56 protein-coding genes, 1 tRNA gene and 1 riboswitch (1 of these 58 only partly in view) are annotated in these 55,204 nt (G+C 70.3%); of the genes, 21 read left to right on the top strand and 36 right to left on the bottom strand.

The annotated features are described in order from the left end of the window. The 17 genes from ACGFIS_RS32165 to ACGFIS_RS32085 all read right to left on the bottom strand — a co-directional run. Window positions 1-687: hypothetical protein (locus ACGFIS_RS32165; protein WP_392973472.1), on the bottom strand; the 687-nt coding region annotated here is incomplete at its 3' end. A gap of 489 nt (window positions 688-1,176) precedes the next feature. Then, a complete protein-coding gene (locus ACGFIS_RS32160) occupies window positions 1,177-3,318 on the bottom strand; it encodes a hypothetical protein (RefSeq protein WP_392973470.1) in 2,142 nt (713 codons plus the stop codon). Between the two features lie 88 nt (window positions 3,319-3,406). Beyond that, window positions 3,407-4,072 carry a hypothetical protein gene (locus ACGFIS_RS32155; RefSeq protein ID WP_392973468.1) on the bottom strand — a complete coding sequence of 222 codons (666 nt, stop codon included), beginning with the start codon at window positions 4,070-4,072 and terminating at the stop codon, window positions 3,407-3,409. Between the two features lie 352 nt (window positions 4,073-4,424). After that, window positions 4,425-4,847 (bottom strand): hypothetical protein, encoded by a 423-nt coding sequence (locus tag ACGFIS_RS32150; protein WP_392908615.1) that lies wholly within the window; start codon window positions 4,845-4,847, stop codon window positions 4,425-4,427. Window positions 4,848-5,001: 154 nt separating this feature from the next. Further along, on the bottom strand, window positions 5,002-5,553 hold the full coding sequence (locus ACGFIS_RS32145) for a hypothetical protein (RefSeq protein ID WP_392908614.1): 552 nt from the start codon (window positions 5,551-5,553) through the stop codon (window positions 5,002-5,004). A gap of 16 nt (window positions 5,554-5,569) precedes the next feature. After that, the gene (locus tag ACGFIS_RS32140) at window positions 5,570-6,268 is read right to left on the bottom strand and encodes a hypothetical protein (protein ID WP_392973466.1); all 699 of its coding nucleotides are present in this window, start codon (window positions 6,266-6,268) and stop codon (window positions 5,570-5,572) included. Between the two features lie 11 nt (window positions 6,269-6,279). Further along, window positions 6,280-6,885: a hypothetical protein gene (locus tag ACGFIS_RS32135; RefSeq protein WP_392908611.1), complete on the bottom strand. Its 606-nt coding sequence runs from the start codon at window positions 6,883-6,885 to the stop codon at window positions 6,280-6,282. Beyond that, window positions 6,882-7,454 (bottom strand): hypothetical protein, encoded by a 573-nt coding sequence (locus ACGFIS_RS32130; RefSeq protein WP_392908609.1) that lies wholly within the window; start codon window positions 7,452-7,454, stop codon window positions 6,882-6,884. Before ACGFIS_RS32130 ends, ACGFIS_RS32135 begins: the two co-directional genes overlap by 4 nt. Then, complete coding sequence (locus ACGFIS_RS32125; protein ID WP_392908607.1) at window positions 7,451-8,701, bottom strand: MCE family protein; 1,251 nt, start codon at window positions 8,699-8,701, stop codon at window positions 7,451-7,453. The genes ACGFIS_RS32130 and ACGFIS_RS32125 overlap by 4 nt, the downstream gene beginning before the upstream one ends. Before the next feature lies 1 nt (window position 8,702). Then, window positions 8,703-9,992, bottom strand: a complete 1,290-nt coding sequence (locus ACGFIS_RS32120; RefSeq protein ID WP_392973464.1) for an MCE family protein — start codon at window positions 9,990-9,992, stop codon at window positions 8,703-8,705. Then, entirely contained in the window at window positions 9,992-11,161 is a 1,170-nt protein-coding gene (locus ACGFIS_RS32115; protein WP_392973463.1) for an MCE family protein, read from the bottom strand. The genes ACGFIS_RS32120 and ACGFIS_RS32115 overlap by 1 nt, the downstream gene beginning before the upstream one ends. Window positions 11,162-11,231: 70 nt before the next feature. After that, window positions 11,232-12,314: an MCE family protein gene (locus ACGFIS_RS32110; protein ID WP_392973461.1), complete on the bottom strand. Its 1,083-nt coding sequence runs from the start codon at window positions 12,312-12,314 to the stop codon at window positions 11,232-11,234. Further along, a complete protein-coding gene (locus ACGFIS_RS32105; RefSeq protein ID WP_392973460.1) occupies window positions 12,311-13,378 on the bottom strand; it encodes an MCE family protein in 1,068 nt (355 codons plus the stop codon). The genes ACGFIS_RS32110 and ACGFIS_RS32105 overlap by 4 nt, the downstream gene beginning before the upstream one ends. Beyond that, window positions 13,375-14,655: an MCE family protein gene (locus ACGFIS_RS32100; protein ID WP_392973458.1), complete on the bottom strand. Its 1,281-nt coding sequence runs from the start codon at window positions 14,653-14,655 to the stop codon at window positions 13,375-13,377. The genes ACGFIS_RS32105 and ACGFIS_RS32100 overlap by 4 nt, the downstream gene beginning before the upstream one ends. 1 nt (window position 14,656) lies before the next feature. Then, on the bottom strand, window positions 14,657-15,493 hold the full coding sequence (locus ACGFIS_RS32095) for an MlaE family ABC transporter permease (protein WP_392908595.1): 837 nt from the start codon (window positions 15,491-15,493) through the stop codon (window positions 14,657-14,659). A 1-nt stretch (window position 15,494) separates the two neighbouring features. Then, complete coding sequence (locus ACGFIS_RS32090) at window positions 15,495-16,283, bottom strand: MlaE family ABC transporter permease (protein WP_392908593.1); 789 nt, start codon at window positions 16,281-16,283, stop codon at window positions 15,495-15,497. Further along, a complete protein-coding gene (locus ACGFIS_RS32085; RefSeq protein ID WP_392908591.1) occupies window positions 16,270-17,268 on the bottom strand; it encodes an ABC transporter ATP-binding protein in 999 nt (332 codons plus the stop codon). Before ACGFIS_RS32085 ends, ACGFIS_RS32090 begins: the two co-directional genes overlap by 14 nt. Window positions 17,269-17,740: 472 nt before the next feature. Between ACGFIS_RS32085 and ACGFIS_RS32080 the strand changes: the two genes are divergently transcribed. Beyond that, on the top strand, window positions 17,741-18,964 hold the full coding sequence (locus ACGFIS_RS32080) for a helix-turn-helix domain-containing protein (RefSeq protein WP_392973456.1): 1,224 nt from the start codon (window positions 17,741-17,743) through the stop codon (window positions 18,962-18,964). A gap of 50 nt (window positions 18,965-19,014) precedes the next feature. Here ACGFIS_RS32080 and ACGFIS_RS32075 read toward each other — a convergent pair whose 3' ends face one another. After that, window positions 19,015-19,395, bottom strand: a complete 381-nt coding sequence (locus ACGFIS_RS32075) for a nitroreductase family deazaflavin-dependent oxidoreductase (protein ID WP_392973454.1) — start codon at window positions 19,393-19,395, stop codon at window positions 19,015-19,017. Window positions 19,396-19,426: 31 nt separating this feature from the next. After that, entirely contained in the window at window positions 19,427-20,890 is a 1,464-nt protein-coding gene (locus ACGFIS_RS32070; RefSeq protein ID WP_392908585.1) for a flavin-containing monooxygenase, read from the bottom strand. Window positions 20,891-20,972: 82 nt separating this feature from the next. On the opposite strand from ACGFIS_RS32070, the gene ACGFIS_RS32065 reads away from it, so the two are divergent. Then, on the top strand, window positions 20,973-21,617 hold the full coding sequence (locus ACGFIS_RS32065) for a TetR/AcrR family transcriptional regulator (protein ID WP_392973452.1): 645 nt from the start codon (window positions 20,973-20,975) through the stop codon (window positions 21,615-21,617). Here ACGFIS_RS32065 and ACGFIS_RS32060 read toward each other — a convergent pair. Continuing rightward, the gene (locus ACGFIS_RS32060; RefSeq protein ID WP_392973450.1) at window positions 21,568-22,248 is read right to left on the bottom strand and encodes a TetR/AcrR family transcriptional regulator; all 681 of its coding nucleotides are present in this window, start codon (window positions 22,246-22,248) and stop codon (window positions 21,568-21,570) included. The two genes, ACGFIS_RS32065 and ACGFIS_RS32060, sit on opposite strands and share 50 nt — an antisense overlap. 110 nt (window positions 22,249-22,358) lie before the next feature. Between ACGFIS_RS32060 and ACGFIS_RS32055 the strand changes: the two genes are divergently transcribed. Both ACGFIS_RS32055 and ACGFIS_RS32050 read left to right on the top strand, forming a co-directional pair. Next, window positions 22,359-23,465, top strand: a complete 1,107-nt coding sequence (locus ACGFIS_RS32055; RefSeq protein ID WP_392908838.1) for a ferritin-like domain-containing protein — start codon at window positions 22,359-22,361, stop codon at window positions 23,463-23,465. Between the two features lie 68 nt (window positions 23,466-23,533). Then, window positions 23,534-24,397, top strand: a complete 864-nt coding sequence (locus ACGFIS_RS32050) for an SDR family NAD(P)-dependent oxidoreductase (protein WP_392908579.1) — start codon at window positions 23,534-23,536, stop codon at window positions 24,395-24,397. Window positions 24,398-24,893: 496 nt separating this feature from the next. On the opposite strand, the gene ACGFIS_RS32045 is transcribed toward ACGFIS_RS32050, so the two are convergent. Next, the gene (locus ACGFIS_RS32045; protein WP_392908577.1) at window positions 24,894-25,331 is read right to left on the bottom strand and encodes a hypothetical protein; all 438 of its coding nucleotides are present in this window, start codon (window positions 25,329-25,331) and stop codon (window positions 24,894-24,896) included. Window positions 25,332-25,340: 9 nt separating this feature from the next. Here ACGFIS_RS32045 and ACGFIS_RS32040 point away from each other — a divergent pair, with 9 nt between their 5' ends. After that, window positions 25,341-27,011: an ATP-dependent DNA ligase gene (locus tag ACGFIS_RS32040; protein ID WP_392973448.1), complete on the top strand. Its 1,671-nt coding sequence runs from the start codon at window positions 25,341-25,343 to the stop codon at window positions 27,009-27,011. A gap of 24 nt (window positions 27,012-27,035) precedes the next feature. Here ACGFIS_RS32040 and ACGFIS_RS32035 read toward each other — a convergent pair whose 3' ends face one another. Next, the gene (locus ACGFIS_RS32035) at window positions 27,036-28,142 is read right to left on the bottom strand and encodes a hypothetical protein (RefSeq protein WP_392908573.1); all 1,107 of its coding nucleotides are present in this window, start codon (window positions 28,140-28,142) and stop codon (window positions 27,036-27,038) included. Between the two features lie 88 nt (window positions 28,143-28,230). Here ACGFIS_RS32035 and ACGFIS_RS32030 point away from each other — a divergent pair, with 88 nt between their 5' ends. Beyond that, complete coding sequence (locus tag ACGFIS_RS32030) at window positions 28,231-29,328, top strand: PLP-dependent cysteine synthase family protein (protein ID WP_392908571.1); 1,098 nt, start codon at window positions 28,231-28,233, stop codon at window positions 29,326-29,328. On the opposite strand, the gene ACGFIS_RS32025 is transcribed toward ACGFIS_RS32030, so the two are convergent. Then, complete coding sequence (locus ACGFIS_RS32025) at window positions 29,318-30,616, bottom strand: M50 family metallopeptidase (RefSeq protein WP_392908569.1); 1,299 nt, start codon at window positions 30,614-30,616, stop codon at window positions 29,318-29,320. The genes ACGFIS_RS32030 and ACGFIS_RS32025 overlap by 11 nt on opposite strands. 244 nt (window positions 30,617-30,860) lie before the next feature. Between ACGFIS_RS32025 and ACGFIS_RS32020 the strand changes: the two genes are divergently transcribed. From ACGFIS_RS32020 to ACGFIS_RS32000, 5 genes are all read left to right on the top strand, one after another. After that, window positions 30,861-31,181, top strand: a complete 321-nt coding sequence (locus ACGFIS_RS32020) for a hypothetical protein (protein WP_392908567.1) — start codon at window positions 30,861-30,863, stop codon at window positions 31,179-31,181. Between the two features lie 50 nt (window positions 31,182-31,231). Further along, window positions 31,232-31,327, top strand: a riboswitch (glycine riboswitch). A 165-nt stretch (window positions 31,328-31,492) separates the two neighbouring features. Beyond that, the gene (gene gcvT / locus ACGFIS_RS32015) at window positions 31,493-32,587 is read left to right on the top strand and encodes a glycine cleavage system aminomethyltransferase GcvT (RefSeq protein ID WP_392973446.1); all 1,095 of its coding nucleotides are present in this window, start codon (window positions 31,493-31,495) and stop codon (window positions 32,585-32,587) included. Window positions 32,588-32,656: 69 nt separating this feature from the next. Continuing rightward, window positions 32,657-33,046, top strand: a complete 390-nt coding sequence (gene gcvH / locus ACGFIS_RS32010; RefSeq protein WP_392908563.1) for a glycine cleavage system protein GcvH — start codon at window positions 32,657-32,659, stop codon at window positions 33,044-33,046. Between the two features lie 2 nt (window positions 33,047-33,048). Beyond that, a complete protein-coding gene (gene glyA / locus ACGFIS_RS32005) occupies window positions 33,049-34,305 on the top strand; it encodes a serine hydroxymethyltransferase (RefSeq protein WP_392908561.1) in 1,257 nt (418 codons plus the stop codon). A gap of 55 nt (window positions 34,306-34,360) precedes the next feature. Then, window positions 34,361-35,734: an L-serine ammonia-lyase gene (locus tag ACGFIS_RS32000; protein ID WP_392908559.1), complete on the top strand. Its 1,374-nt coding sequence runs from the start codon at window positions 34,361-34,363 to the stop codon at window positions 35,732-35,734. 71 nt (window positions 35,735-35,805) lie between these two features. On the opposite strand, the gene ACGFIS_RS31995 is transcribed toward ACGFIS_RS32000, so the two are convergent. The 10 genes from ACGFIS_RS31995 to purU form a co-directional block, all read right to left on the bottom strand. Next, window positions 35,806-36,387 (bottom strand): carboxymuconolactone decarboxylase family protein, encoded by a 582-nt coding sequence (locus ACGFIS_RS31995; protein WP_392908557.1) that lies wholly within the window; start codon window positions 36,385-36,387, stop codon window positions 35,806-35,808. Continuing rightward, window positions 36,377-36,712, bottom strand: coding sequence for a hypothetical protein (locus tag ACGFIS_RS31990; RefSeq protein WP_392908555.1), 336 nt, complete (start codon window positions 36,710-36,712; stop codon window positions 36,377-36,379). The genes ACGFIS_RS31995 and ACGFIS_RS31990 overlap by 11 nt, the downstream gene beginning before the upstream one ends. A 238-nt stretch (window positions 36,713-36,950) precedes the next feature. Continuing rightward, window positions 36,951-37,397, bottom strand: a complete 447-nt coding sequence (locus tag ACGFIS_RS31985; RefSeq protein ID WP_392908553.1) for a winged helix-turn-helix transcriptional regulator — start codon at window positions 37,395-37,397, stop codon at window positions 36,951-36,953. A 39-nt stretch (window positions 37,398-37,436) separates the two neighbouring features. After that, on the bottom strand, window positions 37,437-38,600 hold the full coding sequence (locus ACGFIS_RS31980; RefSeq protein ID WP_392908551.1) for a thiolase family protein: 1,164 nt from the start codon (window positions 38,598-38,600) through the stop codon (window positions 37,437-37,439). 433 nt (window positions 38,601-39,033) lie between these two features. Next, on the bottom strand, window positions 39,034-39,249 hold the full coding sequence (locus tag ACGFIS_RS31975; protein ID WP_392908549.1) for a hypothetical protein: 216 nt from the start codon (window positions 39,247-39,249) through the stop codon (window positions 39,034-39,036). A 47-nt stretch (window positions 39,250-39,296) separates the two neighbouring features. Then, window positions 39,297-39,968 (bottom strand): response regulator, encoded by a 672-nt coding sequence (locus ACGFIS_RS31970; RefSeq protein WP_392908547.1) that lies wholly within the window; start codon window positions 39,966-39,968, stop codon window positions 39,297-39,299. Further along, window positions 39,965-41,581: an ATP-binding protein gene (locus tag ACGFIS_RS31965; protein ID WP_392908545.1), complete on the bottom strand. Its 1,617-nt coding sequence runs from the start codon at window positions 41,579-41,581 to the stop codon at window positions 39,965-39,967. The genes ACGFIS_RS31970 and ACGFIS_RS31965 overlap by 4 nt, the downstream gene beginning before the upstream one ends. Window positions 41,582-42,035: 454 nt before the next feature. Continuing rightward, on the bottom strand, window positions 42,036-42,593 hold the full coding sequence (locus ACGFIS_RS31960) for a hypothetical protein (protein ID WP_392908543.1): 558 nt from the start codon (window positions 42,591-42,593) through the stop codon (window positions 42,036-42,038). 1 nt (window position 42,594) lies between these two features. Continuing rightward, window positions 42,595-43,209 (bottom strand): DUF6286 domain-containing protein, encoded by a 615-nt coding sequence (locus ACGFIS_RS31955; RefSeq protein WP_392908541.1) that lies wholly within the window; start codon window positions 43,207-43,209, stop codon window positions 42,595-42,597. Between the two features lie 145 nt (window positions 43,210-43,354). Then, entirely contained in the window at window positions 43,355-44,203 is an 849-nt protein-coding gene (purU, locus tag ACGFIS_RS31950) for a formyltetrahydrofolate deformylase (protein WP_392908539.1), read from the bottom strand. 225 nt (window positions 44,204-44,428) lie between these two features. Here purU and ACGFIS_RS31945 point away from each other — a divergent pair, with 225 nt between their 5' ends. From ACGFIS_RS31945 to ACGFIS_RS31925, 5 genes are all read left to right on the top strand, one after another. Beyond that, window positions 44,429-45,364, top strand: coding sequence for an alpha/beta hydrolase family esterase (locus ACGFIS_RS31945; RefSeq protein WP_392908537.1), 936 nt, complete (start codon window positions 44,429-44,431; stop codon window positions 45,362-45,364). A 55-nt stretch (window positions 45,365-45,419) separates the two neighbouring features. Then, entirely contained in the window at window positions 45,420-46,604 is a 1,185-nt protein-coding gene (locus ACGFIS_RS31940) for an amino acid deaminase/aldolase (protein WP_392908535.1), read from the top strand. A gap of 77 nt (window positions 46,605-46,681) precedes the next feature. Continuing rightward, a complete protein-coding gene (locus ACGFIS_RS31935) occupies window positions 46,682-47,359 on the top strand; it encodes an SIMPL domain-containing protein (RefSeq protein ID WP_392973444.1) in 678 nt (225 codons plus the stop codon). Beyond that, window positions 47,356-48,648 (top strand): glycoside hydrolase family 4, encoded by a 1,293-nt coding sequence (locus tag ACGFIS_RS31930; protein WP_392973442.1) that lies wholly within the window; start codon window positions 47,356-47,358, stop codon window positions 48,646-48,648. Before ACGFIS_RS31935 ends, ACGFIS_RS31930 begins: the two co-directional genes overlap by 4 nt. 15 nt (window positions 48,649-48,663) lie before the next feature. Next, on the top strand, window positions 48,664-48,984 hold the full coding sequence (locus ACGFIS_RS31925; RefSeq protein ID WP_392973440.1) for an anti-sigma factor family protein: 321 nt from the start codon (window positions 48,664-48,666) through the stop codon (window positions 48,982-48,984). Here the strand turns inward: ACGFIS_RS31925 and ACGFIS_RS31920 are convergent. Then, window positions 48,935-49,258, bottom strand: coding sequence for a DUF3618 domain-containing protein (locus ACGFIS_RS31920; RefSeq protein WP_392908527.1), 324 nt, complete (start codon window positions 49,256-49,258; stop codon window positions 48,935-48,937). The genes ACGFIS_RS31925 and ACGFIS_RS31920 overlap by 50 nt on opposite strands. A gap of 138 nt (window positions 49,259-49,396) precedes the next feature. On the opposite strand from ACGFIS_RS31920, the gene bcp reads away from it, so the two are divergent. After that, window positions 49,397-49,864, top strand: coding sequence for a thioredoxin-dependent thiol peroxidase (bcp, locus tag ACGFIS_RS31915; RefSeq protein ID WP_392908525.1), 468 nt, complete (start codon window positions 49,397-49,399; stop codon window positions 49,862-49,864). 55 nt (window positions 49,865-49,919) lie between these two features. On the opposite strand, the gene ACGFIS_RS31910 is transcribed toward bcp, so the two are convergent. Both ACGFIS_RS31910 and ACGFIS_RS31905 read right to left on the bottom strand, forming a co-directional pair. Continuing rightward, window positions 49,920-50,004: transfer RNA gene (locus ACGFIS_RS31910), tRNA-Leu, on the bottom strand. After that, window positions 49,967-51,550 (bottom strand): MFS transporter, encoded by a 1,584-nt coding sequence (locus ACGFIS_RS31905; RefSeq protein ID WP_392908523.1) that lies wholly within the window; start codon window positions 51,548-51,550, stop codon window positions 49,967-49,969. The genes ACGFIS_RS31910 and ACGFIS_RS31905 overlap by 38 nt, the downstream gene beginning before the upstream one ends. Window positions 51,551-51,626: 76 nt before the next feature. On the opposite strand from ACGFIS_RS31905, the gene ACGFIS_RS31900 reads away from it, so the two are divergent. From ACGFIS_RS31900 to ACGFIS_RS31885, 4 genes are all read left to right on the top strand, one after another. Further along, complete coding sequence (locus tag ACGFIS_RS31900; protein ID WP_392908521.1) at window positions 51,627-52,286, top strand: TetR/AcrR family transcriptional regulator; 660 nt, start codon at window positions 51,627-51,629, stop codon at window positions 52,284-52,286. A 161-nt stretch (window positions 52,287-52,447) separates the two neighbouring features. Next, on the top strand, window positions 52,448-53,416 hold the full coding sequence (locus ACGFIS_RS31895; protein WP_392973438.1) for an anti-sigma factor RsbA family regulatory protein: 969 nt from the start codon (window positions 52,448-52,450) through the stop codon (window positions 53,414-53,416). A gap of 79 nt (window positions 53,417-53,495) precedes the next feature. Continuing rightward, window positions 53,496-54,422 carry an MEDS domain-containing protein gene (locus ACGFIS_RS31890; protein WP_392908517.1) on the top strand — a complete coding sequence of 309 codons (927 nt, stop codon included), beginning with the start codon at window positions 53,496-53,498 and terminating at the stop codon, window positions 54,420-54,422. Next, window positions 54,422-55,204, top strand: partial view of an anti-sigma factor RsbA family regulatory protein gene (locus tag ACGFIS_RS31885; RefSeq protein WP_392908515.1) — the 5' portion only. The gene runs 132 nt beyond the window's last position; the window shows 783 of its 915 coding nt (coding positions 1-783); its start codon is at window positions 54,422-54,424; the stop codon falls past the right edge of the window. The genes ACGFIS_RS31890 and ACGFIS_RS31885 overlap by 1 nt, the downstream gene beginning before the upstream one ends.

Below are 55,204 nucleotides of genomic sequence, written 5' to 3'. Positions count from 1 at the left end.
GCCGAATACGCAGCCCTTGGCGCCGGGCACCGCGAACGAGTTGCCGACGTGTTTGGCCTGCAGCACCTCGGGCGGCGGGTCCGACCGCACGATCGAGATGCTCTCGCCGGTGATGGGGGTGTTGGGGGCGGGCGGGCTGGTGGTCCCGGTGGTCAGGCTCACGTTGATCGGGTTGTCGTTGGTGCCGACCGTGCAGTGGCTCCCGAGGAACGGATTGATCAGCCGGACCTTCAGCCCGATGTTGATCACGAAGTCGCTGCTGACCGGCATCTCGAAGGAGCCGGCGTACTCGACCTTGGCGTACACCGCCGACAGCAGCGGGTCACCGAACAGGCCGGGCTGGACGAGCATCTTCGGGGAGTCGATCCCGCCGAAGACGGTCTTGCTCTCGAAGGTGTCGAGGTTGAAGGTGGTCGCGTACGTGATCCTGATCGGCTCCTCGATCGCCTGGTCGAAGTTGCCGACCTTGAAGGTGCCGCTGGTCACCACGCCCACGAAGCACCGCGAGTAGAGCGGGCTCGCTCCCTCCGGGAGAGTCGGGCAGTCGGAGAAGTCGAAGCTCTCCGGGATCGGGTCCGGGTTGGCCGCCGAAGCGGAGGACGCCATGCCGAAGGTGAGCAATGCAGCGGCGGCCACGGCGGGAAGCGCGAGCCGGGAACTGCGTCTCCGGAAACGAGTGAACTTCACCAGTCCATCCTTTCTTCTTGCCGGGAGAAACGGACACTGAGCGCCGGACGGCCACAGCGTGATCCCAGCCGACGCGGAACCGTAAAGCGGATCCTCGACGAGAAAGATCCTCGATTCCCAACCGGAGAGTAATACCGAAACAATGACGGTTCAATACGCCGCAACGCTCGAATGTGAAGATTTTTTCACTTTGTTAGCAATCATCAAGAATGGACATCCCAAGAGCAGTCGATATTGTCACCGAACGCATATCGTCGGGGGTGTGCACAACCCTTACCCAAGGCTCGTTCAGTCTTGCCCCTGGGCCATGTCGAGAATGGAGCAGGGGAGCTACCGGGCTCGCCGCAGGCCGGTGACAGCCCGCGGCGAGCCGGCCTGACCATACCGCCGCCCGGGGTGGTGCGGGCGACGGTGCGGTCGGTCTTGGAGCCGATCTGCGCGGAAGTCGGAAGGCACTGGGGCACGCGCCCACGCGACGCACCTGGCCGGTCAGGGCGAAGTGATCTGCTGCTCCGGACTGAAGGCGAAATTGCCCTCCTGCAAAGTGAAGGCATCTGCGAAATTCATGAAATTGAATCCAGGAATTTGACAGGTCGACTTCACCGTCGGCCTCAACGTCTGAGATTTCATGGAGAAGACGCCGTTGCTGTAAGTTCCAATGATCTCCCCCGGACGTTCGTACTTGGCCACGGGGTTGAAAATGCTGTCCAGCACCGCGTCGCCTATCCGCAGCGAGCATTTCTTGCCTTCTCCGACATCAACGGTCGCGTTAAGGACTACCCCGTTAATCTTCATCTGCGGATTGCCGCCGCCGACATCAGTGAACATGTTCAGCCACAACGAGCCGTCCTGGGTGGCTTCGCCCACTACTGGATAGACGGAGCGATCTGACGCCTCGACCTCGCAGCCATCGAGGGACATGTCGCCCTTGCCCAGCCTGAAACGCGACTGCCAGTGCCCACGGTCCATCTGGAGCCGCATGGTCGCCGAATCACACCTGAACTGGCCCTGGAACCGGCCACTGGTGTCGTTCTTGGTCAGGACGAACGGCTCTGCAACCGCGGTGACGTCCCCACCCGGATATACGGTAAATTTTTCAGGAAGTGGACCCGCACCGTTCACGCATTGATTGTTGGCCAGGATGTTGCACCATCTTCCTGATTCCAGATTCGCATAGTTGCCGCCCCCCGAAACGCTGGCCGTAAGAATCGGACTGAGGTCTTCAGTCACTCCACATCCGGAGAAGGGGGGAATCTCTACATCCTCGGCTATGAGCGGCTGCCCCTCATAGTATTGCGTTGTTCCAGTTCTTTCATTCCCCATGAATCCATTAGCCGAAAGCAGAGTCGGACCTGTCATGCATTCATCACCCAGATCGAGGGGAACTCCATTCACCTCGGCCTGGCCCGCTTTGATTCGAATGTATGCACTGGCCGCGATCTCCTGCCTTTTGACAGTCGGATCCGGTAGGTCCATATCCCATCGGAGCCGCTGGAGAATCCGCAGGTTACCAGTGATCGGGTCAGCCTCCCCGCCCCCCGGCGCACCGATCTGAACGGCGTTCGCCACGGCGCGTGTCGGCATGAAACCGAAACCCAGCATAGTGGCGGGAGTCGGGTAGGTGCGGTTGACGAAATATCCGCGATACTCCTGGTAGTTCGGCCCAAAGAACCCATTGCCAACATAACTTTCGGTCAGCGCCCGCGCATTGTTTTCAACGGCAATGGGAGCAGCGTTCCCGACCTTCTTGATATTGAAGAATCCCGTGGCTTTGATGCAGTACATAAGCCCGGCCCCGTAGCGGGGGAATATGCTGCTCGGAGTTGGCGGGGACTCATATATCTCCGCCAGTTCCAGTTCGGGATCGTAGTTGATGGCATATCGCGGGTCTTCACCCCGACCGGGGATTACCTTGCACAATCCCTCCTGAGCAGCGGCGGCCTGACGGGTCGGCGCGCTCGACGCGCCGGGAGCCGAGGCCCCTCTCGCACGTCCCACCCGTACGGTTCCGAGCACCGCTTCCTTCTCCGTCACGCAATGCAGCGCAAGCTCCGCCGTGTCCTTCCCCGTGGTCGTGTCACCCGGCACCAGTGACAGGGCCATTTCCCTGGCAGACCATGAGAGCCCACCCGGCGATCCGGGGACCACCGGCGGCGCCACCCCGCTGCCGGTCAGGTGCACGGCTCCGTCACCGCGTGCCGGTGCGGCCGCCAGAGCGAAGGCCGGCCACCCGCCGCGACGATCGCCGCCGGGCTCGTGGACGGCGACTTGGATCTCCGCGACCCCTCCGATCGCGGTGGACGCCGCGGGCGATGGGGCGAGTCCCGTCACCGGTGGTGTCGAGGCTCCATTCGGGGAAGTCGCCGAAACTTCCTTTAGCAGCTCTGGAGGGAGACCGACGTCGACCTTGATCGTGCCCAGCTGGATCGGCTGGCCAACGGCCCCGGACGACGGAACGGTCGTTTCGATCCGCAACGTCACTTTGTGCGTTCCGGCCTTACCGGAGCAAACGAGCCCCATATCCGCACCGAGGTCCGCCATCGCCGCCGGAACGGCCACCAAGGCACCGCCGCTCACGGTCAGGGCCGCGATCGCCGCGATGCGCGCGACGCCTCTGAACACCTGGTGCATGTCACATCCTTGATCTACGGGGGAACCGCACCCGGGCGGCGAGCGCCCGGGTGCGGCTTCGGCAAGGGCCGTGCCCTCACCTCATGAGTTACATCGTCTGCCCCGGGTTCAGGGCGAGCTTGCCATTGAGCGTGACCGTGTCGCCCGGGTTGATCAGGCTGGTGGGGCAGCCGGCCGGGGGAGCCGGGGTGGCGGTCTGCACCGATAGGTCGTTGGCGCCTCCCACCGGCAGCTCGAGCATGCTGCTGCCTCCAGCGGTCGTGGGGTTGGTGTGCACGCCCGCGATCTTTCCGCCCGTACCGCCCGGGCCCGTGATCACTGCCGTGCACGGGACGCTGGGAGCGTCGAGCTGGAACTTGACGCCGGTCAGCTCGCCGATCGTCGTCGTTGCCGTGCCCAGGTCCGTGACGTCCAGGAACCACGGCAGGCCCTGAGGCGTCACTGTGGTCGGGATACTGCCGTTGGCCACGCATCCGGAGAAGCTGATGCTGGTCACCGTGGCGATGTTGTCGCCGGGCACATTGGTGCCGCCCTTCACGCTGCCCTCGGCCGTCACCGATGAGCAGACCAGGACCGCCCCGGTCTGATTGTCGAGACCCGCGATCGGACCGACGTTGGTCGCGATGACATTGCCGCCGGGGCTGACGCTGGGGACGACGGGGTAGGCGACCGCGGAGGCAGGGACCGTGGCGAGGGCGGCGACCGCAGCCGCGGCCGCAGCCGTGGTCACGGCCTTTCGGGTGATTTTTCGCATGTCAGTTGTTTTCCCTTCAGGGGGGTGTCTTCTTCTACTCGTAGGGACACTGACCGCGTTCTACAGAACGGACTCCTCCGGGTTGACGGGAGCAGAACCCCGGAAGCCGAACTTCTTCAGCTCCATCGCAAGACCACCCAGCCCTGCCGTACTCATATCGGAATATACCTGCCAGTAGTGCACCTCTCAAGAGCCAATCCAGACATTTCCTCGGCCCCACAGAAGTCGTCACTGCCGATTGTCAATCGATTAGCATTCAAGCACTATTCATTTGTCATCGACTTACAGTCATCTCGGCCGACTCGGTAGTTGTGCGTTACCAGGCCATTCGACGGCCTTCCAGGAGCCCGGCCTAGGAGATCTCATACTGAGCCACGAACCGGAAATCGTCGCCCGGGGCGATCATCGGGGGGCAGGAGCTGTTCGACACCTCAAGGTCGTCGTCATCCAGGTTTAGAATGCTCGGAGAGCCGCTCGTATAGGTACCGGAGACATCTCCGGGCGAGATGATCGTTGCGGTGCACGGCACGGAGGGCATGTTCAGCGTGAGGCTGACACCCGCTAGTTCGCCCAGGGGGCTGCCCGCGGTGAAGACCCATGGCAGGTTCGTGGCAACCACCTGCGCGGGGATAGACCCGTTGGCCACACACCAGTCGTTGACCTCGCCGGGCGAGGAGAAGGACACGAAGGGTGGACTAGGGGGGCTCGGCGCGGAGCCGGCGAGTGTCGACGACTGGCAGGTCAGTACGAACCCGGTCGAGATGTCGTAGGTCACAACGGTCTGGGTGTTTTGCCCTACGATGAAAGTGGCGAATGCCGGACGGCGCTGAGTGTGACGGTGGCGGCAGTAGCCGCGATGGCGGTCAAGGCCCTTTGCGCGAACCTTCGCATATCGATCTTCCTCCGTTTCCGTATCCGGCCCTGTGCGGTCAGGCACCGAGGGTGTCGATGGCGGTGATCTTCCATTTGCCGTCGGTGTGGATGGCGTCCACTGCGAAGACTGCGGCGGAGTAACTCGTCTCGTTCTTGTCGGTGCGGGTGTTGCGCTGGTCGGCGAAGACGAGCAGGCGAGCGCGGTCACCGGTCAGTGATTTCACCGCCGAGTTGGTGACCGTTGTGGTTAGCACCTGCTTCTGCTCGGGCGCCTGCTTGCGGACCAACGCGAAAAGCTGGTTGTACTGCTGGACGGCCTTTCCGGTGAGCAGTTCCTGTGCCGCCTTCTCCGTTTTGGCGACGTCCGCGTAGTTGTAGGAGAACACCGTGTTAACGGCCGTGGTGATTTGCCCTCTGACTTCGCTGGTGCGGGCGTTGTCGCTCAGGGCGGCGTTCTCCGCGGAGGCGGCGCCGGTGAGGCTGCTTTCCTGGTCGGCCGCCCAAGCGGCCGTACCGACCAGCGCCATTGTCAGCGCACCGAGGAAGACGACCAGGCGGATGCGCGCGGTGCTGGGAAATACCCGGCCGATGGTGCTGATCGCTGCCATTCGCTTCTCCTCCCCGTCAGGGCGTTCCGGTCGGGGCCTGGCCGAGCGCCGAAAGTTTCCAGCCCGACGAGGTCTTGGTGAGCTGGCCAGCGAAACGCCGGATGTTGTCGGAGGGTTTGCCTTCGGCGCCGGTGATGGTGATGCGGACGGCGGCGATGACCGCCGCCTTTCCGGCCCGGGTGTCGAGTTCGGTGAGCCCGGACTCCAGGATCTTCGCGGAGCTCGTCGTCTCGGCCTTCTTCACCTCGGCCTCCAGGCGCGAGCGGCCCTTGACGATCTCGTCGTAGAGCTTGGCCGTCGTCGAGTCCTGCCAGACCTTCAGACCGGCGTCCACGTTGCGGTGGTCGAGGGTGTTGAGGTTGACGATCGCCTGGTCGGCGGCGGCGAGAACCCTGTCGCGTTCGGCGGCGTAGGCCAGGTCGTCGTTGCCCGCCGCCGCGTTGTACGACCAGCCGAACCACGCGGCCGCGGCCGCCGCGATCAGCGTCACCAGCGAGGCCACCCGGATCAGGGGGTCCCTGGAAAGACGGCGCGGCGCGGGCTCGTCCTTCTTCTCGGACGCGCCGGGCTCGTTCGCGTCCTCGGATGCCTCAACCTCGTCCGTCTCCTCGGGCTCCGGGGGCGGCGCGGCGTCGTCGGCAGGCTTGGGGACTTCAGCCTCGGCCTCTTCCGCCTTCGGATCGGCGGTCTTGATCTTGGACACCGTGATATCCACCCCTTGTTCCTTCAGGCGGCCCGGAGGTCGCTGATGCGCCAGCCGTTGTCGTTGCGTGCCGTGACGATGAGCTGGGCCGCGATCGGCGGGCCGGTCCGCTTGCCGTCACGGGTGGTCGTCTGGTCGAGCATGACCAGCAGGACCGCCGTTCCGTCGGTGAGCTTGATCAGCCCGGCCTTGGCGACCTTCGTGGTGAGGGAGAGCTTCATGAGCGGCGCGTTCTTCTTCACCAGGCCGAACAGCTTGTGGTACTCGCCGGTGGCGTCGCCGGTGAGCACCTCCTTCGCGGCCCGTTCGGTGGCCGCCGGATCGGTGTAGACGTAAGTGAAGATCCGCGCGATCTTCGCGGAGACGTCCGCGACGACCTTCTCGGTGGCGGCCTTGTCGAGGAGCGCCCGGTTGGCGGCCGGTGAACCATCGCTCCGCTTGTCGGCCCAGCTGTCGACGGCGAAGGCGGACAGGCAGATCGCCAGGGCGAGGGCCACCGGCCACCCCAGCCCGGCGGCCCGCTTGAACGTCGGGGCGAGCGGGCGCAGGGCCGGTCTTGTGCGCGGGATTCGAACGCGTCGCGCCGGGCGTTCCTGCCGGGTCCGCGGTTCCTGTTCGGTGATGCTCACGACCCGCTCCCCTCGGCCGGCTTTCCCCCGGGCGGCAGCGGTTTCAGTTCGCTGACCTTCCAACCGCCGGCGACCCGCTGCATCTTGACCTCATAGCGTTTGCGCTGCTCGGTGCGCCGGCCGTCCTCCCCCGTGGCGTCGGTGAAGATCCGGACGGACGCGATGATGGTCGCCTTGCCTGCGGAGCGGTCGAAGTCGGTGACGGCGAGTGCGGTGATCTTGCCGTGAGAGGCGGCCTTCTGCTTGGCGAATTTCGCGCGTGCGGTGGGCATGTCGTGCTTGAGTGCGTCGTGGAACGGCCCGGTGGCGACGCGCAGCCAATGTGCGAGGTCGAGGTCGGCGCGCTTGGGATCGATGCTGTTGAGCAGCGTGATGTGCTGGACGGCCGTGAGGGTCAACTCGTCCCGCGCGGCGGCGTACTCGTTGTCGGCGCCCCGCCCGGCCTGGAAGAGCGACCAGAGGGACACGCAGAGGAAAACGGTTGCCGCGGCGATCAGCACGTAGCCGACCGGGCGGATCAGCGTGATCGCCCGGGTGGCCGCCTTGCGCGCCGCCGCGGCGCCGATCATCGTGGGCCTCCCAGTCCGAGCAGGCCGCGCAGGTCGGTCGACTGGGCCGGGTCCGCCGGGGCGGACAGCCCGAAGGTGCTGAAGATGTCGGTGACCTCGGTCCTGGTCAGGGATCCCGGCTTGGCCGGCGCCGGAACTCCCTTGCGCGGCGCGTTCGCGGAGCCGCGCACGTTGATGCCGGTGCTCGGGGCCTCGGTGCAGCGGGCGCCGGTGTTGAACGCGGGCGCGGTGGACAGGTCGAGGCCGTTGCGGTAGCGGGTCTTGCCGTAGCCGCGTGTGCAGGGCTGCGGGTTGAAGAACGTGTTCACGAAGCCGACCCGCAGCTTGTCGCCGGACACGATGGTGGACACCATTCCGGCGACTTGCGGCAGCCGGACCAGCAGTTCCTCGATGGCCGCCTGGCGCGGCTCGCCAATGCGCGCCATGGTGAGGAAGTTGGCCAGCAGCCGGCTCAGGTGCGGGTCGAGGTCGCGGAGCAGGCGGGACACCTCGGCCGCCGCGCCCGGACCGGATGCGATGATGTCGCGCAGGTCGGCGTCGGAGTCGCGGAGCTGCCGGGCCAGGAGGCGCGTGTTCAGCGAGAACGACTTGAACGCACCAGACAACTCGTTCTGCGTGCGCAGCACGTCCCCGCCGTTGTGGATGAGTGCGCGGGTCTCGGGGAAGGCGGAGTCGGACGCCGACACGAACTGGGCGCTGGTGTCGAGGAGCTGCTGGAGGTGCGGCCCCTGCCCGGCGAACGCCAGGCCCAGCTCGTCGATCAGGACCCTGACGTCGTTCAGCGGAAGCGACCCGGCGAGGTCGTTGAGGCTCTTGAGCGTCTCGTTCACCGGGGCCGGTGTGGTGGTGGCGCTCCGCGGGATCGTGGCGCCCTGGGCCAGGTAGGGGCCGGATTCACTCCGCGGCCGTAGGTCGACGTACTGCTCGCCCACGGCGGAGCGGTTGGCGACTACCGCTTGCAGGCTCGACGGAACTTCCGGCGCGGAGTTCTCAATGTGGAGTTCGGCGATGACGCCGTCGTCGCTCAGGTCGAGCTTGCCGACCTCGCCGATGGTGACGCCGCGGTAGGAGACCGCCGACCCCTCGAAGAGGCCGCCGGTGGTCGGCAGGTCGAGCTTGACGGTGTAGTAGCCGCGCATCCCGACGTAGCGTCCGAGGTCGGCGTAGTTGACACTGACGTAGCCGACCACGGCCAACGCGATCATGATGAATGCGACGATCTTGATACGGGTGCCCAGTGTCAGCATGTCACTCGCCCTCCCCGAGCGTCGGCAGCGGAAGAGGAGGCGCATCGCCGGGGGTACCGGAGCCTCCCGGCGGCGGCGCCTGCGGTACGACCTGCCGCGGCGCCTCCGGCGTCGGCGCGGCCGGCGCGTTCAGTTCCTGGCCGCCGCCCGTGCTGGGGCATGGTGGCGGCTGCAGCCCTGGGAGCTCCTCCGCGGCCAGTGCGCGGGCCGCCGCCTCCTGCCCGCCGCCCTCCTGCCTGGTGCGCTTCTGCTCGTCGTCCTCCTCATCGATGCCGTCGAACGGCCCCTCCTCTGCCACCGGCGGGACGACGCAGTTGAACCCCTCGGCGGCGACGATGGTCATGTAGCCGTTCAGGTAGTCGCCCTTGACGGCCTTGAGCGCCTCGTCGGTGAACGGGAAGGTGAGCAGCACCTCCATCGACTTCGGCAGATCGCGGCCGGCGTCGGCGAGCTTGCGGAGGATCACGGCGAGGGAGCGCAGGTTCGCGGCCGTGTCGTCCTTGCTGGCGTTGATCGTCTTGACGGCGACGTCCGACAGCTTCTCCAGCTCGCGCAGCATCTCCACGAGCTGCCCGCGCTGATCCTCCAGGACCTTCAGGCCGGGCGACAGGTCGTCCAGGACCGTCTCGACCTGCCCGTTGCGGGAACGCACCGTGGACGACAGGCGGTTGAGCCCGTCCAGCGCGTCGGTGATCGACCTGCGGTTGCGGTTGAGGGTGGTGGTCAGCTCGTTGAGGTTGCGCAGCGTGGACCGGATCGAGTCCTCCCGGCCGCCGAGCGCCTTGTTGAGCTCCTGGTTGATCGTCCGGATCTGCGGGAGCCCGCCGCCCGACAGCAGCAGCGACAGCGCGCCGAAGACCTCTTCGACGTCGGCGTTGCGGGACGTGCGGGCCACCGGGATCGTGGCGCCGTCGGTCAGCGGCTGCGCTGAAGGCGCGGACGGGGCGGCGAGCTCGATGTACTTCTCCCCCAGCAGGCTCGACTGCTCCAGGTTCGCGGTGGCGTTCGCCGGGAGCCGCACGTCGCCGTTCACGATCAGCGTGACAACGGCGTCCCACGACCCCTTCGGCAGCGACACGTCCTTGACCCGCCCGACCGGGACGTCGTTGACCCTGACGGCCGCCTGCGGGACGAGGTTCAGCACGTCCTCGAACTGCACCTTCACCGTGTACGGGTGGTCGCCGAGGTCCGCGCCGCCCGGCAGCGGAATGTCCTCGATCTGCATCGAGCAACCCGCCGCCAGGACGGTCGCGGCCGTGCAGACCGCCATCACCTTCGCGGGCACGCGCATCAGCGGCCTCCCTCGTCGCCGGTGCCGGCGTAAGTCCGGCCCGCGGGCGGCAGCGGCAGCGGCGGCAGGCCGCCCGTCTGCGACGGCGGGACGGCGGTCAGCCCGGACGTGCGCAGCCGTTCGCACTGCTCACGGATCGTCTGGGTCGCCGACGCCGCCGCGGCGCACACCGGGCTGGCGTTGGCCGCCGGTGGGTCGACGCCCGGCTGGTCGAGGCTGCCGAACGCCATGGTGATCTCCAGCACGTTGCCGCGGGCCATCAGCGAGCGGGTCTTCGGGTCGTAGGCGTTCAGCGCGTTCTGCGCCACCAGGGGCGCCGTGTCGAGGATCTCGGCGAGGGACGCGCGCTGGTCGACGAGCACCTGCGTGATCTCGGCGAGCTTGTCGACGTTGCCCTTGAGCGCTTCGCGGTTGTCGGCGATGAACTGCTTCACCTCGCCGAGCGCCCGCGCCAGGCCCGCCAAGGCCGCGCCGAGTTCCTGCCGGTCGGCGGCGAGGAAGCCGCTGACCTCGGCGAACTGGTTCTCGACCAGCCGGATCTGCTGCTCGTTGTCGCGGAGCATCACGCTGAACTTGTTGAGGTTGGCGACCGTGGCGTACAGGTCGCCGCTGGAGTCGGCGAGCGTCTGGGACGCCTTGCCGAGGTCGGCGATCGTGGTGTTGAGCAGCTTGCCGTTGCCGCCGAGGTTGGCGGCGCCGACGCTGATGACGTCCGACAGCGCGCCCTGGGCGTTCAGCCCCTGCGGCCCCAGATCGTTCGCGAACGTGCGGACGGCGGTGTAAAGCTGGTCGAGTTCGAGCGGCGTCGCGGTGCGGCTCACGTCGATCGAGGCGCCGGCCGCCATCTTCGGCCCGCCGCTGTAGGCGGGGTCGAGCTGCACGTACCGGTCGGACACCAGGTTCGGGGCGATCACGACGGCGCGGACGGCGGCGGGGACGTCCACGTCCTCGTCCACGGTCATGTCGACCTTGACCCGGGTCCCCTGCGGCTCGATGGCGTCGATCGAGCCGACCTTCACGCCCAGGACGCGCACGTCGGAGCCGGGATAGACGCCGATGGCGGTGGCGAAGTAGGCGGTGATCCGGCGTCCGGGGCCGTCGGTCAGCATCGGTATCAGCGCGATTCCGACGAGGACGACGAAGATCACGATGGTCGCTTCGAACACCATCACCTGCCGGTCCCGCGTGGCCGATGGCAGCCGGGGCAGTCTCACGGTGCGTGTCGGGGACGACGCCATGTCACCGGCCTCCCGTCAGGTGCGGCGGCTCGCAGCCCTTCACGGGCGGCGTCCATCTGCCGTTCTCCAGGTAGTTCTTCGGGACGGTGCCGCACAGGTAGCCGTCGATCCAGCGGCCGTTGCCCGTCGTGTTGCCGACGAGGCGCAGGTAGGGGGCAGCGGTCTCCAGGGTGCGGTCCAGGTTCTTCTGGTTGCGTTCGAGGAGGTCGGTGACCTTGCCCAGCGAGGCGAGCGTCGGACCGAGCGTCCGCCGGTTGTCGTCGACGAGGCCGACGAGCTCGTTGGCGAGGTCCCGGGTGCCGACGAGCATCGCGTGGATCGCCTGGCGTCGTCTGCGGAGTTCGGCGAGCAGCAGGTTGCCGTCCTCGAACAGCGTCTCGAACTGGTCATTCTGCGCGGCGATCGTGCCGGACAGCTTCTTGGTCCCGGCGAGGAGCTGCGCCAGCTCGGCGTCCCGGGACGCGATCGTCTTCGACAGCGACGACAGGCCGGTGAGCGCCACGCGGACACTGGCGGGGGTGTCCTCGAACGTCGTGGCGATCGTCTCCAGGCTCGCCGCCATCGAGGCCGTGTCGAGCTGCTCGAACGTCCGCCCGAGGTCCTGGAACGCGGTCGTCACGTCGTAGGGGGCGATGGTGCGCTCCAGCGGGATCGGCCGGTCCGGATCCTGCTCACGCGCGCCGAGCGGGTCGAGCTGGAGGTACTTCGACCCCAGCAGCGTCTTGATCATGATCATGGCCCGGGTGGAGTCGCCCACCCACGTGTCCTTCACCCGGAAGGTGACCTTGACCTTGTCGCCCTCCAGCTCGACGCCGGTGACCTTGCCGACCTTCACGCCCGCGACACGGACCTCCTGGTCCGGCTTCAGCCCGGCGGCCTCGGAGAAGTACGCGTCGTAGGTCGTCCCGCCGCCGATGAGCGGCAGGTCGTCGGCGCGGAAGGCCAGCAGGCCGAGCACCAGCAGCAGCACGAGGCCGATGATCGACACGGGGATCGGGTTGCGCTCGCGCAGCGGCTTCAGCCGCGGCCTGCCCTTCTTGGGCCGCGGCAACGCGCGGGGCAGCGGCGGGGTCGGGGGTGTCATCCGCGGCACCTCTCCTGCGCGTCTTCCGAGATCGGGATGCCGGTCGGCGGCGGCTTGCCCGAAAGATCCGAACCGGCATAGTGGACGCCGATCAACGTGACCTCGCACTGGTAGAAGTTCATCCACGACCCGTAGGAGGCCAGCCGGCCGAACGTCCGCAGCTTCGTGGGCGTCCGCTCCAGGAAGCGCTCCAGCAGCGGCGCGTCCCGATTGAGGTTGTCGCTGAGGCGGCCGAGCTGGACGATGTCGTCCTTCAGCGGGTCCCGCGTGACCTGCAGCAGCCCGGCGGTCGCCGACGTCAGGTCGGCGATCGACGCGATCGCCTCACCGATCGGCTTGCGGTCGGCGGCCAGCCCCGAGGTGAACTTGCGGAGCGTGGTGACCAGGTCGACGAGCTGCCTGTCCCTGGAGTTGACCGTCTGGACGACGCTGTTCAGGTTGGTGATGACCTGGCCGATCACCTCGTCCTTGGCGGCGAGCGTGCTGGTCAGCTGCCCGACCGTGCGCAGCAGGCTCTCGATCGTTCCGGCCTCGCCCTGGAGCACCTTCACGATGGACTCGGAGAGCTTGTTGGCGTCCCCGGGCGACAGCGCCTGCATCAGCGGCTGGAAACCCCGGAAGAGCTGGGTGAGGTTGAGCGTGCCGGACGTGTTCTCGACCGGGATCGTCCCGCCGGGCCTCAGCGTCGCGCCGGGTGCACCGGTGCCCTGGTCGAGGGCGATGTAGCGTCCGCCGACGAGGTTGAGGTACTTCACCGCGGCGGTCGCCGACGCCGGGATGTCCCGGTCGCGGTCCACCTCGAACGTGACCAGCGCGAGCCGCCGGTCGGTCACCTCGATCTCCTCGACCTGGCCGACCTCGACGCCCGCGATCCGGACGCCGTGGCCCGGATGCAGCCCGGCCACGTCGGTGAACTTGGCGTGGTAGGTGACGCGGTCGCCGCTGGTGGCGCCGGTGATGCTGGACGCCAGCAGCCCGGTCGCCAGCACCGTCACCACGATGAAGATCAGCGAGCTGGTGAAGGGGAACGCCATCCCCTTCAGGCCCTGGCCGGTGAGCCTCACTTGACCGTCACCTCCGTGCCCCGGTAGATCGGCCCGACGAGCACGCTGGACCAGTCCGGCAGTTCCTCGGGCACCTCGTCGACCGAGGGGCCGGCCAGCTCGTTGACCAGATCGTTCTCGGACGCGGAGTTGGCGGGTCCGAGGCCGCCGCCGACGGCGCCGCCCTCCCCGGGGACACCGCCGGCCGGGAGCACCTTCGTCTCCCCGCCGCCGCTCGGCAGGTACGGGACGCTCGGGCACCGCGGGCCGCCGCCCGCGCCGTACCGCGGCGTGTCCTGGCCTGGCTTGTAGTCGCCCTTGTGCGGGACGGGCACGATGATGCCGTGGACGCCGTGCTCGTCGGTGCCCTTGCCGAGGACCCGGTTCATCTTCGGGACGAAGTCGGCGAGCGTGCGGAACGTGCAGGGCGCGGCGGGGGCGTAGCGGCGCAGCAGGTCCAGGCTCGGCCGGCTCGCCGTCGCCAGCTCGATGATGTTGCCCGAGTTGGCGTCCAGGAAGTCTTCGAGGTCGGCGGACGAGCCCGACACCGCGTCGTACAGGGCGGAGATCGCGGTGCGCTGCTCGACGACCGTGCGGCTCGTCACCGTCAGGTCCGTGAGGGCCTGCAGCAGGTTCGGCGCCGCGTCGGACGCGTGCTGCGAGAACTCCGCCAGCTCGGCGAGGTTCTGGGCGAGCTCCGGCACCTCCGGGTTGAACTTGCGGAGGAACGCGTCGAGCTGCTCGAAGTTGTCGCCGATCTGATCGCCGCGGCCCTCCAGCGCCCTCGACATCGCGTTCAGCGTCGCCGACAGCTTGGCCGGCTGGATGGTGTTGAGCAGATCCATGGTGTTGTTGAGCAGCTGCGACAGCTCCACCGCGTTCTCGCTGCGGTCCTCGGAGATCACGTCGCCCTCGGCGATCGGGGGCGCCGACGTCCCGGGCGGTGCGGCGAGCGACACGAACCGCGCGCCGAACACCGTCGTCGGCAGCAGCATCGCGCTGACGTTCGACGGGACGCGGTCGGTCATCCCCGGCTTCAGCGCCAGCTCCAGCTCGGCGCCGGACCCGTTGGCCCGGATCGAGCGGACCTCGCCGACGACGACGCCGCGGACCTTCACGTCCGCGAGCGGGTGCATCTCGTGCCCGGCCGTCCCGGTGCGCAGCGTCACCATCGTCGACTCGGTGAACCGCTTGTTGTAGATCGCGATCGACAGCCAGATCAGCAGCGCCGGGACCAGCAGGAACGCCACCCCGGCCAGCCGCTGCCCGACCACGTCCATGGTGCCGCGTCTCGCCATGTCAGCCCGTCACCTTCACGGTCGTCGTCGCGCCCCAGATGGCGAGGCTGATGAAGAAGTCCGTCACGGAGATCAGCACGATCGCGGTGCGGACCGCGCGGCCGACGGCGATGCCCACGCCGGCGGGGCCGCCGACCGCGCGGTAGCCGTAGTAGCAGTGCGCCAGCACCACCATGACGCTGAAGATCAGCACCTTGACGAACGACAGCACCACGTCCTCGGGGGCGAGGAAGATGTTGAAGTAATGGTCATAGGTCCCGGCGGACTGCCCGTTGAACCAGAGCGTCACCTGTCTGGACGCCAGGAACGAGCTGAGCAGCCCGATCCCGTACAGCGGCACGATCGCGACGGTGCCCGCGATGATGCGGGTCGTCACCAGGTACGGCAGGGACGGGACGCCCATGCCCTCCAGCGCGTCGATCTCCTCGTTGATCCGCATCGCGCCGAGCTGCGCGGTGAAACCGGCGCCGACCGTCGCCGAAAGCGCCAGGCCCGACACCAGCGGCGCGATCTCGCGGGTGTTGAAGTACGCCGACACGAACCCGGTGAACGCCGACGACCCGATCTGGTCGAGCGCCGCGTACCCCTGGAGGCCGACGACGACGCCGGTGAACACCGTCATGCCGATCATCACGCCGACGGTGCCGCCGATCACCGCCAGCGCGCCGCTGCCGAACGCGACCTCGCCGAGCAGCCGCAGCGACTCGCGCATGTAGCGGCGCAGGGCGCGCGGCGTCCACAGCAGCGCCTTGACGTAGAAGGTGAGCTGGTCGCCGGGCCGGTCCAGCCACGACACCAGTTTCACCGGCCGGAGCCGGCGGGCACCCGGGATCGCCATGTCAGGCCCCCTTCGGCGGGACGACCTGCAGGTAGATCGCCGTCAGCACGAGGTTGACGAAGAACAGCAGCAGGAACGTGATGACGACCGACTGGTTGACCGCGTCCCCGACGCCCTTCGGCCCGGGTCTCGGGTTGAGCCCGCGGTAGGCGGCCACGACGCCGGCGATGAACCCGAACAGCAGCGCCTTCAGCTCGCTGATGTACAGGTCGGGAAGCTGCGCGAGCGCCGAGAACGAGGCGAGGTAGGCGCCGGGCGTCCCGTCCTGCATCAGCACGTTGAAGAAGTAGCCGCCGGCCACGCCGACGACGGAGACCAGCCCGTTCAGCAGGACCGCCACCGCCATGCAGGCGAGCACCCGGGGGACGACGAGGCGCTGGATGGGCGAGACGCCCATCACCTCCATCGCGTCCATCTCCTCCCGGATCGTCCGCGAGCCGAGGTCGGCGCAGATCGCCGAGCCCGCGGCGCCCGAGATGAGCAGCGCCACGATCAGGGGGCTCGCCTGCTGCACGATGGCGAGCACGCTCGCGCCGCCGGTGAGCGACTGCGCCCCGAGCTGCTTGGCCAGCGACCCGACCTGGAGCGAGATGACGGCGCCGAACGGGATCGACACGAGCGCCGTCGGCAGGATCGCCACCGACGCGATGAACCAGAACTGCTGGATCAGCTCGCGGAGCTGGAAGGGCCGCCGGAACGTCATCGCGACGACGGTCGCGGCGAGCAGGAACAGCCTCCCGACCTGGCGCAGCGCGCCGGCGCCGGGGGCGGTCGTCTCAGGCGCCGCCATGGCCGCCCGCCTCCTGCCGGTCGCGGCGCCCGGCCCAGATGGCCTGCTGCGCGGGATAGGGGAGGTACGGGAGCATCGCGTCGACGCGTTGCGCGTGGCGCTGTTCGCCCCGGCGGGCCGGCATCCCGGGCGTCGGGCGCAGCTGCCGCGGTATCTCGATCTTGCGGCGGCGCGGCGCGGAGGCCGCCGCCGCGGCCGCCTCCGCGGCGAGGGCGGCGGCGTCCTTCTCCTCCGACATGCCGATGGGTCCGCGCGGGTCTCCGTGCAGGAACTGGTCGACGGCCGGCTCGTCGCTGGTCAGCACCGCCTCGCGGGGGCCGAACGCGATCAGGTCGCGGCGGTACAGCATGCCGATGTTGTCGGGGACGGTCGCGGCGATCTCGATGTTGTGCGTGACGATCAGCATCGTCGCGTCGATCCGCGCGTTGACGTCGATGAGCACCTGCGACAGGTAGGCGGTGCGGACGGGGTCCAGACCCGAGTCGGGTTCGTCGCACAGGATGATCTCGGGGTCGAGGACCAGCGCGCGCGCGAGCCCGGCACGCTTGCGCATGCCGCCGGAGAGCTGGCCGGGCAGCTTGCGCTCCTCGCCGGCGAGGCCGACCATCTCCATGCGCTCCAGGACGATGCGGCGGATCTCGGACTCCTTCTTGCGGGTGTGCTCGCGCAGCGGGAACGCGATGTTGTCGAACAGGGACAGCGATCCGAACAGCGCACCGTCCTGGAACATCAGGCCGAACCGCTTGCGGGCCTGGTAGACCCTGCGGTCGGGGTCGTTCACCATGTCGACGCCGTCGACGAGCACGCGCCCCCGCTCGGGCTTGAGGAGCCCGATCAGCGACTTGAGGAAAACCGTCTTGCCGGTGCCCGACGGGCCGAGCAGCACGCTCACCTCACCCTCGGGCAGGGTGAGGGTGACATCGCTCCAAATGGTCTGCGGTCCGAACGCTTTGGACAGCCCTTCGACCACGACTTCAATTCCCAACGACCATCACCACCCATGTCGGCCGGGTCAAGCGAGGACGTTACGGGCCAGTAGACCCGGGGTTCAATAGGGGTCCGCAGGATTCCTGCGGCAATTCAGTAAAAGGCCTTCAGAATTGTCACCGGCTTAGTCTTTGATCTTCTCAATACCTTCACCGGTGACTACCGGCCGGTAACTTGATGGGGTGCGGGGACGATCCGGCCGAGGCCGCCGACCGAGGATTGTCAACGGGACAGCAACCGGACCGCGGTTTTGTCACATCTCGCGCAAGCCGAGCCCTCTGACCGCCGATCCGACCGGGAAGCCTTGTCAGCGGTCACCGGCCACTTTATGTTCGCGGTGTCGTCGATCCCGTCCCCCAGGGTGTCCGCTCCCGCTCGGCACACCCCGCCGGCGCCGCCCGTCCCGCCCCCCGGGACGGGCGGGGCGGCGGCCCGTGCCGGCCGGCCCGTTGCGGAGGTTTCCCATCCCCATGTCGCAGGCACTGGAATTGTCCGAAACAAGCAATAGCGTCTTCTCCGATTTCATCGACCTGCTGCGTTCAGAGCTGCCCGGAGTCACCCAAGAGGTCGTCAACGGGATCCGGGAGTCCATCCCGGAGTACAACCGTCCCGCGGACTCCGCGTACGACCAGATTCTGCGGCTCAGCACCGAGATACTGCTCTCCGCATTTCTGGACAGGGTCGCCGATCCCGGCGCGCCGGCCACCCAGCGCGACGAGACCTGCCGCGCGGTCGGGCAGTTCGAGGCCATCGAGGGACGCAACCTGGACCACCTCCAGGCCGCGTCCCGGATCGCCTTCCACATCGCCTGGCGCCGCACCGTCATCGTCGCCGAACGCGAGCAGATCCCCACGTCGATCGTCTCCAGCACGGTCGACGCGATGCTCGTCTACCTCGAAGAGGCCGTCGCCCAGATCCGGCTCGGGCACCAGCAGGCCACCGGCCACGCCGACGTCCGCCGCCGCGAGGACCGCAAGCGGCTCCTGCACCTGATCCTCCAGCAGCCCGCCGTCGTCCCCGAGGCGATCGAGGAACTCGCCAAGGCGACCTGCTGGTGGCCGCTCCCGGGCGAGGCCACCCTCATCGCCGTGCACCCCGAGGCGCCGTGCACCCGCGCCGCGCTGGACGCCGACGTCCTGGTGGACATGGACTCCGCCGAACCGTGCATGCTCGTCCCCGGGCCGCTCACCGAGGCGCGCCACGCCATGCTGCACGCGGCACTGTCGGACGCGAGCTGCGTCACCGGCCTCACCGTCCCGCTGGAACGGGCGACCCACTCACTGCGCTGGGCGCGGCGCGTCCTCGCCCTCGCCGAGGAGGGCGTCATCCGGGACGGGTCGCTCATCCCGTGCCGGGACCATCTGATGACCATGTGGCTGCTGTCGGACCCGCCGCTCGTCGAGGAGCTCACCCGCCACCACCTCGAACCGCTGCGCGAGATATCCGACGGGCAGCGCAGGCGGCTGGTCGAGACCCTCGCCGAGGCCGTCACCACCCGGTCGACCGCCGTCGACATCGGCGAACGCCTCAAGATCCACCCGCAGACCGTCCGGTACCGGCTCCGGCAGCTCGAAAGCTACATGGGCGACAGCCTCGACGACGCCGACACGCGGTTCTCCCTCGACGCCACCCTCCGCGCGGTGAGCCTCCGCAACCGCCGCGCCCCGGGGCGCAGGGGCACGTCCCGCGCCTGACCCGGCGCCGCCGCCCGGGGACTCCGACGCTCCGGGGGGCGGCGCCGTCCCTAGTCCTCGATGTCGGCGACGAGGACGTCCATGTAGCGGGCGGCGTACCGTCCCGCCGACGGGAGTTCCCGTGCCTCGTCCGCGGTGAGCACCCGCGGGTTCGCGACCCGCCGGACGCGTCCGAGCCGCTCCAGCCCGCCGCGTCCCTCGGCGAGGAGGTTGCGGACCCAGTCGGTGTCGGCCCCGTACGGCAGCCCGACGATGACGGTCCGGCCGCTGCGGAACGCGGTGACCGGCGTCCGGTACTCCCGCCCCGACCTGCGTCCCTTGTGGACGATCACCGCGAGCGGCGGCACATAGGGCGCGTAGACCCCCTGGATCCGGTTGGTGAAGACCTTGTTGACCGAACGCATGCCCCGAGGAATCAGCGGTTTGCCCATGCCCTCTACCTAACACCCCCCGCCCGGGGTTCTAGCGGCTGAGGGTGTACTCCTCCGGCTTCGGGTTGCGGGAGTTCGCCCAGAACTCGAAGGTGTGGCCCGGCCAGAGGGTGCGGTTGACGCCCTGGTCGTCCAGGTACCAGCTGCTGCAGCCGCCCTCGTTCCAGACGGCGCGGCGCAGGCGGCGGTGCATGCGGTCGTTGAAGCGGCGGGCGGCGCCGGGCTTCGGCTCGATCGTGCCGGCGCGGTGCTCCTGCAGCAGGCGCAGGCAGCCCAGGACGTGCTGGATCTGCACCTCGATCATGAAGACGACCGAGTTGTGGCCGAGGCCGGTGTTCGGGCCGAGCAGCATGAAGAAGTTCGGCAGCCCCGGGATCGTGGTCCCGCGGTGGGCCTCGATGCCGTTCGCCCAGATCTCCTGGAGCTTGACGCCGCCGCGTCCGGTGACGCGGAGGTCGGTGAGGGCGTCGGTCACCTTGAAGCCGGTGCCGTAGACGATGCAGTCGACCTCGTACTCGCGTCCGTCCGCGGTGACGATCGAGTTCTCCCTGACCTCCGCGATGTCGGAGGTCTCCAGTTCGACGTTGGGACGCGCGAGCGCCGGATAGTAGTCGTTGGACAGCAGGATCCGCTTGCAGCCGATCGTGTAGTCGGGCGTCACCTTGGCGCGCAGCTCGGGGTCGGCGATCTGCTTGGCGATGAGCCGGCGGGCGAGCTGCTCCTGCGGGAGGGACAGCCGCGGGTCGACGGTGAAGCCGACGGCGCGGGCCTCCAGCGCCCAGTAGATGCCGTGCCGGAACGCGCGTGCCGCGCCCGGGACCTTCTCGAACGCCTTGCGGACGGGCGCCGGGATCGACACGTCCGGCTTGGGCTGGATCCACGGCGCCGTCCGCTGGAACACGACGAGGTCGGCGGCCTTCTTCGCGACCTGCGGGACGAACTGGATGGCGGACGCGCCCGTCCCGATGACGGCGACGCGCTTGCCGGTGACGTCGTAGGAGTGGTCCCACTCGGCGGAGTGGAAGGCGGTGCCCTGGAACCGCTCGATGCCGGGCAGGTCCGGGAACGAGGGGACGTGCAGGGCGCCGATGCCGGACACGATGGCCTTCGGTGTGAGGACCGTCCCGTCCGCGAGGGTCACGTTCCAGCGCTTGGCGTCGTCGTCGTACTCCATGGACTCGACGGCCGCGCCGAAGCGGATGTGCTCGCGCACGCGATACTTGTCGGCGGTGCGCTCCATGTAGGAGCGGATCTCGGCCTGCGGCGCGAACATCCGCGTCCAGCCCGGGTTGAGCTCGAAGGAGAAGGAGTACATGTGCGAGGGCACGTCGCAGGCGCAGCCCGGATAGGTGTTGTCGTGCCACGTCCCGCCGAGCGCCTCGCTCTTCTCCAGGACGGTGAAGTCGTGGAAGCCCGCCTGCTTGAGCCGGATCGCCATGCCGAGGCCGGCGAAGCCGGAGCCGATGATGACGATCGCCGGGGCTCGCTCGCTCATAACCCATCCTCTCGCGTAACCTACTTCCAGTAAGTTACCGGGAGTAGGTTACTGACGGTAGGTCCAAGAGAGGGGATTTCCTGTGAGTGACGCCACACGCCGCCGCCCGGTCCGCCGGCGGATGTCGCGCGCCGAGCGCGAGCGGCAGATGCTGGACGTGGCGGAGGACGTGTTCGGCGAGCGCGGCTACCAGGCCACCTCGATGGACGAGATCGCCGAGCGATGCGGCGTCTCCAAGCCGATGCTCTACGAGTACTTCGGCTCCAAGGACGGGCTGCTCGTCGCCTGCGTCGGCCGGTCCAAGGCCGAGCTGCTCGACGTCACCCAGAAGGCCATGGCCGGCGCCGCCACTCCCGAGGACATCCTGTGGCGCGGGATGGTCGCCTACTTCGAGTTCATGGACGCGCACAGCAAGTCGTTCGCGATGCTGCTGCGCGAGCCGATGGCCGCGTCCGCGGAGACCATCGAGGCCGTCGAGTCGACCCGGCGGCAGCAGAGCACGCTGATCGCGGGGGTGCTGGCGATGTTCGCGCCGTCCGCCCCGGCCGCCACGGTCGAGGCCTACACCGAGATCATCATCGGGGCGAGCGAGCGGCTGGCGCAGTGGCGGACCCGGCGTCCCGAGGTGACGGCGCAGGAGGCGGCCCGCCACATGACCGACTTCTGCCGGAACGGCCTCAGCCCCTATCTGCCGGACGCCGGGGAAGCCGGTCCAGCGCCCCGATGAGCAGGTCGAGGCCGAACTCGAAGTCGGCCTCGGGATCGTGGGTGGCCAGCTCGGAGGCGAGCGCGATCACGCGCGGGAACTCGTCCGGGTCGAGATTCGCCCACGACTCGGCCCCCGTCTCGACGAGGTGGCCGAGCATCTTCGCCATGCCGACCTCGCGCATCTGCGCGCCGAGCGCGTACGCGAGCAGCGCCCGCATGATCCGCACGGCCGTCTCGCCGTCGAACCCGGCCGCGTCCGCCAGCGCGAGGGCGCGCTCGGCCGGCCGCAGCCCCGCCGCGGAGTCGATCTTGTGGGTGAGGACGATCGTCATGCAGCGCGGCTTGTCGTGCGCGATCTTCCGGAAGGCGCGCACCAGGGCCCGCGCACGCTCCTGCCACGGCTCGGACGGGTCGTCGTGCAGTTCCAGGCCCGAGACGACGTGCTCGGCGACCCCCTCCAGCAGCGCGTCCTTGTTCGGCACGTGGTTGTAGAGGGACATGACGGCGACGCCCAGCTCGGCCGCCACCCGGCGCATCGACAGCGCGTCCGCGTCCTCGCGTTCGATCAGCTCGACGGCGGCGAGCACGATGCGCTCGCGGGTGAGCACCGGCCGCGGCTGCGGGGTGTCGGAGGACACATGCCTCGCCATCGGGTGCCGCCCTTTCCCGCCGTTGACATCCATAAGTGCCCCGTGACACGGTACGTACATTGTACGTGAGACGTACACCGTACGTCCGCGCCACCGGGGAGGAGTCGCCCATGTCGACCCACGACCTCTACACCGAGCCCGTCGACACGTCCAGCTGGAACGTGCCCATGGCCGGCGACGCCAGGTTCACCTGGGAGTACGACGACGGCCGCGACCGCCTCCTCGCCCTCTACCAGAAGGGCAAGGACAAGCAGTGGGACTCCACCAAGCGGATCGACTGGGACCTTGAGGTCGACCCGCACAACCCCCTCGGCGTCCCCGACCAGTCCCTCGCCATCTACGGGACCGAGTACTGGGACCGGCTCTCTGACAAGGAGCGCGGCGAACTGCGGCAGCACTCCACGGCCTGGCAGTTCTCCCAGTTCATGCACGGCGAGCAGGGCGCGATGGTCACCGCCGCCCGCATCGTCGAGACGGTCCCCGACCTCGACTCCAAGTTCTACTCCGCCACCCAGACGATGGACGAGGCCCGCCACGTCGAGCTGTTCACCCGGTTCCTGCACGACAAGGTCGGGCTGATCTACCCGATCAACACCAAGCTCCAGGACCTGCTGAACGACACCCTCACCGACTCCCGCTGGGACATGCCCTACCTCGGCATGCAGGTGCTCATCGAGGGCCTCGCGCTCGCCGCGTTCGGCGTCATCCGCGACATCACCACCAAGCCGCTCCCCAAGCAGATCCTCGCCTACGTCATGCAGGACGAGGCCCGCCACGTCGCGTTCGGCCGCCTGGCCCTCCGCGACTACTACAAGCAGCTGTCACCGGCCGAACTCCGCGAACGCGAGGACTTCGTCATCGAGGGCTGCTACCTGATGCGCGACCGCATCCGCGGCCGGGAGATCTGGACCAACTTCGGCATCGACCCCAAAGAGGTCGACGAGATGGTGGAGAACTCCCCCTACATGCGGATGTTCCAGAGCCTGCTGTTCAGCCGCATCGTCCCGTGCGTCAAGGACATCGGCCTGTGGAGCGAACGCATCCAGAAGACCTACGACGACATGGGCGTCCTGGACATGTCCAAGGCCGACCTCGACGCCCTCATGAGCCAGGACGAGGAGATCGCCGACAAGATCGACACCGAGCGCTTCGCCGCGGAGGAGGCCGCCCGCAAGGCCGAAGTCGACGCCGTCATCGCCGACGCCGCGGCGGGCTGAGTACGGTTGGATCCGGTTTCGTCTGCAATCCCAACCGTCCCGGACTCGGACAATCTCGGAGGTCTCGCATGCCACTCGCGCACTTCGACGGAGCACTCGCCGTCGTCACCGGAGCCGGCAGCGGAATCGGCCGCGCCACCGCCGTCGCGCTGGCCGGACACGGCGCGAGCGTCATCGCCGCCGACATCGACCTCCCCTCCGCGGAGAAGACCGTCGACCTCGCCAAAACGGTCGGCGCCGGCGGCACCGCGTACCAGGTGGACGTGTCCGACGCCGAGGCCATGGAGACCTTCGCCGCCCAGGTCAAGGAGACCCACCGGGTCCCCGACATCGTCGTCAACAACGCCGGCATCGCGGTCGCCGGCCCCTTCCTCGACACCAGCCTGGACGACTGGGACCGCATCATGGGCGTCAACCTGTGGGGCGTCGTCCACGGCTCCCGCCTGTTCGGCAAGCAGATGAGCGACCGCGTCCACACCCTCCCCAACAAGCCCGACAAGCCCAACTTCGGCGGCCACATCGTCAACGTCGCGTCCGCCGCGGCGTTCGCGCCCTGGCGCGCGATGCCCGCCTACTGCACGACCAAGTCCGCGGTCCTCATGCTCAGCGAATGCCTGCGCGCCGAACTGGCGGGCTCCCGCATCGGCGTCACCGCCGTCTGCCCCGGCTTCGTCAGCACCGGCATCGTCGAGCACGGCACCTACGTCGACGGCGACGCCTCGTCCCGCGACCGACTCCAGCAGCGCGGCCAGAAGGCCATCAAGCTGCGCAACTACCCGCCGGAGAAGGTCGCCGAGCGGATCGTCCACGCCATCATCAAGAACAAGGCCGTGGTCCCGGTCAACTTCGAGGGCCACCTCCTGCACACCCTCTCCAGGGTGTCCCCCGCGGCCCTCCGGCTCATAGCCAGAATCCCCACCTCCCGGGGGTAGCGCCCACGTCCGGGCGCGGCCCTCCCTGACCCCTCCCTCGGTGAGAGGAGATGGATCATGCCCTCCGATCTGTTGTCGAGCGATGGCCGGCTGCGTACGTGGACGGCGCAGATCCGGCCCGCGACGTGTGGATCAAGGCGGGCCTGCTGGAACGATAACCCGTTCCACTCCGCGGCCTTTTATCTTGATGTCGAACCACGTATTAGAAAATGGTTCGCGAACAGCGGGCCATTGGTCTGGACACCGGAACGAAAAGGGCCGCGGAGCGGGGTCCACTCCGCGGCCCGTCGACGTAACGGATTGCTGACCTGGGGTTATCACACCCAGGATATTCCTACCGATTGCACGGTCACGTCGTCGACCTCCTCCTCCCAGGCGTTGCCAGCACGCCGATCACATGGCCTCGGCATGGAACATGATCGGCGTACCCCTCCCCTATTACCGCAACACCCTAGAAGGTGTTGACAGAAAGTATGGCATGGTCGGCCGATTCAGGTCAGAAATGATTTAGCGCACTGAGCACTTCGCGGGCGGCGGCGGTGGCCCTGCCGAGGCACGCCCGCTCCCGCTCGTCCCCGCCGCCCGCACCGGACGCCTGCTCGCTGTAGCTCACCGTGAAGACCGCGTTGCGGACCCGGGCGGTGACCTCTCCCACCACCGTCGGCTCGGCCTCATCGGCCTTGAACCAGCGGTACGCCTCGTCGCCGATGCCCCGGTGGCGCTCAAGCGTGTACGTCCGGAACAGCGGGGCCCCGTGCGCCTGCGCCCACTGCTCGTCGTAGTAGGTCTCGGCGTCCTTCACCGGGGTCGGGGTGTTGCCGGGCGTGTACAGGTGCGCCTCCACCCGGAGCCGGCGGACTGCCCGCCCCGTCGCCGGCGTCCCGGCGGCTCCGGCGCGGAGTAGACCCGGTGGATTGTCAGACCCCGTGGTCAAAATGGGAGGGTGCTGATAGCCGAGATCACGCGGACGTCGCAGGCGGTGGCGGGCACCTCGGGCCGTAAGGCCAAGGTATCCGCGCTCGCGGAGTGCCTGCGCGCGGCGGAGCCGGGCGAGGCCGCGACCGTGGTCGCCTACCTGTCCGGTGAGCTGCCGCAACGCCAGATCGGGGTCGGGTACGCGTCCCTGCGGGAAATCCCGCCGCCCGCCGCGGAGCCGTCCCTGACCGTCCCGGAGGTGGACGCCGCGTTCACCGAGATCGGCGCGGTCTCCGGGCCGGGCTCGGTCGCCCGGCGGCGCGAACTGCTGGCGGCGCTGTTCGGCCGCGCCACCCGCACCGAGCAGGACTTCCTGATCAGGCTGCTGGCGGGCGAGCTGCGGCAGGGCGCGCTGGACGGGGTGATGGCCGAGGCCATCGCGGCGGCGGCCGAGGTCCCGTCCGCGGAGGTGCGGCGGGCGTTCATGCTGCGCGGGTCGCTGGGGCCGGTCGCCATGGCCGCCTTCGCGGACGGCGTCGGCGGGCTGCGCGGGTTCGCGCTGGAGGTCGGGCGGCCGATCAAGCCGATGCTCGCGGCGTCCGCCCCGTCCATCGACGACGCGTTCGGCAAGCTCGGCGCCGAGGCGGCCGTCGAGTGGAAGCTCGACGGGATCCGCGCGCAGGTGCACGTGTCCGGCGGCGAGGTGCGGGTGTTCACCCGGACGCTGGACGAGATCACCTCCCGGCTGCCCGAGGTGGTGGCGGCCATGCGGGAGCTGCCCGTCCGGGCGGCCGTGTTCGACGGCGAGCTGATCGCGCTCCGGCCGGACCGGCGTCCCCACCCGTTCCAGGTCACCGCCGCCCGCACCGCCACGCGGACCGCCAAGAACACCGAACCCGTACCGCTGTCGGTGTACCTGTTCGACGTCCTGTACCTGGACGAACCCGAGGCCGCCCCGGAAGGCACGGACGGTCGTCCCCCTGCGACGAACGACGAGGCCGATGGCGCGCCGGGCGGCGGTCGCTCCGAAGAGGGCGGTCGCTCCGAAGAGGGCGGTCGCTCCGAAGAGGGCGGGGGCGATCTGCTCGATGCGGCGGGCGCGGTGCGGTACGAGGCGCTGGCCCGGGTCGTCCCCGAGGAGCTGCGGATGCCCCGGATCGTCACCGCCGACCCCGCGCGGGCCAAGGACGTCTTCGACGAGGCGGTCGCGCGCGGCCACGAGGGCGTGGTCGTCAAGTCCCTCGACTCCCCCTACACGGCCGGGCGGCGCGGCGCCGGCTGGATCAAGGTGAAGCCGCGGCACACCCTCGACCTCGTCGTCCTCGCCGTCGAATGGGGGCACGGCCGCCGGCAGGGGCTGCTGTCCAACCTGCATCTCGGTGCCCGCGACCCCGAGACCGGCGGGTTCGTCATGCTCGGCAAGACGTTCAAGGGCCTCACCGACGAAATGCTGGCCTGGCAGACGAAGCGGCTCCGCGAACTCGCCGTGCGCGAGGACGACTGGACGGTGCACGTCCGGCCCGAGCTGGTCGTCGAGATCGCGTTCGACGGTGTCCAGCACAGCCCCCGCTACCCGGGCGGCATCGCGCTCCGCTTCGCCCGCGTCCTGCGCTACCGGCCCGACAAGTCCGCCGCCGAGGCCGACACCATCGAAACCGTCCGCGCCGTCACCCCCGTCATGGACTGGCCCCCGGACTAGCCCCCGGCCCCGGGCCGGGGCGGGTCAGCCGGATGTCCCGGCTCGGGGGCGCCCGCCGGTCGGCGGTTCCTCCTCCTCCGGGGACTGGCGAGCGTCGCGTTCCGGGGCGGGCGGGCGGTCGCGGCGTCTGGACGCGGCGCGTGTCCTCATCCGGGACGCGTTCCCGCCGCGGGTGACGGCACCGCGCCGCGCACGGGTCTGGGCGCGGCGCCGCGCGCGGGCCTCGGCGCGGCGTTCGGCCCAGGTCCCGGTCTTGCGCCGGAAGGGGGACGCGGCCTTGCGCTCCGCTCGGGCCGCGGCCCTGCGCTGCACGCGGGCGAGCCGCCGGCGGCGGGCGCGCTCGGCCGCCTCGTTGCGGCGCTGCAGCAGCTCGGGCGGGATGAGGTCGTGCCGTCCCGCGATGAACTCCTGCACCCAGATCTTGCCCCGGATGAGCGGCCGGCGGATCGACTTCTCCCGCCGGACGGCCCGCTGGTACCTGCGCGACTCCCGGTCGTACCGCCAGCGCGACCAGGGCGACCCGGGCCGCGCCACCCGGATCGCGCCGATGACCAGCAGCGCGGGGACGAACAGGCCGATGAGCCCGGTCCAGATCTTGCCCTTCAGCAGCGTCAGCACGGCGAAGGCGAGGTTGACGACGAGGAACGCGGCGTAGAAGGGCGACATGGAGCCGGCGCCGGCGCCGGAGTCCAGCCCGAGGCTCTCGTAGCCGAGCGGGTGGACGCCGAGCAGCAGCAGCCCCGTCACGGCGATGGCGACGAAGACGGCGTCGACCGAAGCGCGGCCCTTCTCCGTCCAGTAGACGTCGCTGAGGTGCAGGATCAGCGCGAACTCGTCCAGGACGAGGGCGGAGCCCATCCCGAACACGACGGCCGCCGCCAGGTCGAGGCCGACGAACGCGTCGGGGACGGCCAGGCTCGCCACGCCGCCCGCCAGCATCAGCACGACGCCGAACACGACATGGTGGATGTGCACGTCACCGGCGGTCACGTTCCGGAACCACCGCACGTTCGAGCGGATCAGCCGGACGTTCACCCGCGTCAGCACAAAAGTGATCATGAACGCGACGAAGAAGCCGAACAGCGGAAGCCGCCCGGTCTCCACGATCCGCGCGTCGAACATCCCGATCATCTGCCCCCCGTAGCCTCCATCATGCCCGGTGACATGCACGGATATCGTGGGACGCGGCCGATCAGCGACGATCCGAGGAGAAACCGCCGTGACCCGCATCGAGGACCGCTGCGACCCCGGGTACCGGGCATGGATCTCCGAGGCCGTCCGGCTCGTCGACGCCGACGCCAACCGCAGCGCCGACACGCACCTGCACGTGTTCCCGCTGCCGCCGGAGTGGGGCATCGACCTGTATCTGAAGGACGAGTCCGTCCATCCCACCGGTTCCCTGAAACACCGGCTCGCGCGGTCGCTGTTCCTGTACGGGCTGGCGAACGGCTGGATCCGCGCCGACACGACGATCATCGAGGCATCCAGCGGATCGACGGCGGTGTCGGAGGCGTACTTCGCGCGGCTGCTCGGGCTGCCGTTCGTCGCGGTGATGCCCGCGTCCACCAGCCCGGAGAAGATCCAGCTCATCGAGTTCCACGGCGGCCGCTGCCATCTGGTGGACGACCCGTCGTCGATCTACGACGAGTCGCGGCGGCTGGCGGCCGAGTGCGGCGGGCACTTCATGGATCAGTTCACCTACGCCGAGCGGGCCACGGACTGGCGCGGCAACAACAACATCGCCGAGTCGATCTTCGAGCAGATGCGGCTGGAGCGGTTCCCCGAACCGTCCTGGGTGGTGGTGGGCGCGGGCACCGGCGGGACGTCCGCGACGATCGGCCGGTACGCGCGGTACCGGCGGTTCCAGACGCGGCTCGCGGTCGTCGACCCGGAGGGGTCGGCGTTCTTCGGCTCGTTCGCCGACGCGGACCCGGAGCGGACGGCGGCGGGCTCGCGGATCGAGGGCATCGGCCGTCCCCGCGTCGAGCCGTCCTTCATGCCCGCGGTGATCGACCGGATGATCCGGGTACCGGACGCGGCGTCCGTCGCGGCGATGCGCTGGACGAGCGAGGTCAGCGGCCGCGACGTCGGCGGCTCGACCGGCACCAACATGTGGGGCGCGGCGGTGCTGGTCGCGCAGATGCGGGCGGCCGGGGAACGCGGCAGCGTCGTCACGCTGATCTGCGACGGTGCCGAACGCTACACCGGCACCTACGGGTCGGACGCGTGGCTGGCCGAGCAGGGCCTGGACATAGGGCCCTACCTCGCCGCGCTGAACGGTTTCCTGAAGACCGGTGAGCTGCCCGCTACCCTGTGAAACGGACGGGGTTGACGAGGTCGGCGTAGATGAGCAGCCCGCCCATGATGATCAGCACGGCCGCCATCACGTAGGTCACCGGCAACGCCTTGGCCACGTCCACATAGCCGGGGTCGGGCCTCCGGAAGACCTTGGCGAACGCCTTCTTGATCGCCTCCAGGAGGGCGCCTGCGATGTGCCCTCCGTCCAGCGGCAGCAGCGGGACGAGGTTGAACATCCCGACCGCGAGGTTCAGCGACCCGAGCAGCATCACGAAGTAGGAGACCTTCTCGGTCCCGGTCAGGGTGTCGGACGCGGCGACGTCCCCGCCGATCCGGCTGACGCCGACGACCCCGATCGGGCCGTTCGGGTCGCGTTCCTCCCCGCCGAACGCCGCCTCCCAGATGCCGACCATCTTCTCCGGCATCCGCACCAGCGCGCCCGCGGTGCGGGCGGTGAGGTCGCCCATCGTGCTCGCGACCGCGCCGGGGCCCTGCCGCTCGACGGCGCTGGTCGGCGTGATGCCGAGGAACCCGACCTCGACGATCTTGTCCGGGTCCTCCAGGTGGTACATCCGGTTGCGGGTGATCGGGACGTTCAGCTTCACGTCCCGCCCGTCGCGCTCGACGGTCATCGGCACGGTCTGCCCGCCCGCCCCGCGGATCAGCTCCTGCAGCTGCCGGTAGTCGTCGATCTTCTGGCCGCCGAACACGACGATCTGGTCACCGGCCTGCAGCCCGACCTGCTTCGCCGGGGTCGGCGCGGCGTTCGCCGGGCACTCGGTGAGCTCGGACTGGCTCGCCGGCACCATGCATTCGGCGACCTCCCGGATCACCGGCTGCGGCTGGTTCGTGCCGATGCCCATCAGCAGGATCGCGAAGAACACCACCGCCAGCAGCAGGTTCATCGCGGGCCCGCCGGACATGATCAGCAGCTTCTGCCACCACTTCTTGCCGTAGAAGACGCGGGTCTCGTCTCCCGGCCGAACCTCCTCCAGCGCCACCCCGCGCGCGGACTCGATGAGCCCCTGGAACGGGCCGGTGCTGGCCTGCCGGATCTTCCCGGGTGCGTCTCCTTTGCGCGGTGGCAGCATCCCGATCATCCGGATGTAGCCGCCGAGCGGAATCCATTTGATCCCGTACTCGGTCTCGCCGCGGCGCCACGACCACATCGTCGGACCGAACCCGACCATGAACTGGGTGGTCCGCACCTTGAACAGCTTGGCGAACGAGAAGTGCCCGAGCTCGTGCAGCGCGATGGACACCAGGAGGCCGAAGAACAGAATCAACGCTCCAGCCAGGTATGCCATGCGGCTAGCCCCTCCGGTCGTGCACCCCGCTCACCGGGGGGTGGTCTCCAGCAACCCAACTCAGAGTACGGCACGGCTCCCGGTTTGGTTGAACCAGCGCGCAAGGCGGCCGGACGCCCTCACGGCCCCGAATTGGAACCGAGTTGCTAAGCGGCCCCCACGCCATTGGCACGCACGAGAGTATTCGCGCGCCACGCCACCTGCGCATCATGGCGGCCCCACCCCGGTCCATGGAGGTACTGCCTTGAAACGCGGTCATGTAGCGGCCCTGGCGTTGATGCTCGCCCTGGCCGGATGCGGCGGCTCCGGCGACGGCGGCGGGGCCGCCGAGTCACCCGGCCCTTCGTCCTCGTCGTCCGGCAAGGGGACGACGGTCCTGCCCACCCCGCCCGGGCAGTCGAAGGCGGCCAAGGCGTTCAACGACTGCATGCGCAAGCAGGGCGTTGAGCTGCCCAGCCCGAACCCGACCGCCACACCGGCCGAGAAGGAGATCAAGAAGCGCATGACAGCCCTGCGCGCGTGCATGAAGGCCCTGTCGTCGTCCCCGCCCGCCCAGCCGCGCTGAATCCGGCGGTATCGGACGCACGCAGAGGAATGCAATACTGGCGCAGCCGATGATCCCGTGCGGGAGAGTCCCTTGCAGCCGGTGAGGGACGCCGAAGGAGCAAATCCTCCCCGGAACCTCTCAGGCCCATGGACCGCACGGGTACGGCGACCTCTGGAAAGCGGGGACCCGGGTCCCCCGCCGAAGGTGAAAGCCCGCCCCGGTGGCGGGTGAATCTCTCAGGCGCCGATGACAGAGGGGGAGGCACCGAGCCGACCGGTGCGCGAGTGGGACGATGGACCATACGCGCCCGCGACGAAGGAGCCGAACCGATGTCCGCCGACCCGACCGCGAAGAAGACGCCGCTGCACGACGTCCACCAGGACCTCGGCGCGAACCTCGTCGACTTCGCCGGCTACCTGATGCCGCTGCGCTACGCGAGCGAGACCGCCGAGCACCAGGCCGTCCGCACCGGCGCGGGGCTGTTCGACCTGTCGCACATGGGGGAGATCTTCGTCTCCGGGCCGGGCGCGGGCGCGGCGCTCGACTTCGCGCTGGTCGGCAGTCTCGCGTCGATGCCGGTGGGCAAGGCCCGCTACACGGTGGTCTGCGGGCAGGACGGCGGCGTCCTGGACGACGTGATCGTCTACCGGCTCGCCGACGCCACCTGGATGGTCGTCGCGAACGCCGCCAACACGGGCGTCGTCCGGGAGGCGCTGACCGAACGGGCAGCGGCCTTCGAGGCGGCCGTCGAAGACCGTTCCGGCGCCTACGGGCTGATCGCCCTGCAGGGTCCCCGTTCCCAGGAGATTCTCGAAGGGTTCACCGACGCGGCCATCGCCGACCTCAAGTACTACGCGGTCCTCGCCGGGCGGGTCGCGGGCGTCGACGCCCTCATCGCGCGTACCGGGTACACGGGCGAGGACGGCTTCGAGCTGTTCGTCGACGCGTCCGACGCCGTCGCGCTGTGGAAGGCGCTCGCCGGAGTGGACGGCGTCGTCCCCGCCGGGCTGTCCGCGCGCGACACGCTGCGACTCGAAGCGGGCATGCCGCTGTACGGCAACGAACTGACGGCCGAGACGACGCCGTTCGAGGCGGGCCTCGGCCGGATCGTGAAGCTGGACAAGCCGGGCGACTTCGTTGGAAAGACCGCCTTGGCGGCGCTGGCGCAGACCCCGCCCGGCCGTAGGCTCGTGGGACTGGTCGCGCGCGGGCGTCGCGCGCCGCGAAAGGGGTATCAGGTCGTCACGTCGGGCGGCACGCCGTGCGGGGTCGTGACGAGCGGCGCCCCGTCGCCCACACTGGGCACGCCGATCGCCTTGGCGTACCTCGACAGCGGCGCCGAGGAGACGGACCTCGCGGTGGACGTCCGCGGCCGGCACGAGCCGGTGGACGTGGTCGCCCTCCCGTTCTACAAGCGTTCCTAGAAGAGAAGGTGTGAGGGTGCGGGGGTCACCCCCACAGTGACACCCCACCATGACCAGAAAGAAGTGATCGTGAGCGTTCCGGAGCAGCTCCGCTACAGCGAAGAGCACGAGTGGGTGTCCGGCCTCGGTGGCGAGGACGGCATCGTCACCATCGGCATCACCGCGCACGCCGCCGACGCCCTCGGGGAGATCGTCTACCTCGAACTGCAGCCGTCCGAGGGCGACGCCGTCGAGGCGGGCGAGCCCTGCGGCGAGATCGAGTCGACCAAGTCCGTCAGCGACATCTACTCCCCCGTCAGCGGCGAGATCACCGCGATCAACAGCGCGGTAGTGGACGAGCCCAAGGTCATCAACGACGACCCGTACGGCGAGGGCTGGATCTTCAAGGTCCGCATCTCCGACGAGCCGGGCGACCTGCTCGACTCCGTCGCCTACGACAAGCTGATCGAGGAGAGCTGATCTTGAGCCTGAACGATTCGCTCGCCGCGGCCGACCCGGAGGTCGCCGCGGCCGTCGCCGCCGAGCTCCGTCGGCAGCAGTCCACCCTCGAAATGATCGCCTCGGAGAACTTCGCGCCGGTGTCGGTCCTGGAGGCGCAGGGCTCAGTCCTCACCAACAAGTACGCCGAGGGCTACCCCGGCCGGCGCTACTACGGCGGCTGCGAGCACGTCGACGTCACCGAGCAGCTCGCCATCGACCGCGCCAAGTCGCTGTTCGGCGCCGAGCACGCGAACGTCCAGCCGCACAGCGGCGCGCAGGCCAACACGGCCGTGTACTTCGCGATGCTGCAGCACGGCGACACGATCCTCGGGCTCGACCTCGCGCACGGCGGGCACCTCACCCACGGGATGCGGCTGAACTACTCCGGCAAGACGCTGAACGTGGTGCCGTACCACGTCCGCGCGGAGGACGGCCTGGTCGACATGGACGAGGTGGCGTCCCTCGCGGCCGAGCACCGTCCCAAGATGATCGTGGCGGGCTGGTCGGCGTATCCGCGGCAGCTCGACTTCCCGGCGTTCCGGGAGATCGCCGACTCGTCCGGTGCCCTGCTCATGGTCGACATGGCGCACTTCGCCGGCCTCGTCGCCGCGGGCCTGCACCCGTCGCCCGTCCCGTACGCGGACATCGTCACGACCACCACGCACAAGACGCTCGGCGGCCCCCGCGGCGGCCTGATCCTCGCCCGCGAGGAGTACGGCAAGAAGATCAACTCCGCGGTGTTCCCCGGCATGCAGGGCGGCCCGCTGGAGCATGTGATCGCCGCCAAGGCCGTCGCCCTCAAGATCGCCGCCTCGGACGAGTTCCGCGCCCGCCAGTCCCTCACCGTCGAGGGAGCCAGGCTCCTCGCCGAACGTCTTCTCGCCGAGGACTCCGCCAAGGCCGGCGTGAGGGTCCTGACCGGCGGCACGGACGTCCACCTCGTCCTTGTCGACCTCGTGGACTCCGACCTCACCGGCCGCGACGCCGAGGACCGCCTGCACGGCATCGGCATCACCGTCAACCGCAACGCCGTCCCGAACGACCCGCGTCCGCCGATGGTGACGTCGGGCCTGCGGATCGGCACACCCGCCCTCGCCACCCGCGGCTTCACCACCGCCGACTTCGCCGAGGTCGCCGACATCATCGCGCTGGCCCTCCAGCCGGCCTTCGACCGCGACGCCCTGTCGGCCCGCGTGAAGGCCCTCGCCGACGAGCATCCCCTGTACCCGGACCTGTGACGGCACCGCGCCCCCTTCCATTCCGGGAGGGGGCGCGAGCTACAACGGAGTAGCAATGGCCATCAGCGTTTTCGACCTGTTCAAAATCGGGATCGGCCCCTCGTCCTCCCACACCGGCGGCCCGATGGCCGCCGCACACCGCTTCGCCCAAGCCCTGCACCGTGACGGCCTCCTGGAGAAGACAGCCTCCGTCCAGGTGGTGCTTTACGGTTCCCTCGGCCTCACCGGAAAGGGCCACGGCAGCGACAAGGCCGTCATCCTCGGCCTCGAAGGCGACAAACCCGAACGGGTCGACGTCGACGGCATAGACGCCCGCCTGGAGAGAATCCGCGAACGCGGAACCCTGCGCCTCTTCGACGACCACGAAATCCCCTTCGTGGTCAACGAACACCTCGTCTTCGAACGCAGGAAATCGCTCCCCGGCCACCCCAACGGCATGCGCTTCACAGCCCTCGACGCCTCGGGCGACGAACTGCGCACAAGGGTCTACTACTCCGTCGGCGGCGGCTTCGTCGTGGACGAGAACGCCACCGGTGCCGACCGCATCAAACCCGACGACACCGCCCTGCCCCACCCCTTCGACACGGCCGCCGAACTCCTCGAACGCTGCCGGGAGACGGGCCTGTCGATCTCCGCCCTCATGCTGGAGAACGAAAAGGCGTTCGGCCGGACGGCACGGCAGATCCACGACGACCTCCTGAACCTGTGGCACGTCATGTGCGCCTGCGTGACCCGGGGCTGCACCAGCGAGGGCCTCCTGCCCGGCGGCCTGAAGGTACGCCGCCGCGCACCCCAGCTGCACCGCCAGCTGTCCACCGAAAAGGCGTCCGACCCCCTCCACGCGATGGACTGGGTCACCCTTTTCGCCCTGGCCGTCAACGAGGAGAACGCCGCCGGTGGCCGCATCGTCACCGCCCCCACCAACGGCGCCGCCGGCATCATCCCGGCCGTCCTGCATTACTACGACCGCTTCGTCCCCGGCTGCGACGACGACGGCATCGTCCGGTTCCTGCTGACCGCCGGCGCGATCGGCGTCCTGTTCAAGCAGAACGCCTCCATCTCCGGCGCCGAGGTCGGCTGCCAGGGCGAGGTCGGCTCCGCCTGCTCCATGGCCGCCGCCGGCCTCACCGAGGTCCTCGGCGGCACCCCCGAGCAGGTCGAGAACGCCGCCGAGATCGGCATCGAGCACAACCTCGGCCTCACCTGCGACCCGGTCGGCGGCCTCGTCCAGGTCCCCTGCATCGAACGCAACGCCGTCGGCGCCATCAAGGCCATCAGCGCCGCCCGCATCTCCCTCCGCGGCGACGGCCGCCACTTCGTCTCCCTCGACAAGGCCATCAAGACGATGCGCGACACCGGCCGCGACATGCTCGACAAGTACAAGGAGACCTCCCGGGGCGGCCTCGCCGTGAACGTCATCGAATGCTGACACCGGGAGGCTGACGCGGGGAGGCTGACGCGGGGACGTACGGCCGGTCCGGGTGAACGTACGCGGTCCGGCTACCGGTAGCCGCGTTTGAGCAGGTATCTGGCTCCTGCCTCGTAGCCCTCGGGGGTGAGCGGTTCGAAGCCGAAGGCGTCGGCGAGCCGGTCGGTGATGTTGAAGGCGGCGCAGACCGCCAGCGCGTCCTGGATCTGCCGGGGTGAGGCACCGGCGGCCAGCACTTCCCGCATGTCCTCGGCGCCGGCCTTTCCCTCCCGGGTCAGCTTGCCGAGCATCCGCAGCGTGGCCCGCAGCGGCTCTTCGACGGGCGCGGTTTCGAGGTCGGCCAGCACCGCCGCGACCCGCGGCCCGTCCTGGTACGCCTGGCTTGCCGTCGCGGTGTGCGCGCCGACGCAGAACGCGGTCCCGTTCACTTCGGACACGTAGGCCGCCATCAGCTCCCGGTCGCCCACCGACCAGGCGGACGGCCCGCGCATCGCCTCGTGGGTGAACTCCTTGGCGCGGGCACCGTAGAAATCGGGCCGGTAGAAGACCAGCCTGGCGGCGTCCGGTACCGGATGCCTGGAGAACAGCCTGATGAGCGCGAACAGCACTTTGGTACCGCGGCCGTAACCATGGTCGAGGATGTCAAGTCGCATGATCCGGACTCCCCTGAGCGGTCGCTTCGGCCAGGGCCGCCAGTCCGGCTTCGTACTGCCGGGCGGACTGGCCGACCGCGGCGCATATCACCAGCTCGAAAAGCTGGTCCTCGGTGCAGCCCGACGCCTTCGCCGCGGCCAGGTCCGCCTCGGTGACCTGCGCCGGGCTGCCGGCGACCTTGCCGATCAGCGCGTCCAACGGCGGAGGGAGGCCGTCGTTGCCGAAGGCGCGCGCCCGCTGCTCCGCCGACGCCCGGCCCTCCCCGTTCAGCACGCGACCCACCAGGGCTCGGTACGCTGCCCGCTTCTTGTCCTCGTCCGGCACGGTGCCTCCACCTCCTTCATGACTGGGCTGTCCACCCTCATGTCTAAGACGAATGGCACGCCCCCGTACAGGACACGCAGCGATGAGTTTGTGAGGGGACCTCGAACCCGCGACGCGCGAGACGTACGACGGCGGCGTGACCAAGGTGACCTACCGGGACGCGGACGGCAATGAGATCAGCATCGGCGGCGGCCCCGGCTGACGCTCCCCGGACACCGCGCCGACGTCCTGGAGTTCCTCATGGGGTCAGGGCGCCGCGGCCGGTGGGCGAGTGGGCGCCCTGGCGGGCCTCGTTGCCGCAGTGGCGGCAGATGACCATGGGGCTGACCGGGTGCCCGCAGGAGTGCTGCCAGCGGACGGGCGGGTCGTCCGCGTGCAGGTGACGGTCGCCCCACCTCATCAGGACGAGCAGGACGTCGCACAGTTCCACGCCCGCGGGCGTCAGGTGGTATTCGTAGCGGGCCGGGTGGTCGCTGTAGCGCTCGCGGCGGATGATGCCGTTCGCCTCCAGTTTGCGGAGCCGGGACGCGAGGATGTCGCGGGACGCGCCGGTGTTGCGGACGATCTGGTCGAAGCGCCGCACCGCGTAGCTGAGCTCGCGGATGACGAGCAGGCTCCAGCGTTCGCCGACCAGGTCCAGGGTGTCGGCGACCGAACACTCGCGTGGATGGGCGTCCTTCGGCATACCGGGAAGCCTATCCGCGGGACCTGGCCGGCTCATCCGTCAGAGCCTCTCGATGACGGTGGCGTTGGCGAGGCCGCCGGCCTCGCACATGGTCTGCAGCCCGTACCGCCCGCCGCGGTCTTCGAGGGCGTGCAGCAGGGTCGTCATGATGCGGGTTCCGCTGGCGCCGAGAGGGTGGCCGATGGCGATCGCGCCGCCGCGGACGTTGACGCGCGCGAGGTCGGCGCCGGTTTCGCGCTGCCAGGCGAGGACGACGGGTGAGAACGCCTCGTTCACCTCGAACAGGTCGATGTCGGTGAGTGCGAGGCCGGCCCGGTCGAGGACCTTCTCGGTCGCCGGGATGATCGCGGTGAGCATCAGCAGCGGGTCGTCACCGGTCACGGCGAAGGCGTGGAAGCGGGCGCGGGGCCGCAGGCCGAGGCGCTCGGCGATGTCGGCGCCCATGACCAGGACGGCGGCGGCGCCGTCGTTGATCGGGGACGCGTTGCCCGCGGTGATCTTCCAGCCGATCTCGGGGAACCGCTCGGCCATGCGCTCGTCGTAGTAGGCGGGCTTGAGCCCGGCGAGGATCTCGGGGGACGTTCCGGGGCGGACGGTCTCGTCCCGCTGCCCCGTCCAGGCGACCTCGCGGTCGAACTCGCCGTTCTTCCATGCCTCGGCGGCGCGCCGGTGCGACTCGCCGGCGAAGGCGTCGAGTTCCTCGCGGGACAGGTCCCAGCGGGCGGCGATGAGTTCGGCGCTGATGCCCTGGCCGACGAGGCCGTCCGGGTACCGCTCGCCGAGCATCGCCCCGTACGGGTTGCTGCCGGGCAGCACGCTCGACCCCATCGGGACCCGCGACATCGACTCGACGCCGCACGCGATCGCGATGTCGTACGCGCCGCTCTGCACGCCCTGCGCCGCGATGTGCAGGGCCTGCTGGGACGAGCCGCATTGCCGGTCGACGGTCATGGCGGGGACGCTTTCGGGGAACCCGGCGGCCAGGACGGCCGTGCGGGTGATGTTGAGCGCCTGGTCGCCGACCTGGGTGACGACGCCGCCGACGACGTCGTCGACCTGCGCCGGGTCGATGCCCGCACGTTCGACGAGCGACTTCAGGGTCCGTGCCAGCAGGTCGGCCGGGTAGTCGTCGTGCAGCATCCCGTTGGGCTTGCCCTTGCCGACCGGCGTGCGCACCGCCTCCACGATTACCGCGTCCCGCATGATCCCACCTCCGTTGTGTTTTCCAACTCGCTCTCGAAGTATGCGATCAGTAAGTTGGAAAACACAACCCACTTCCCCGTGCCCTGCCTCACACCCGCGAACCGGGACCGGGGCCGGGGCCGGAAAGACAGAACCCGGGGGTCACGGCGTATACCGTCGTGACCCCCGGGCGATCGGGCCGCTCAGCGGGAGGGGCCCATACTGTGGTGCGCCTGTTCCCTCCAAACGTCGAAGGACCCCGTGGTGGAGCCGCCCGAGACTTCGAGGTCGGACAAGCGTGCCTCCTTCATGTCCTCGACGTTACGTTCACCTCGGACATTAACCCCATAAACCTCGAATAGCCCTCAATGGACCACAAAGTGTCGTCAAGCATCAGATGACGGTTGACGCCCGTTCTCCGGGCACCAGGCGCAGACAGCGGGTCAATGCCGGTTCACTCGACCGGCGCGGAGCGGGCGCCGCCTTCACGGGGCGTGTTGCGCACGTCGCGTGGCAGCCCCTGCCCCTTGAACATCTCACGCATCTTGCGGGCGGCGTCGCCGGGCTTCCTCTTCTGCCCCTCGCCCTCGGTGCGGGGCGGGCGCTTCTCGCGCTCCCGCTCGGTGCCCCCGGTCGCCTTGTCGTCGGCGCTGTCTGCCTTGTCGTTCACGACAACTCCCCCGAAGTCGTTTCACCCTCGCCCCATGCGTACCCCGTCTACCCGGGGTAGAAGCGCAATTCCGGGCGGCCGACCTGACCGTAGTGGGGGCGGCGGTACGCCAGGCCGTTCTCCGCGAGGTACTCCAGGTAGCGGCGGGCGGTGACGCGGGAGACGCCGGTGAGGTCGGCCGCCGCCGCGGCGGACAGCCCGTCGGCGGCGCCGGTCAGCACCTCGGTGACGGCCTGCAGCGTCTCGCCGCTCATGCCCTTGGGCAGCGAACGGTGGTCGGGGGTGCGGAGGGTGGCGAGCATGCCGTCCACGTCGGCCTGGCCGCTGACCTCGCCGGCGCCGACCGCCCGCTCCCTGAACCGTGCGTACCGGTCGAGCTTGTCGCGCAGGGACGCGAACGTGAACGGCTTGAGCAGGTACTGGACGACGCCGACCGACACCGCCGACCGGATCACGGCCAGGTCGCGGGCGGAGGTGACGGCGATGACGTCCACGTCGCAGCCGCCGGCGCGGAGCGCGCGGCACACCTTGAGGCCGTGGGTGTCGGGCAGGTAGAAGTCCAGCAGGACGACGTCGACGCCGGTGCGCTCGCAGAACCGCAGCGCGTCCGCCCCGGAGTGGACGACGCCGGAGACGGCGAAACCGGCGACGCGTTCGACGTAGGAGCGGTGCGCCTCGGCGGCGACCGGGTCGTCCTCGACGACGAGCACTCTGATCATGACGGGTCCAGGGGCAGCCGGACGGTGAAGACGGCGCCGGCGTCGTGCCCCACGTGGACGTCGCCGCCGTGGCGCCGGACGGCCTGCCCGACCAGCGCGAGACCGAGGCCGTGGCCGACGGTCCCGCCGGACGTCTTGGTCGTCCAGCCGCGCCTGAACATCTCGGGCACGGCGTCCGGGTCCACCCCGGGCCCGCTGTCGGACACCTGCAGGACGAGTGCGCCGTCGTCCTTGCGGGCCCTGACGACCACCCGGGGCGGGCGGACGTCCGCGCCCGCGAGTGCGGCGTCCACCGCGTTGTCGATGAGGTTGCCGAGGATGGTGACGAGGTCGCGGGGCTCGGCCACGCCCTCGATCACGGTGTCCTCGGTGACGACCAGGTCGACGCCGCGTTCTCCCGCCTCCGCGGACTTGCCGAGCAGCAGGGCCGCCAGCACCGGTTCCGTCACCGAGCCGACGACCCGGTCGGTGAGCCGCTGCGCGGTCCTCAGCTCGGCGGTGGCGAACTCGACGGCCTGCTCGGGGCGGCCCAGCTCCACCAGCGACACCACCGTGTGCAGGCGGTTCGCGGCCTCGTGCGCCTGCGACCGCAGCGACTCGGCGAACCCGCGCACGGTGTCGAGCTCACCGGTCAGCCCTTGCAGCTCGGTGTGGTCGCGCAGGGTGACGACGTTGCCCATCGCCCGGTCCCGCGACCGGACGGGTGAGGTGTTCACGACGAGGACGCGGGTGTCGGCGACGTGGATCTCGTCGGAGCGCGGCTCCGGTGAGACGAGCGTGGCGACCAGCTCGTCCGGCAGGCCCAGCTCCGTGACGAGCCGTCCCCGCAGTTCCGCCGAGGGCACTTTCGGGGGGTTCAGGTCGAGGAGGTCCCGGGCGGCGTCGTTGCAGAGGACGACGCGTCCCGACCGGTCCAGGAGAAGGAGGCCCTCCCGGACGGTGTGCAGGATCGCCTGGTAGTACTCGAACATTTCGCGCAGCTCGCCGGGCGCGACGCCGCGGGTCTGGCGGCGCAGCCGGGCGGCGACCAGGTAGCTGCCGGCCACGCCGACCGCCAGGACGGCGGCGGCGACACCGACCAGGTAGAGGAGCCGCTGCCGCAGCTCCGCGGAGATGACGCGGATCGTGATGCCGACGGCGACCAGCGCGACGATCTTGCCGCCGTCGTAGACGGGTGCGACGGTGCGGACGGACGGGCCGAGCGTGCCGGTGTAGGTCTCGGTGAACGTCAGGCCGGCGAGGGCGGGCCCGGTGTTGCCGACGAAGTGCCCGCCGATCCGGGACGGGTTCGGGTGGGTGTAGCGGATCCCCGCCGGACTCATGATCGTGATGAAGTCGACGCCGGTGTCGTGGCGGACGCGTTCGGCGTACGGCTGCAGCAGGCTGCTGGGGTCGGGCGACGCGACCGCGGTACGGACGTTGTCCGCGTCCGCGATGCTCTGCGCGACCGCCGTGACGGTCTGCGTCGCGGCGTCGTCCGAGGACCGGCCGGCGTCCAGGTAGGCGATGGTCGCGCCGGCCGCCACGAGCAGCCCGACGATCGCGGCCTGCAGCACCAGCAGTTGCCGCGCCAGGCTCCAGTTGCCGGGAACCGTCCATCCGGGACGCCGCACACGCGCACCTTTCGTCTCGGACCCACCGTGAACGAAATGTACACAAGGGTGACCGCCCGCATCAGAACTCGCATAGTGACGGGTGCACAGCGTTCAGTCCCCCACCGACCATTCGCTTCCGACTTGCGCGGCCCCTCCCCCCAGCGCAGGCGCCCGCCGTGTGCATGTGCCCGCTCCGCCGGCACATGGGCGTCTGCCGAGGGCGCGGGCGCCCGTCCGGGATCCGCGCCCGCAAGGGCACGGGCTCCCGGACGGGCGCCGCCCCGTGTACCGCGAACGCACCGCCCGGGTTTTCGTCCACCGGGTGCACTGCGCCGGCCTGCGGCGTGCCGTCCTTCCGAAATCCGCCGACGAAGGCGGCGCGCCGCAGCTCAACGCGCCGGTGAACGATCTCGGGGGCGGCCGTCCGGCGTCGGCGTCACCCCGCCTCCGACGCCGGGCGGCCCGCGTCCGGTCAGGCGGCCTCGGGCTGCGGGCGGCGGCGTCTCCCCGGCCGCGGGCGGTCGGGGCGGAAGCGGATCACCACCGGCAGGTCGGGCATGCCGACGGCGCGGCGGTAGCGTTCGACCGGGCCCGCGCCCAGTTCCCCGTACACCTCGCCGACCAGGGTGTCGCCGGCGCAGGCGACCTTCAGCAGCAGCCGGGGCTTGTCCGCGGTGCCGGTGAGCCGGACCCGGGTGGCGTGGACGCCGGGCAGTTCGCGCGCGGCCCGGGCCAGGTCGCCGGCCGCGGCCCTGGCGCGGACGCGGGTCTGCGGGTCGACGTCCGGCCACCACTGGTGGACGGCGTACCGGGCCTGGACGACCAGCCACAACTGGCCGGCGAGCGCCAGGATCTCCGCGATGCCGGCGGCCGCCGGCAGGAACCAGCCGTGGTCGGCGGCGAACCGGGCCGGCGCCGGGTCGAGCAGCGGACGCTCCGCCACGGCGCCGAACGCGCCGAGGCCGGCGGCGAACGCCGTGGCGCCGCACGCGAACAGCACCGCCCCGAGCACCGCTATCGCGATCTTCATGTCAGTCCCTTCGCCAGCCGAGCCGGACGTCGACCTGGGGCCGGTGCATCGGCTCTATCCGGTCCAGCCGGGCGTCGATTGCGAGGTGGACGAGTTCCGCGAGGTTGGCCGGGTTGCGGTAGTCGGTGACGGCCCTGACGAGAAGGCCCCTGCGGAAGAGCCCCAGGCCCCGGACGCGGGCGCTTTCGATGCCGGGGACGTCGAGCGCCGCGTCCGCGACCGTCCGGCGCAGGGCGGCGCGCCCGACGGCGCCGGCCTGGCGCGGGTCGGAGCCGGCCAGCGGGATGCCGCGCAGGCGGCCGGGCAGCGCGGCCAGCAGGAACGCGAGGCCGAGGAAGGCGGTCGCGCCGGACCCCAGCAGGACGTCCGGGTCCCGCCAGGAGAGCCGCCGCAGCGCGTCCGCGATCACGGCCACCCCCGGCACGGGATGGACGCCGGAGCCGAGCGCGGCGGCCAGCAGTTCGATGGCGGCGACCCCGCCCGCGACGGTCACCAGCAGCGCGGCGGCGACCCCGGCGAACGCGCGGCGCGGCCGGAACTCGCGGACGGCGAGCCGCCGCGCCTGCCGCCTGCTCTGCGCCTCCTCGATCAGGTCCTTGACCAGCGTCTCCGTCATGGCCACCCCCGTGAGCCAATCGGCACGACCGACATCGTCACCCATGGTGAGGCATTGTCACGTGGAGTGAAACTCGCCATGCCGACATCTCACGCGTCGGCCGAACGGAACGCGCCGGACGGAACGCGCCGGCCGGTGGAACAGGTCAGCGGAAGACGACCGTCCGGTCCCCGTTGAGCAGGACGCGGTGCTCGGAGTGCCAGCGGACCGCGCGGGCGAGGGCGAGGCATTCGACGTCGCGTCCCACGGCCACCAGTTCCTCGGGGCTGTGGGTGTGGTCGACGCGCGCGACCTCCTGCTCGATGATCGGGCCCTCGTCCAGGTCGGCGGTGACGTAGTGGGCGGTGGCCCCGATCAGCTTCACGCCGCGCGCGTGCGCCTGGTGGTAGGGGCGGGCGCCCTTGAAGCTCGGCAGGAACGAGTGGTGGATGTTGATGATCGCGCCGGGCAGCTTGGCGCAGAAGTCGTCGGAGAGGATCTGCATGTACCGCGCGAGGACGACGAGGTCGGCGCGGTAGTGCTCGACCAGCGTCAGGATCTCGGTTTCCTGCGCGGCCTTGCCGCCGGAGCCGACGGGCAGATGGTGGTAGTCGATCCCGTACGACTGGGTGAGGGGCCGCAGGTCGGGGTGGTTGGACGCGACCGCGACGATGTCGATGTCGAGCAGCCCCGACCGCGTCCGGTAGAGCAGGTCGTTCAGGCAGTGCCCGCCCTTCGACACCATGATCAGGACGCGCGGGCGGTCGGCCAGCGCGCGAAGCCGCCACTGCAGCCCGAGCTCGGGCACCAGGGACGCGAACGCGCCGCGCAGCTCGTCCGGGTCGGTGTCGTCCAGGACCGCGAACTGCACCCGCATGAAGAAGGTGCCGGAGTCTCCGTCGCCGAACTGCTGGCTCTCCAGGATGTTGCAGCCGCGCTCGGCCAGCAGCCCCGAGACGGCGGCGACGATGCCGGGCCGGTCGGGGCATGACAGGGTCAGCACATATTCGTTCAACGGTCTCACTCTTGTCGCGGTGGGGACGGGGCGGGCCCTGGCGCGACGCGGCAGCTCAGGGCGGGTCCCTTCGAGCTTACGCGCCACCCGCCCGTCTCGCCGCCGTCCCGGCCGAGACGGGTGCGGCGGCGTGTCCCGTGCCGCTCACGGGCACACGCCTGGACATCACCCCGATCACTACTGATGAGTAGTTTGTGGACCTGATTTGAGGTTAGTTTTGCTTCCATGCGGCGAATCCTGCTCGTGGTCCTGGCGATCACCCTCGTCCTTGCGGGCTGCACGAACGAGACCGGGGGCGAGGGCGCGGGCGGGGAGGGCGGGCGGCCGGCGAAGGTGGACGGCATCCCCACCTCCCAGGGCACGCACAAGCAGAAGATCGATGTGGGGACGATCGGGCACCGCGAGTTCCTGCTGCACGTCCCGTCCAAGGTGACCGGCGGCACGTGGGAGGGCGGCAAGCCCGCCGACCCGCCCGCGCTGGTCATCGCCCTGCACGGCGGGCTCGCCACCATGGGCAAGATGGAGGACCTGTCCGGCTTCAACCGGCTGTCGGACGAGAACGGTTTCCTCGTCGCCTATCCGAACGGCGTCATGACGACGTGGAACGCGGGCGACTGCTGCGGCGCGGCGAAGATCGGCGACGTGGACGACGTCGGGTTCCTGACCAAGCTGATCGACAAGCTCACCGGCGCCGGGCTGGCCGACCCGGACCGCGTCTACGTCACGGGGTTCTCCAACGGCGCCGGGATGGCGTACCGGATGGCCTGCGAGAAGCCCGGGAAGGTCGCCGCGATCGGGGTCGTGGAGGGGGCGCTGGTGACCGACTGCGACCCCGGCCGGCCCGTCTCGGCGATGATCTTCCACGGGACGGCGGACGGCAGCGTGCCGTTCAACGGCGGCGGGAACCGCGACTTCAACGACCGGCGGCCGTTCCCGCCCGTGTCGGAGGCGGTCGACTTCTGGCGCCGGGTCGCCGGGCTGCCCGAGGCGAGCGAGCCGGTCGAGGCGCTGACCGACGACACCGTGTGCGAGAGCACCGGCAAGGGCGACCGGGGCGTCGCGGTGGCCTTCTGCAAGATCAAGGGTGGCGGGCACCAGTGGCCCGACAAGGCGAGCGCGATGCTCTGGGATTTCTTCGCGTCCCACCCGCGCGCCGGCTGACCGACGTTACGTGAGAGGTTTTCACATTCACCGGTCCTGTGGCAGTCTGGCCAGCATGAACCTCCGGGACCGCTATGACACAGCGACGGCCGGGATCGAGGCGCCGTTCGCCGTCGTCGACCTTGCGGCCTTCCGCGCCAACGCCGCCGGCCTCGTCCGCCGCGCCGCCGGCAAGCCGATCCGCGTGGCCAGCAAGTCGGTGCGCTGCCGGGCGCTGCTGGAGGACGTCCTCGCCATGGACGGCTTCGCCGGGATCATGGCCTTCACCCTTCCCGAGGCGCTCTGGCTGGCCGCCGAGGGCGTCAGCGACGACATCCTCGTCGCCTACCCCACCACCGACCGGACGGCCATCGCCGCGCTGTCCGCCGACCCCGCCGCCTCCCGCGCCATCACGCTCATGGTCGACTCCACCGACCACCTCGACCTGATCGAGTCGGCCGCCCGCGACCGGAGGGTCCGCGTCTGCATCGACATCGACGCGTCCTACCGTCCCCTGGCCGGACGGGTCCGCATCGGCGCGCTGCGCTCCCCCCTGCGCACCCCCGCCCAGGTCTGCGCGTTCGCCGAGGTGATCCTCAAGCGCCCGTCGCTCGACCTCGCCGGGGTCATGGCCTACGAGTCGCAGATCGCCGGCGTCGGGGACGTCCCGCCCGGACGCGCCACGCGGGGCCGCGTCATCCGCACCATGCAGCAGCGGTCCCGGATCGAGCTGGCCCGCCGCCGCGCCGCGATCGTCCGCGCCCTCCGCGAGCTGACCGAGCTGGAGTTCGTCAACGGCGGCGGCACCGGCAGCGTGGAGAAGACCGCCGCCGAGCGCGCGGTCACCGAGGTCGCCGCCGGCTCCGGCCTCTACCAGCCGCACCTGTTCGACCAGTACTCCAACTTCAGCGGACGTCCCGCCGCGCTGTTCGCCCTGCCGGTCGTCCGGCGCCCCGCGCCCGGCGTCGCGACCTGCCTCGGCGGCGGCTACCTCGCCTCCGGCCCCGGCGACACCGTCCGCCTGCCCCAGCCGTACCTGCCGACCGGCCTGTCCTACGACGCCAACGAGGGCGCCGGCGAGGTGCAGACACCGCTGCTCGGCCGCTCCGCCGACCTGCTGTCCATCGGCGACCGCGTCTGGTTCCGGCACACCAAGGCGGGCGAGCTGTGCGAACGGTTCGCCGCCCTGCACCTGATCGACGGCGACGAGGTCGTCCGCACCGTCCCCACGTACCGGGGCGAGGGCCGAACCTTCCTGTGATGGGAGGCGACCCCCTTCGACCCCCCGCGGGTGCTCCGGGGGCTGAGGTTCGGGGGGCGAGCGTTTAGGTTGGGGCCATGAGCGACGCTCCCATGATCAGTGTTCGCGGTGAGGCGGTGCTGGAGGCCGAACCGGAGATCGCGCGGCTGTCGGTGCACGTCCAGTCGCAGGAATCCGACCGGCGCACGGCACTCGACCGGCTCACCGAGCGCAACCAGCGCTGCCTCGACCTGGTCAAGTCCTACGGCGAGGCCGTGGAGAAGCTGGAGACGGGCGGGCTGTCGATCACGCCGCTGCTGAAGTACAAGCGGCGCGAAGGGGACATCCGCGCCTACCGGGGCACCGTCTGGATCAAGATCACGGTCGCGGACTTCGGGGTCCTCGGCGAGCTGGTCACCCGGCTCGGCGACCTGGAGCGCACCTATGTGAACGGCCCCGACTGGGAGCTGCGGCGCGACAGCGAGGTGTACGGGCGGGCCGCGCGGCAGGCCGCCCACGAGGCCGTCGAGCGCGCCCGCAGCTACGCCGGGGCGCTCGGGTCCCGGCTCACCGGCCTGGTCGAGTTGTCGGACGAGGGGCTCGGCCGGCACCAGGACTCGGGCGCCCCCGTCGCGCTGGCCGCCGCGTACGGGCGGGGCCTCGGCGACGCGCCCGACGAGCCCGAGCCGATCGACCTGGAGCCCGCGACGCAGATCGTCCGCGCGGCCGTCGAGGCCCGCTTCACCGTGTCGCCGCCGGACCTGGAGCCCCGGTGAAGATCGCGATCATCGGGGCGGGCAGCGGCTACATGCCCGGCGTGATCCGGGGCATCCTGCACCGCGCCGGCGACCTGGCGGGCACGGAGGTGTCCTGCTACGACATCGACACCGCGCACCTGGTGGTCATGACGCGGCTGGCGCGCAACATGTTCGCGGCCCGGGACGCCGCGATCACCGTCTCCGCGCACACCGACCTCAAGGCCTCGCTGGACGGCGCGTCCTACGTCTTCACGACGTTCCGCCCCGGCGGGCTCGCCGCGCGCCACCTGGACGAGTCGATCCCCCTCAGGCACGGCGTCGTGGGGCAGGAGACCGCCGGGCCGGGCGGGTTCCTGATGGCGCTGCGCTCCGTGCCCGTCCTGCTGGAGATCGCGTCCGCCGCCGACCCGGGCGCCTGGATCGTCAACTACACCAACCCCACGAACATCGTCACCGACGCCGTCGCCCGCACGACCGGCGCGCGCATCATCGGGCTGTGCGACCAGGCCATCGGCGACACCGAGATGTGGGCCGGACTGCTGGGCCTGCCGTCCGACGGGCTGGAGGCCGACTGGATCGGCCTCAACCACGCCACGTGGGCGCAGCGGCTCCGGCTCGACGGCCACGACCTCGACGTCCCGCTACTGCTGGACGAGATGGAGGTCCCCGGCGGCGGCGCGACACCGTGGCGCGACCCGTCCCGCATGGCCGAACTCGCCAAGACGCTCGGCTTCCTGCCGAACTCCTATGCGAAGTACTACTTCTTCCACGACGACGTCGTCGAGGAACTGCGCAAGAAGGGCACGACCCGCGCGCAGGAAATCCTCGCCATGCTCCCCGCCTACTACGAGCAGGTCACCGCCGAGTCCGGGAAGTCCGACCCGAACCCGTCCCGCGAGCGCGGCGGCGGCGAGCACGGCGAGTTCGCCGTGGACGTCATCTGCGCCCTGCACCGCGACGAGGGCCGCCGGATGATCGTCAACACTCGCAGCAACGGCGCGATCCCGTCCCTGGAACCGGACGCGATCGTCGAGGTCCCCTCGCTCGTCGGACGCTCCGGCCCCGTCCCGCTGACGATGGGCCCTCTCCCCGGACCGGTGCGCGGCCTCACCCAGGCGATCCACGCCTACGAGCGGCTCGCGTCCGACGCCGCCGTCACCGGCGACCGCCGGACCGCCCTGCAGGCCCTGATGGCGCACCCGTTCGTCCGGAGCAAGCACACCGCCGAGAAGATCCTGGACGAGGGCCTCGCCGCGCACCGCGAGCACCTCCCCCAGTTCGCCCGAGTGAACGGGACAGGTCCCTGACCCGTACTCCAGGTCGTGGGAGGAACGGATTGCGGGGAGTACCGCATCGGCCTCGGCGTCTATGCCCTCGGACGGCTGCCCGGCGCCGAGGGCGACGCGTTGTCGGCGCATCTGCGGGGCTGCCCGCCGTGCCGCGCCGAGCTCGCCGAGCTGCGCGTCGTCGCCGAACTCCTCGCCTACAGCCTCCCGCAGCGCCCCGGCCCCGCCGCCCCCGGACGCAGGGGCGGAGTCACGACACGAAAAGGCGCCGGCCGCAGACCGCGGACCGGCGCCTCCCTGACGGGGCTCAGCGGCGTCTGCGCCTACGGTTCCAGAGGACCAGGGCGGTCACGGTGACGGCGGCCCCGACACCGGCCAGCACCAGGCGCTTGTCGAGCCCGCCCCCGGCCTCCTCGTCGTCGGCGGCCTTGGCGTCCGCGGACGGACGCACCAGCGCGCCGACGGACCTGACGACCTGACCCGCCTCCTCCTTCAGCCGATCGGCGCCCCGCTTCGCGGCCTTCCTCGGATGGACCCGGTCGGAGAGCTCGTCGACGTTGCGTGCGAGCTCCTGGACGTTGCGCTCTATGTACTTCTCCAGCCCTTCCGGGTCGCTGGGCCTGTCAGCCATGCCGTGTCCTTATCGTGTGGGGCGAGACCATGTCCTGCGAAGCATGATCCGAACAGTCTGGCAGGTCTTCCCCCCGGCCGCCGGGCGTACCCCGGACGGTACGGTTGGAGCCACCATCCGAGCGAAAGGCGGGCCAGGGTGTCCGAGCGGCTGCAGCCGGGCGATGTCGCCCCCGATTTCGAGCTTCCCGACGCCGACGCGTCCCCGGTGTCGCTGGCCTCGCTGCGCGGAAGGCGCGTGATCCTCTACTTCTACCCGGCGGCCATGACGCCCGGCTGCACCAAGGAGTCTGTCGACTTCGAGAGCAGCCTCGGCGAACTGGAGGCCGCCGGGGTCACCGTCGTCGGCGTCTCGCCCGACAAGCCGGCCAAGCTGGCGAAGTTCCGGGAGAAGGAGGGCCTGACCTTCCCGCTGCTGTCCGACCCGGACGCCGAGGTCCTGAAGTCCTACGGCGCGTACGGGGAGAAGAAGCTGTACGGCAAGGTCGTCGTCGGCGTGATCCGCTCCACCTTCCTCATCGACGCCGAAGGCAGGATCGAGAAGGCGTACTACAACGTGAAGGCCACCGGGCACGTGGAGCGCCTCCGCCGCGACCTCGGGGTTTAGCCCGCCGCACGCGGAACCGGCCCGCGCCGCGCTGGCCGGTTCTTCGCGTTCGAGGTGCGGGCGGGGGGATTCGAACCCCCACGGTGTCGCCACCAACAGGACCTAAACCTGCCGCGTATACCTGGTTTCGCCACGCCCGCCGGTGCCTTCAGGCGCGTTCAGCTTAGCGTTCCGACCGGTGGACCCGGCAACGGATTCCCCTGCCGCGGGGCGGTGCGCGCGGGACAGGGCGGCGACGGCGACGGCCGTGACGGCAAGGGCGATCGACGCGGTCAGCATCGCCGACTGGACGCCGTCCGCGAACGCCGCGCGGGCCTGCTCCGCGGCCTGCGGGCCGGCTCTCAGGGCCAGCGCGAGGGACGACTCCGCCTGCTCCGCGACCGGGCCCGGCAGTCCCTCAAGGCTCAGGTTCGCGCGGTAGCCGGACTGGAGGATGCTGCCGAGGACGGCGATGCCGAGTGCGCCGCCGAGTTCCCTGGCCAGGTCGTTCATCGCGGAACCGACCCCCTGCTTGTCCGGGGGCAGCGCGTCGGTGATCGCGGCCGTCGCGGGGGTCATGGCCAGTCCCATGCCGGCGCCGAGCGGGAGCAGGCCCGTCAGCAGGAGCCAGTACGAGCTGGTCTCGTTGAGCCGGGAGAGGATCAGCAGCGCGGCGCTGACCAGGAACAGGCCGGCGGTGATGACGCGGGGCGCGCCGAGACGGGCGGCCAGCCGCGGTGCGGCGCCGCGGGCGAACGGCATCATCGTGAGCGCCATCGGCAGCAGCATGAGCGCCCCGACCAGCGCGCTCTCGTCCTTCACCAGCTGCAGGTACTGCAGGACGATGAAGATGAACCCGAAGAAGGCGAAGAACTGCAGGGTGATCGACAGCGCGCCCGCGGAGAACGGCCGGATGCGAAACAGCCGCGGGTCCAGCAGCGGGTTCGGCCGCCGCAGTTCCCAGCCGACGAAGCCCGCGAGGATGGCGGTCCCGGCGGCGAGTCCCGCCAGGGTCCGCACGCTCGTCCAGCCCTCCGTGGGCGCCTCGATGATGGAGTAGACGCCGATCCCCAGCCCGGCGACGGTGATGGCGGCGCCGGTCAGGTCCAGTTTGGGCGCGTCCGGTTCGGCGGACTCGGGGACGACCGCGAGGGTCGCGGCGAGTGCGATCACCGCCAGCACGACGTTCAGCACGAAGACCGACCGCCACGACCACGCCTCCAGCAGCGCGCCCGAGGCGAGCAGCCCGAAGATCGCGCTGGCGCCGGCGACGCCCGCCCACGCGCCGACCGCGCGGGTGCGCTGCTCGGCCGGGAACGTCGACGTGATCGTCGACAGGGTGGCGGGCATGACCAGGGCGGCGCCGACGCCGAGGACCCCGCGCATCGCGATCAGCCAGGTCGGGTCGGCGGCCAGCGCCGCGGCGGCCGAGCCCGCGCCGAACACGATGAGCCCGGCGGCGAGGGCGCGGCGGCGCCCGTATCGGTCGCCGACGGCGCCGCCGAGCAGCAGCAGCGCGGCGAAGACGAGCGCGTAGGCGTCGATGATCCACGCCAGTTCCGTCTGCCCCGCGCGGGTGTCGCGGGCGATGGACGGTATCGCGGTGTTGAGGGACGCCACGGCGGACACGACCGTGGCGAGGGACAGCATCACGGTCGGCAGCACCGCGCGATGGACGGTCCCGCCTCCCGCTGGAGGGGCGGCCATGGTGAGCCTCCTTGGACGTGCTCGGTTTCTGTTCGCTCACCTCGAATCCGACCGCCGCCCGGACTATATTTCAACCATGATGAATAAATCCGGGGCCTCGCGCGGCCGGCGGCGCGGCAGCCCCGACACCCGCGAGGAGATCCTCGCGGTGGCCCGCCGCCGGTTCCTCGCCGACGGCTACGGGCCCGTCACGATGCGCTCCATCGCCGCCGAGGCCGGCGTGGACGCCGCACTGATCAGCTACTTCTTCGGATCGAAGAAGGGCCTGTTCGGCGCCGTGCTCGGGCTGATCGCCAATCCGCCCGAGGTGCTCGCGGGCGCGCTGCCCGGCGATCCCGTGACGCTGCCCGAACGCGTCCTGCGCGCCCTGCTGACCGCGTGGGACGACCCGGAACTGGGCCGGCCGCTGGTGCTGATGGTGCGGGCCGCGACACAGGACCCCGAACTCGCCCGGCTGGTGCGCGACATCGTCGAGGACGAGCTGCTCGGCCGCATCGCCGACCACGTCGGCGGCCCCGATGCCCGGAACCGCACCGGCGTGTTCGGCGCGCAGCTCGCCGGGGTGATCTTCACGCGCTACATCCTCGGCGTGGAACCCGTCGCATCGATGCCGCGCGATGAATTACTCGCGCGGCTCACGCCCGGGCTCCGCGCCGTCCTGTACGGGCCGCCGCGCCGGGCCCTGCACCGGACGGCGGACATGGCCGGGCGGGCGCCACACGGCCGGGCCGGGTAAGGGACACGCCCGCGCCGCCATTGCGGACAACGGCGCCGCGATTCCCACGGCACCATTTGAGAAACGGTCTCGGCAGGCCGGGGGCGGGCGGCCTAGGCTTGGCGGGTCAGGCCGTCGACACAGTCGGTGACGCCATGATCGCCAGCCCGCGGGGAACCGTCGTGAACGCTTCCTTCACGCATCGTCTGCTGCCCTACGACGGAGCGGACCAGTTCCTCGACGGCACCCTCCCCTTCCTGCTGGACGGGCTGGACGCCGGTGACCGCGTCCTCGCCGTGTGCGGGACCGGGCGGGAGATGCTGCTGCGCGACGCGCTCGGCCCCGCCGGCGCCGGCGTCGAGTTCAGCGAACCGGCGGCCTGGTACACGCACCCGGCGCGGACCCTCGCGGACTGCCTGAGCGCAGCCGACGAGACCGCCCGGCAAGGGCGCCGCCTGCGCGTCCTCGGGGAACCGGCATGGTCGGCGCGGTCACCGCTGGAGATCGCCGAATGGCAGCGGATCGAGGCCGTCGTCAACGTCGCGTTCCGCGGCACCGGCGCGTCGCTCATGTGCCCGTACTCGGCCACGCTCCCGGCGGGCATCGTCGCGGCCGCCCGCAAGACCCACCCCGAGACCGTGCGCGGACGGCGGCCCCTGCCCAACCCCGGATACCTGGACCCGTGGGCCTACTGCGCGCAGTGCGACCGCGAGCCGCTGCCGCGTCCACCGGCCGGCGCCGACACCCTGAAATTCGACAAGGCCGACCTGTACTGGCTGCGTGCATACGTCACCGAGTACGCGCGGCAGACGCCGCTGCCGGAGGAGGACCTCCAGCGGCTCCTCGTCGCGGTCACGGAGGTCGTCACCAACGCGATGCGGCACGGCGAGCCGCCCATCGTCCTGCGCATGTGGACGGAGACGTCCGGCGGCGACCCCGCCCTCGTCTGCGAGGTCGCCGACCAAGGGCGGTGGGCCGCCGGCACCGGGCACGGGCTCGTCCCGCCGCGCCCCGCGGGCACCGCGCCGGGAAGCCGGTTCGGGCTGTGGGCCGTACGGCTGCTGTGCTCGACCGTGCAGATCAGGACGGGTGACCGCGGCAGCGTCGTCCGGCTGAGGATCACGATCCCCGCCCCTCCGAACGGACAGTGAGGGCTTCCATGCGTTGGGCTTCCAATACCTCCGCCGCGGCGTACGCTGAACACACCACCGACCTCGATGGGCAGGCTCCATGATCAGCGAGCGGGAGACCCCCTGGTTCGCCAACCGTCCCGTCAGCGACGTGCGGCCGGGGGATCACGGCTGGCTGGCCTACCGCGGCTTCGAGGAGCGCGACCGGGTCATCGGGCCGTTCGTCCAGGAGGCCCTGCGGACCAGTGAGAAGGTCGTGTACCTGACCGACGCCCCGGCCGAGCGGCTTCCCGGCCTCGGCCCCCGGCACCGGATCGACGTGGACGCCTACGGCAGGACGGGCCAGCTGCGGGTCATCCCGCGGCGGGACGCCTGCCTCGACCGGCGGGGCGAGTTCGAGCCCGCCATGATGCTCGACACCCTCGCACGCGAGGTCGGCGAGGCGTTCGACCAGGGCTTCCGCGCCGTGCGCATCACCACCGACTACAGCTGGCTGGTGAACCGCCCGGGCCCGCCCGACCTCGGCCGGATGCTGGGCTGCGAGCACCGGGTCGGCAACGCGGTCTCGCCGAGCACGATGGCCATGGCGATCTGCCAGATCGACCGGCACGCGTGCCCGCGCGACGAGCTCGACGCCCTCCGCGACACACATGAGGTCCTCGTGGAAGTGAACCCCGAGTTCGATGACGGGATCCTGAAGATAGTGCGCACGTTCGAGCCCGACGGCCTGCGCGTCGAGGGCGAGCTGGACGCCGCCCGGCACGCCGTGTTCGCCGAGAAGCTCGCGCAGGTGAGCGGTGAACGGCGCCGCGTGCACCTCGACCTGTCCCGGCTCGGCTTCATCGACCTCGGCGGCCTGCACCTGCTGGCCCGGCACGCGACCGGGCTCCCCGCCGGCGAGCCGCTGGTCCTCGACCACCTGGCGCCCGACGTGGAGAACGTCATCGAGATGGTCGGCTGGCACCGGCTGCCGGGCCTGGCCCGCGGCGGCGAACGGACGCTCCCGGGCACGGAGGGCAGCACCTGATGGCGTTGGAGCACAAGGCTTTCCTGTACCGCGGAATCGACGAGTTCCTGTCGGTCACCGTGCCGTACCTCGAATCCGGGCTGGAGAAGGACCAGGCCGTCATCGCCGTGGTGCGCGAACCCAACCTGACCGCGCTCCGGGACGTCCTCCCGCCGCGCGACCTACCCATCCAGTACCACGACTCGGCGGAGTTCTACCGGCATCCCGTCCACACCCTGCGCGACTACCAGACCGTCGTGAAGCAGAACGCTCCGCGCAGCCTGTGTGCACTCGCCGAACCCTTCTGGGACGGCTGGGACGAGCGGCAGACCCTGGAGTGGATCCGCTACGAGTCCCTCATCAACGTGGTGTTTCGGGGTTCGGGGGCGCGGGCGCTGTGCCCCTACGACACCGCGACCCTGCCGCCCGGAATCGTCGCGCAGGCCAGGCGGACCCACCCGCTGCTGCTGGCCCCAGGGCACAACGGCCCGAACGACGAGTACGTCGACCCCGAGACGTTCGGGTCCGGCTGCGACCGCGGCCTGCGCTTCGACCGTCCCCGCACCGCGGAGTACCTTCCCATCGAAGGCGACGACCTGCACGCGCTGCGGGCGTTCATCGGCGAACGCGCCGGCAGGCACGGCCTGGCCCAGCAGTCCGCGCGGAACCTCGTCACGGCCGCCAACGAGGCCGCGGCCAACGCGCTGCAGCACGGCACACCGCCGATCGGCCTCTGGATATGGCAGGACGGCGGCGACCTCGTCTGCGAGATCGGCGACCACGGCTTCTGGCGCCCCGGCCCG

Source organism: Spirillospora sp. NPDC048824 (assembly GCF_043198455.1).
Taxonomy (GTDB): Bacteria; Actinomycetota; Actinomycetes; order Streptosporangiales; family Streptosporangiaceae; genus Spirillospora.
This window is presented reverse-complemented; position numbering and strand designations above follow the sequence as displayed.

Bases quoted from the DNA above. Each gene is read 5' to 3' on its own strand.
- ACGFIS_RS32160 (WP_392973470.1), bottom strand. From the start codon at position 3,318: ATGCACCAGGTGTTCAGAGGCGTCGCGCGCATCGCGGCGATCGCGGCC.
- ACGFIS_RS32155 (WP_392973468.1), bottom strand. From the start codon at position 4,072: ATGCGAAAAATCACCCGAAAGGCCGTGACCACGGCTGCGGCCGCGGCT.
- ACGFIS_RS32145 (WP_392908614.1), bottom strand. From the start codon at position 5,553: ATGGCAGCGATCAGCACCATCGGCCGGGTATTTCCCAGCACCGCGCGC.
- ACGFIS_RS32130 (WP_392908609.1), bottom strand. From the start codon at position 7,454: ATGATCGGCGCCGCGGCGGCGCGCAAGGCGGCCACCCGGGCGATCACG.
- ACGFIS_RS32125 (WP_392908607.1), bottom strand. From the start codon at position 8,701: ATGCTGACACTGGGCACCCGTATCAAGATCGTCGCATTCATCATGATC.
- ACGFIS_RS32120 (WP_392973464.1), bottom strand. From the start codon at position 9,992: ATGCGCGTGCCCGCGAAGGTGATGGCGGTCTGCACGGCCGCGACCGTC.
- ACGFIS_RS32115 (WP_392973463.1), bottom strand. From the start codon at position 11,161: ATGGTGTTCGAAGCGACCATCGTGATCTTCGTCGTCCTCGTCGGAATC.
- ACGFIS_RS32110 (WP_392973461.1), bottom strand. From the start codon at position 12,314: ATGACACCCCCGACCCCGCCGCTGCCCCGCGCGTTGCCGCGGCCCAAG.
- ACGFIS_RS32100 (WP_392973458.1), bottom strand. From the start codon at position 14,655: ATGGCGAGACGCGGCACCATGGACGTGGTCGGGCAGCGGCTGGCCGGG.
- ACGFIS_RS32095 (WP_392908595.1), bottom strand. From the start codon at position 15,493: ATGGCGATCCCGGGTGCCCGCCGGCTCCGGCCGGTGAAACTGGTGTCG.
- ACGFIS_RS32090 (WP_392908593.1), bottom strand. From the start codon at position 16,283: ATGGCGGCGCCTGAGACGACCGCCCCCGGCGCCGGCGCGCTGCGCCAG.
- ACGFIS_RS32080 (WP_392973456.1), top strand. From the start codon at position 17,741: ATGTCGCAGGCACTGGAATTGTCCGAAACAAGCAATAGCGTCTTCTCC.
- ACGFIS_RS32075 (WP_392973454.1), bottom strand. From the start codon at position 19,395: ATGGGCAAACCGCTGATTCCTCGGGGCATGCGTTCGGTCAACAAGGTC.
- ACGFIS_RS32070 (WP_392908585.1), bottom strand. From the start codon at position 20,890: ATGAGCGAGCGAGCCCCGGCGATCGTCATCATCGGCTCCGGCTTCGCC.
- ACGFIS_RS32060 (WP_392973450.1), bottom strand. From the start codon at position 22,248: ATGGCGAGGCATGTGTCCTCCGACACCCCGCAGCCGCGGCCGGTGCTC.
- ACGFIS_RS32055 (WP_392908838.1), top strand. From the start codon at position 22,359: ATGTCGACCCACGACCTCTACACCGAGCCCGTCGACACGTCCAGCTGG.
- ACGFIS_RS32050 (WP_392908579.1), top strand. From the start codon at position 23,534: ATGCCACTCGCGCACTTCGACGGAGCACTCGCCGTCGTCACCGGAGCC.
- ACGFIS_RS32035 (WP_392908573.1), bottom strand. From the start codon at position 28,142: ATGATCGGGATGTTCGACGCGCGGATCGTGGAGACCGGGCGGCTTCCG.
- ACGFIS_RS32025 (WP_392908569.1), bottom strand. From the start codon at position 30,616: ATGGCATACCTGGCTGGAGCGTTGATTCTGTTCTTCGGCCTCCTGGTG.
- gcvT (WP_392973446.1), top strand. From the start codon at position 31,493: ATGTCCGCCGACCCGACCGCGAAGAAGACGCCGCTGCACGACGTCCAC.
- ACGFIS_RS32000 (WP_392908559.1), top strand. From the start codon at position 34,361: ATGGCCATCAGCGTTTTCGACCTGTTCAAAATCGGGATCGGCCCCTCG.
- ACGFIS_RS31995 (WP_392908557.1), bottom strand. From the start codon at position 36,387: ATGCGACTTGACATCCTCGACCATGGTTACGGCCGCGGTACCAAAGTG.
- ACGFIS_RS31985 (WP_392908553.1), bottom strand. From the start codon at position 37,397: ATGCCGAAGGACGCCCATCCACGCGAGTGTTCGGTCGCCGACACCCTG.
- ACGFIS_RS31980 (WP_392908551.1), bottom strand. From the start codon at position 38,600: ATGCGGGACGCGGTAATCGTGGAGGCGGTGCGCACGCCGGTCGGCAAG.
- ACGFIS_RS31970 (WP_392908547.1), bottom strand. From the start codon at position 39,968: ATGATCAGAGTGCTCGTCGTCGAGGACGACCCGGTCGCCGCCGAGGCG.
- ACGFIS_RS31960 (WP_392908543.1), bottom strand. From the start codon at position 42,593: ATGAAGATCGCGATAGCGGTGCTCGGGGCGGTGCTGTTCGCGTGCGGC.
- ACGFIS_RS31955 (WP_392908541.1), bottom strand. From the start codon at position 43,209: ATGACGGAGACGCTGGTCAAGGACCTGATCGAGGAGGCGCAGAGCAGG.
- ACGFIS_RS31945 (WP_392908537.1), top strand. From the start codon at position 44,429: ATGCGGCGAATCCTGCTCGTGGTCCTGGCGATCACCCTCGTCCTTGCG.
- ACGFIS_RS31940 (WP_392908535.1), top strand. From the start codon at position 45,420: ATGAACCTCCGGGACCGCTATGACACAGCGACGGCCGGGATCGAGGCG.
- ACGFIS_RS31935 (WP_392973444.1), top strand. From the start codon at position 46,682: ATGAGCGACGCTCCCATGATCAGTGTTCGCGGTGAGGCGGTGCTGGAG.
- ACGFIS_RS31920 (WP_392908527.1), bottom strand. From the start codon at position 49,258: ATGGCTGACAGGCCCAGCGACCCGGAAGGGCTGGAGAAGTACATAGAG.
- ACGFIS_RS31905 (WP_392908523.1), bottom strand. From the start codon at position 51,550: ATGGCCGCCCCTCCAGCGGGAGGCGGGACCGTCCATCGCGCGGTGCTG.
- ACGFIS_RS31900 (WP_392908521.1), top strand. From the start codon at position 51,627: ATGATGAATAAATCCGGGGCCTCGCGCGGCCGGCGGCGCGGCAGCCCC.
- ACGFIS_RS31890 (WP_392908517.1), top strand. From the start codon at position 53,496: ATGATCAGCGAGCGGGAGACCCCCTGGTTCGCCAACCGTCCCGTCAGC.